The sequence below is a fragment of the Pseudomonas sp. URMO17WK12:I7 genome (assembly GCF_003269045.1).
In the GTDB taxonomy this organism is placed as follows: Bacteria; Pseudomonadota; Gammaproteobacteria; order Pseudomonadales; family Pseudomonadaceae; genus Aquipseudomonas; species Aquipseudomonas putida_J.
This window is the reverse complement of the sequence record NZ_QLTL01000023.1, coordinates 1-57,538: the sequence shown is the minus strand read 5'-3', so window position 1 is coordinate 57,538 and position 57,538 is coordinate 1. Positions and strand designations below refer to the sequence as shown.

The 57,538-nt window shown below is 63.6% G+C and carries 51 protein-coding genes and 1 pseudogene (1 of these 52 cut by a window edge); 25 read left to right on the top strand and 27 right to left on the bottom strand.

All coding sequences use genetic code 11. The features are described 5' to 3' along the window. Both H040_RS24860 and H040_RS24855 read right to left on the bottom strand, forming a co-directional pair. Positions 1–72 carry the start of an alpha/beta fold hydrolase gene (locus H040_RS24860; RefSeq protein WP_050437223.1) on the bottom strand. Its footprint begins 783 nt before the window's first position, so the window shows 72 of its 855 coding nt (coding positions 1–72); it begins with the start codon at positions 70–72; the stop codon falls past the left edge of the window. A 55-nt stretch (positions 73–127) separates the two neighbouring features. Further along, the gene (locus H040_RS24855) at positions 128–1,015 is read right to left on the bottom strand and encodes an alpha/beta fold hydrolase (RefSeq protein ID WP_256208078.1); all 888 of its coding nucleotides are present in this window, start codon (positions 1,013–1,015) and stop codon (positions 128–130) included. Between the two features lie 81 nt (positions 1,016–1,096). On the opposite strand from H040_RS24855, the gene H040_RS24850 reads away from it, so the two are divergent. Next, positions 1,097–1,645, top strand: a complete 549-nt coding sequence (locus H040_RS24850) for a TetR/AcrR family transcriptional regulator (RefSeq protein ID WP_027919261.1) — start codon at positions 1,097–1,099, stop codon at positions 1,643–1,645. Positions 1,646–1,729: 84 nt separating this feature from the next. On the opposite strand, the gene H040_RS24845 is transcribed toward H040_RS24850, so the two are convergent. Next, entirely contained in the window at positions 1,730–2,614 is an 885-nt protein-coding gene (locus tag H040_RS24845; protein WP_027919260.1) for a LysR substrate-binding domain-containing protein, read from the bottom strand. A gap of 150 nt (positions 2,615–2,764) precedes the next feature. Here H040_RS24845 and H040_RS24840 point away from each other — a divergent pair, with 150 nt between their 5' ends. The 7 genes from H040_RS24840 (at position 2,765) to H040_RS27410 (ending at position 9,553) form a co-directional block, all read left to right on the top strand. After that, positions 2,765–3,622, top strand: a complete 858-nt coding sequence (locus H040_RS24840; RefSeq protein WP_027919259.1) for a transketolase — start codon at positions 2,765–2,767, stop codon at positions 3,620–3,622. After that, positions 3,619–4,620 carry a transketolase family protein gene (locus H040_RS24835; protein WP_027919258.1) on the top strand — a complete coding sequence of 334 codons (1,002 nt, stop codon included), beginning with the start codon at positions 3,619–3,621 and terminating at the stop codon, positions 4,618–4,620. Before H040_RS24840 ends, H040_RS24835 begins: the two co-directional genes overlap by 4 nt. A 127-nt stretch (positions 4,621–4,747) precedes the next feature. Beyond that, positions 4,748–6,049 (top strand): MFS transporter, encoded by a 1,302-nt coding sequence (locus tag H040_RS24830; RefSeq protein ID WP_027919257.1) that lies wholly within the window; start codon positions 4,748–4,750, stop codon positions 6,047–6,049. Positions 6,050–6,080: 31 nt separating this feature from the next. Further along, entirely contained in the window at positions 6,081–6,479 is a 399-nt protein-coding gene (locus tag H040_RS24825; protein WP_027919256.1) for a glucose dehydrogenase, read from the top strand. 11 nt (positions 6,480–6,490) lie between these two features. After that, entirely contained in the window at positions 6,491–8,521 is a 2,031-nt protein-coding gene (locus H040_RS24820; RefSeq protein ID WP_027919255.1) for a pyrroloquinoline quinone-dependent dehydrogenase, read from the top strand. 60 nt (positions 8,522–8,581) lie between these two features. Next, positions 8,582–9,334, top strand: coding sequence for an SDR family NAD(P)-dependent oxidoreductase (locus H040_RS24815; RefSeq protein WP_027919254.1), 753 nt, complete (start codon positions 8,582–8,584; stop codon positions 9,332–9,334). 36 nt (positions 9,335–9,370) lie between these two features. After that, complete coding sequence (locus tag H040_RS27410; RefSeq protein WP_155954356.1) at positions 9,371–9,553, top strand: hypothetical protein; 183 nt, start codon at positions 9,371–9,373, stop codon at positions 9,551–9,553. A 186-nt stretch (positions 9,554–9,739) separates the two neighbouring features. Here the strand turns inward: H040_RS27410 and H040_RS24805 are convergent, their stop codons facing one another. The 6 genes from H040_RS24805 to H040_RS24780 all read right to left on the bottom strand — a co-directional run bounded on the left by H040_RS24805 (position 9,740) and on the right by H040_RS24780 (position 17,673). Then, positions 9,740–11,593, bottom strand: coding sequence for a DUF1302 domain-containing protein (locus tag H040_RS24805; RefSeq protein ID WP_027919252.1), 1,854 nt, complete (start codon positions 11,591–11,593; stop codon positions 9,740–9,742). Positions 11,594–11,767: 174 nt separating this feature from the next. Further along, positions 11,768–12,952, bottom strand: coding sequence for an acetyl-CoA C-acyltransferase (locus tag H040_RS24800; protein WP_027919251.1), 1,185 nt, complete (start codon positions 12,950–12,952; stop codon positions 11,768–11,770). 21 nt (positions 12,953–12,973) lie between these two features. After that, positions 12,974–13,408: an acyl-CoA thioesterase gene (locus H040_RS24795; RefSeq protein ID WP_027919250.1), complete on the bottom strand. Its 435-nt coding sequence runs from the start codon at positions 13,406–13,408 to the stop codon at positions 12,974–12,976. A 2-nt stretch (positions 13,409–13,410) separates the two neighbouring features. Continuing rightward, entirely contained in the window at positions 13,411–14,574 is a 1,164-nt protein-coding gene (locus H040_RS24790) for an iron-containing alcohol dehydrogenase (RefSeq protein ID WP_027919249.1), read from the bottom strand. A 43-nt stretch (positions 14,575–14,617) separates the two neighbouring features. Next, complete coding sequence (locus tag H040_RS24785; RefSeq protein ID WP_027919248.1) at positions 14,618–16,405, bottom strand: acyl-CoA dehydrogenase C-terminal domain-containing protein; 1,788 nt, start codon at positions 16,403–16,405, stop codon at positions 14,618–14,620. Then, positions 16,402–17,673, bottom strand: a complete 1,272-nt coding sequence (locus tag H040_RS24780; RefSeq protein ID WP_371260255.1) for a 3-hydroxyacyl-CoA dehydrogenase — start codon at positions 17,671–17,673, stop codon at positions 16,402–16,404. The genes H040_RS24785 and H040_RS24780 overlap by 4 nt, the downstream gene beginning before the upstream one ends. A 67-nt stretch (positions 17,674–17,740) precedes the next feature. Here H040_RS24780 and H040_RS24775 point away from each other — a divergent pair, with 67 nt between their 5' ends. Together H040_RS24775 and H040_RS24770 are read left to right on the top strand one after the other, a co-directional pair. Next, positions 17,741–18,640 (top strand): LysR family transcriptional regulator, encoded by a 900-nt coding sequence (locus H040_RS24775; protein WP_027919246.1) that lies wholly within the window; start codon positions 17,741–17,743, stop codon positions 18,638–18,640. A 100-nt stretch (positions 18,641–18,740) separates the two neighbouring features. Then, complete coding sequence (locus H040_RS24770) at positions 18,741–20,699, top strand: alkyl/aryl-sulfatase (protein WP_027919245.1); 1,959 nt, start codon at positions 18,741–18,743, stop codon at positions 20,697–20,699. 18 nt (positions 20,700–20,717) lie between these two features. Here H040_RS24770 and H040_RS24765 read toward each other — a convergent pair whose 3' ends face one another. Together H040_RS24765 and H040_RS24760 are read right to left on the bottom strand one after the other, a co-directional pair. After that, positions 20,718–21,017 (bottom strand): DUF202 domain-containing protein, encoded by a 300-nt coding sequence (locus H040_RS24765; protein WP_027919244.1) that lies wholly within the window; start codon positions 21,015–21,017, stop codon positions 20,718–20,720. Positions 21,018–21,171: 154 nt separating this feature from the next. Continuing rightward, positions 21,172–22,509, bottom strand: a complete 1,338-nt coding sequence (locus tag H040_RS24760) for a DUF1329 domain-containing protein (protein WP_027919243.1) — start codon at positions 22,507–22,509, stop codon at positions 21,172–21,174. Between the two features lie 150 nt (positions 22,510–22,659). Here H040_RS24760 and H040_RS24755 point away from each other — a divergent pair, with 150 nt between their 5' ends. Next, a complete protein-coding gene (locus H040_RS24755; RefSeq protein WP_027919242.1) occupies positions 22,660–23,622 on the top strand; it encodes a LysR family transcriptional regulator in 963 nt (320 codons plus the stop codon). Here the strand turns inward: H040_RS24755 and H040_RS24750 are convergent. From H040_RS24750 to H040_RS24740, 3 genes are all read right to left on the bottom strand, one after another. After that, positions 23,607–24,917, bottom strand: a complete 1,311-nt coding sequence (locus tag H040_RS24750) for an MFS transporter (RefSeq protein ID WP_033696270.1) — start codon at positions 24,915–24,917, stop codon at positions 23,607–23,609. The two genes, H040_RS24755 and H040_RS24750, sit on opposite strands and share 16 nt — an antisense overlap. A gap of 63 nt (positions 24,918–24,980) precedes the next feature. Then, positions 24,981–26,144 (bottom strand): acyl-CoA dehydrogenase family protein, encoded by a 1,164-nt coding sequence (locus tag H040_RS24745; RefSeq protein ID WP_027919240.1) that lies wholly within the window; start codon positions 26,142–26,144, stop codon positions 24,981–24,983. A gap of 15 nt (positions 26,145–26,159) precedes the next feature. Then, entirely contained in the window at positions 26,160–27,707 is a 1,548-nt protein-coding gene (locus H040_RS24740) for an AMP-binding protein (protein ID WP_027919239.1), read from the bottom strand. 428 nt (positions 27,708–28,135) lie between these two features. Between H040_RS24740 and H040_RS24735 the strand changes: the two genes are divergently transcribed. Beyond that, a complete protein-coding gene (locus tag H040_RS24735) occupies positions 28,136–29,341 on the top strand; it encodes a GAF domain-containing sensor histidine kinase (protein WP_027919238.1) in 1,206 nt (401 codons plus the stop codon). 64 nt (positions 29,342–29,405) lie between these two features. On the opposite strand, the gene H040_RS24730 is transcribed toward H040_RS24735, so the two are convergent. After that, the gene (locus H040_RS24730) at positions 29,406–30,881 is read right to left on the bottom strand and encodes a PAS domain S-box protein (protein WP_027919237.1); all 1,476 of its coding nucleotides are present in this window, start codon (positions 30,879–30,881) and stop codon (positions 29,406–29,408) included. 197 nt (positions 30,882–31,078) lie between these two features. On the opposite strand from H040_RS24730, the gene H040_RS24725 reads away from it, so the two are divergent. The 3 genes and pseudogenes from H040_RS24725 to H040_RS24715 all read left to right on the top strand — a co-directional run. After that, positions 31,079–32,065, top strand: coding sequence for a hypothetical protein (locus H040_RS24725; RefSeq protein WP_027919236.1), 987 nt, complete (start codon positions 31,079–31,081; stop codon positions 32,063–32,065). A gap of 72 nt (positions 32,066–32,137) precedes the next feature. Further along, positions 32,138–32,317: a CsbD family protein gene (locus tag H040_RS24720; protein ID WP_027919235.1), complete on the top strand. Its 180-nt coding sequence runs from the start codon at positions 32,138–32,140 to the stop codon at positions 32,315–32,317. Positions 32,318–32,486: 169 nt separating this feature from the next. Continuing rightward, positions 32,487–32,772 (top strand): annotated as a pseudogene (locus H040_RS24715) (integrase); the annotation flags it as partial. Positions 32,773–32,808: 36 nt separating this feature from the next. Here the strand turns inward: H040_RS24715 and H040_RS24710 are convergent. The 4 genes from H040_RS24710 to H040_RS24695 form a co-directional block, all read right to left on the bottom strand. Further along, positions 32,809–33,210, bottom strand: coding sequence for an IS110 family transposase (locus H040_RS24710; RefSeq protein WP_112312920.1), 402 nt, complete (start codon positions 33,208–33,210; stop codon positions 32,809–32,811). A gap of 313 nt (positions 33,211–33,523) precedes the next feature. After that, positions 33,524–34,339: a sugar phosphate isomerase/epimerase family protein gene (locus tag H040_RS24705; RefSeq protein WP_027919360.1), complete on the bottom strand. Its 816-nt coding sequence runs from the start codon at positions 34,337–34,339 to the stop codon at positions 33,524–33,526. A 23-nt stretch (positions 34,340–34,362) separates the two neighbouring features. Continuing rightward, on the bottom strand, positions 34,363–35,415 hold the full coding sequence (locus H040_RS24700; protein WP_027919359.1) for a Gfo/Idh/MocA family protein: 1,053 nt from the start codon (positions 35,413–35,415) through the stop codon (positions 34,363–34,365). 139 nt (positions 35,416–35,554) lie between these two features. Further along, positions 35,555–36,331 (bottom strand): IclR family transcriptional regulator, encoded by a 777-nt coding sequence (locus H040_RS24695; protein ID WP_027919358.1) that lies wholly within the window; start codon positions 36,329–36,331, stop codon positions 35,555–35,557. A 185-nt stretch (positions 36,332–36,516) separates the two neighbouring features. On the opposite strand from H040_RS24695, the gene H040_RS24690 reads away from it, so the two are divergent. From H040_RS24690 to H040_RS24680, 3 genes are all read left to right on the top strand, one after another. After that, a complete protein-coding gene (locus H040_RS24690) occupies positions 36,517–38,229 on the top strand; it encodes an FAD-dependent oxidoreductase (RefSeq protein WP_027919357.1) in 1,713 nt (570 codons plus the stop codon). Between the two features lie 88 nt (positions 38,230–38,317). Continuing rightward, positions 38,318–38,704 carry a YidH family protein gene (locus H040_RS24685; protein ID WP_027919356.1) on the top strand — a complete coding sequence of 129 codons (387 nt, stop codon included), beginning with the start codon at positions 38,318–38,320 and terminating at the stop codon, positions 38,702–38,704. Further along, positions 38,697–39,026 (top strand): DUF202 domain-containing protein, encoded by a 330-nt coding sequence (locus H040_RS24680; RefSeq protein WP_027919355.1) that lies wholly within the window; start codon positions 38,697–38,699, stop codon positions 39,024–39,026. Before H040_RS24685 ends, H040_RS24680 begins: the two co-directional genes overlap by 8 nt. Before the next feature lie 11 nt (positions 39,027–39,037). On the opposite strand, the gene H040_RS24675 is transcribed toward H040_RS24680, so the two are convergent. After that, complete coding sequence (locus H040_RS24675; protein ID WP_027919354.1) at positions 39,038–41,881, bottom strand: HD domain-containing phosphohydrolase; 2,844 nt, start codon at positions 41,879–41,881, stop codon at positions 39,038–39,040. A gap of 344 nt (positions 41,882–42,225) precedes the next feature. Between H040_RS24675 and nhaA the strand changes: the two genes are divergently transcribed. From nhaA to H040_RS24645, 6 genes are all read left to right on the top strand, one after another. After that, complete coding sequence (nhaA, locus tag H040_RS24670; RefSeq protein ID WP_027919353.1) at positions 42,226–43,584, top strand: Na+/H+ antiporter NhaA; 1,359 nt, start codon at positions 42,226–42,228, stop codon at positions 43,582–43,584. A 125-nt stretch (positions 43,585–43,709) separates the two neighbouring features. Next, positions 43,710–45,089 carry an 8-oxoguanine deaminase gene (locus tag H040_RS24665; protein ID WP_027919352.1) on the top strand — a complete coding sequence of 460 codons (1,380 nt, stop codon included), beginning with the start codon at positions 43,710–43,712 and terminating at the stop codon, positions 45,087–45,089. Positions 45,090–45,223: 134 nt separating this feature from the next. Continuing rightward, a complete protein-coding gene (locus H040_RS24660; RefSeq protein ID WP_027919351.1) occupies positions 45,224–46,735 on the top strand; it encodes a nucleobase:cation symporter-2 family protein in 1,512 nt (503 codons plus the stop codon). Between the two features lie 289 nt (positions 46,736–47,024). Next, positions 47,025–48,917 carry a penicillin-binding protein 2 gene (gene mrdA, locus H040_RS24655; RefSeq protein WP_027919350.1) on the top strand — a complete coding sequence of 631 codons (1,893 nt, stop codon included), beginning with the start codon at positions 47,025–47,027 and terminating at the stop codon, positions 48,915–48,917. Between the two features lie 262 nt (positions 48,918–49,179). Further along, entirely contained in the window at positions 49,180–50,094 is a 915-nt protein-coding gene (gene feaR, locus H040_RS24650; RefSeq protein ID WP_027919349.1) for a transcriptional regulator FeaR, read from the top strand. Positions 50,095–50,300: 206 nt separating this feature from the next. Then, positions 50,301–51,620, top strand: a complete 1,320-nt coding sequence (locus tag H040_RS24645) for a hypothetical protein (RefSeq protein ID WP_027919348.1) — start codon at positions 50,301–50,303, stop codon at positions 51,618–51,620. 343 nt (positions 51,621–51,963) lie between these two features. Here H040_RS24645 and H040_RS24640 read toward each other — a convergent pair whose 3' ends face one another. Together H040_RS24640 and H040_RS24635 are read right to left on the bottom strand one after the other, a co-directional pair. Next, positions 51,964–52,476: a nuclear transport factor 2 family protein gene (locus tag H040_RS24640; protein ID WP_027919347.1), complete on the bottom strand. Its 513-nt coding sequence runs from the start codon at positions 52,474–52,476 to the stop codon at positions 51,964–51,966. Between the two features lie 7 nt (positions 52,477–52,483). Beyond that, entirely contained in the window at positions 52,484–53,593 is a 1,110-nt protein-coding gene (locus H040_RS24635) for an amidase (RefSeq protein ID WP_027919346.1), read from the bottom strand. A 173-nt stretch (positions 53,594–53,766) separates the two neighbouring features. Here H040_RS24635 and H040_RS24630 point away from each other — a divergent pair, with 173 nt between their 5' ends. Continuing rightward, the gene (locus H040_RS24630) at positions 53,767–54,246 is read left to right on the top strand and encodes a MarR family winged helix-turn-helix transcriptional regulator (protein ID WP_027919345.1); all 480 of its coding nucleotides are present in this window, start codon (positions 53,767–53,769) and stop codon (positions 54,244–54,246) included. 123 nt (positions 54,247–54,369) lie between these two features. Here the strand turns inward: H040_RS24630 and H040_RS24625 are convergent, their stop codons facing one another. From H040_RS24625 to H040_RS24605, 5 genes are all read right to left on the bottom strand, one after another. Further along, on the bottom strand, positions 54,370–54,867 hold the full coding sequence (locus H040_RS24625; protein WP_027919344.1) for a flavin reductase: 498 nt from the start codon (positions 54,865–54,867) through the stop codon (positions 54,370–54,372). An 11-nt stretch (positions 54,868–54,878) separates the two neighbouring features. Continuing rightward, positions 54,879–55,838, bottom strand: coding sequence for a PDR/VanB family oxidoreductase (locus tag H040_RS24620; RefSeq protein WP_027919343.1), 960 nt, complete (start codon positions 55,836–55,838; stop codon positions 54,879–54,881). Positions 55,839–55,886: 48 nt separating this feature from the next. Further along, a complete protein-coding gene (locus tag H040_RS24615) occupies positions 55,887–56,618 on the bottom strand; it encodes an SDR family NAD(P)-dependent oxidoreductase (RefSeq protein ID WP_027919342.1) in 732 nt (243 codons plus the stop codon). 10 nt (positions 56,619–56,628) lie between these two features. Next, positions 56,629–57,105: an aromatic-ring-hydroxylating dioxygenase subunit beta gene (locus tag H040_RS24610; RefSeq protein ID WP_112312917.1), complete on the bottom strand. Its 477-nt coding sequence runs from the start codon at positions 57,103–57,105 to the stop codon at positions 56,629–56,631. After that, on the bottom strand, positions 57,105–57,538 hold a 434-nt coding region (locus tag H040_RS24605), incomplete at its 5' end, for an SRPBCC family protein (protein WP_272482626.1). The genes H040_RS24605 and H040_RS24610, both read right to left, overlap by 1 nt.

The following is a 57,538-nucleotide window of genomic DNA, read 5'->3' as shown; positions in this document are numbered from 1 at the left end:
AACACCATCGACCTTGAGAGTCTTGTTGGGTGCAGCGATGTACTTGATTTCAGTGTCAAAAGACTGAGTCATGTGGGTAATCTCAAATAGGGGACGGTCCGCTTGCAGCAGCCCGGCAGGCGTGGTCTTACTCTTCCAGGAATTGGAGCGCGTGCTTCAGGAAGCGCTCGGGGTATTGGAAATGAGCGGCGTGACCGGAGTCGGGGTAGATCAGCAACTGGGCATCGGGGATGTTCTGCACCAAGTTCCACGAATTGATCGAAGGGATCATGACGTCGTCGACGCCATTGACTACCAAGGTGGGCTGCTTGAGATCGTGGAGGTAGGAGAAGCGGTTCTCTCCCTGCGCCGACTGGACATAGGCTGCAAAAGCAGCGCCCTGGGCCAGGGCGACGTCAATGGAGCTTGGGGTGTCCTGATCGGAACGCTGATTGCGCCGTTCCCAGAAACCCAGGCCTGCTGTTTTGGCAGTTTCCGAACGACCGAAGAAAAGAAACAGGAAGTCTTCGATGGTCGGAACGGGGTTGGAAGCGGCCTCTCTCACACCCTCCGCCATGGTTGGATCACCGCCGCGCAGTCCGGTGCCGATCAGCAGAAGCTTGCGTACCAACTGAGGGTGACGAAGTGCCACCTCCTGAACCTGCAGACCACCGATTGAGAACCCCAGCAGGTCGACTTGGGTCAGCCCCAGAGCCTTGACGGCTGCTGCGATGTCATCCGCCATTTGCTCAATGGTCGTGGCCGGTGTACCCGACGACGACGCTACACCCCTTCCGTTCAGCAGGATTACTTCACGTCCAGCAGCCAGACCATCAGTGATGATCGGATCCCAGTGATCGAGCCCGCCACGGAAGTGGGCGATGAAGACCAGGGGCACACCAGAAGGGTTACCCCAGCGACGGTAAGTGAAGCTGTCACCGCCTACTTCAACTGTACGGGTCGGAACGGTGAGATGGGTATAGCTCATGAGTTTTTGCTCTCTCGGTGGAAGACATGAGCTAATGATGATGATCATAATCTTACCAGTCAACGCCTTTGATGATGAATATCATCAATGTATGATATGGGTTGGCTTGATAGCGGAGGCGGCAGAGAAATGAAGGTTACGAAGGCCCAGGCACAAGCTAATCGGGCCCACATCGTGGAGACGTCTTCCACGCTATTCCGTGAACGCGGCTACGATGGCGTGGGTATTGCCGACCTCATGGGTGCTGCCGGCTTTACCCACGGCGGGTTTTACAAGCACTTCAAGTCCAAGGCAGATTTGATGGGCGAATCCGCGACTTGCGGTATCAAGAAGACGGTCGAGCAGTTACACGGCATCCAATTGGCCGACTTCGTCAATTTCTACCTTTCGCGCAAGCATCGCGATGAGAAAGGGAAAGGTTGCACGCTAGCGGCACTCGGAGGAGACGCTGCTCGCCAGCCCGATGACATCAAAGCAGCTTACGAGGCTGGAATTGAGGGGCTGCTGGAGGTGTTACAGGGAAACGAGCCCACAGTAAGCCGTGCGGTAATACTCGATACATTTGCGCACGTCCTCGGCGCCTTGATTCTGTCTCGAGCCTGCCCGGACGATTCTCCGCTTGCTGATGAAGTGCTAAGCGTGTGTCGTGAGCAGATCTTGGACAAATTAGCGCCATAAGGGCGAAAAAAAGCCGGTGCAGGGCGGCCAGCCTACTTGAAGCTTGTCCCGAAATGACAGGCGTTCCAAGCCCCCATCTAGCATTCAAGGGACAGCTAACTCGTTGAACAGCCACTGCTTGAACTGAGTCACTGCGTGCGGTTGCCTATGCCGCCGAGGATGCACGAGGTAGTGGCCAACGTAGCGGACACTGTTACTGACATGCCGAAGCGGGCTGACCAGCCGACCGCTTGCCAGCTCCTGCTCAGCCAACAGGTCAGACTCAAGCACTACTCCCAGGCCGCCCGCCGCTGCTGCAATACCCATGGAGCTTCGATCGAACGCCAAGCCATAACTGTTCGGAGGATGCATTCCATTGGCCGCAAACCACCCTTTCCATTGCACGGATTGCCCATCGCTCTGGATAAGTAACTGGGCGTACAGATCCTGCGGCGAGCGAAGATGCTGGGCAACTTCAGGACTGCATAGGGGCGTTAGCTCTTCGATACGCAGCGGCGTCTTCTCGTGCGAAGAGACCCTGGGTTCGCCATAGACGATGTCCAGGTCGAAATCATCGTTGTCGAACAGCGCATAGTCAGTACTGGCGGATATCCGCAGGTCGATGCCGGGATGATCACGCAGAAAGCCGGCCAAGCGCGGCACCAACCACTGGCTGGCGAACGTTGGTGCCACGTGAAGGCGCAGCGGCACTGCGGGCTCATTGGTCGCAATCGCCAACCCCCTGCTCATCTCCTCGAAACCACGCTGCACATGATCCAGCAGCATGGCGCCCTCGGTTGTCAGCGCCGTATGGCGCGTACTGCGAGTGAAAAGAGAGACTTCAGCGGCGACTTCCAATTTGCGTATGGCATGGCTTACCGCGCTTGACGACAGATCCAGCTCCTTTGCTGCTTCTACAAAAGAGCAGGTTCGACCCGCCGCTTCGAACACCCTCAGGGCTGAGAGCGGTACCTTTTTCAAGATCTTCATTAGTGAATCCAATTCATTGACTGGCGAATTTAAACCTTTTGTCGAGCCTGTATTTTTACATGATCATCAACGGGTTACTCAATTCGGCTGGATACTGATGAATCCGTTGCGTCAGTAACTCCGGATCGCTGGTCACCAATGGAGAACAATATGACCGAGAGTCGCAATGACCATTTTGCCCGGATGTCGACGCATGCCTGGCGAATCCGACGGTTCGCCTTGCGTATGGGCGAAGTCCAGGGCCAAGGCTATGTCGGCCAGGCGCTGGGCTGGGCCGACGTTCTGGCTGTTGCCTACTGCCACGCCATGAACATCCGCGCAGATCAACCCGAGTGGGAAGGCCGTGACCGCTTCCTGCTTTCCCATGGGCACTACGCAATCGCCCTGTATGCCGCGCTGCTGGAAGCCGGCGTATTGCCAGAAGATGAACTGGAAACCTATGGCTCCGACGACAGTCGCTTGCCGATGTCCGGCATGGCCACGTACACACCCGGCATGGAAATTTCGGGCGGCTCTCTAGGCCAGGGGCTGGCTATTGCGGTGGGCCAGGCGCTGGGGTTGCGCATGAAAGGTAACGATGCGTTCGTCTACAACTCGATGTCCGATGGGGAGCTGGACGAGGGCGCGGTGTGGGAGGCTGCCATGTCGGCTTCGCATCACAAGCTGGGCAACCTCATCAATCTGGTGGACATCAACCGCCAGCAAGCGGATGGCCCTTCCCACGACATCCTCCAGTTCGAGCCTCTCGTCGACAAATGGGCCGCGTTCGGTTGGCACGTGCAACGCGTCGACGGCAATGATCTGCAGGCTGTGATTCAGGCCTTCGACGTCGCGCGGGCGGTACAAGGCGAAAAACCGAGAGTCATTCTTTTCGACACTCTGATGGGTAAAGGCGTGCCCTTCCTGGAGCAGCGTGACAAGAACCACTTCATCCGGGTCGAGCCCCAGGAGTGGCAGCAAGCCCTCGCAGTCCTCGATGAGATCCACGCGCCAAGGAGCCCACAATGACCGCCGCCTCCCCAGCAAAGCCGAAGCTCACCACGTCGTCCATGATCGCTTCCATCGCCAGCGAGGGGCAGCGCACCACGTCTGCACCGTTTGGCCACGCCCTGGTCAAGGCAGGCCAGAAGAACCCTCGCATCGTCGGCATGACTGCTGATCTGGCCAAGTACACCGACTTACATATCTTCGCCCAACGCTATCCGGAGCGATTCCTGCAGATGGGTATGGCCGAGCAACTGCTCATGGCTGCGGCTGGAGGTATGGCAAAAGAAGGTTTCGTACCGTTCGCCACCACCTATGCGGTATTCGCCACTCGCCGAGCGTATGACTTCATTCATCAGGTAATCGCTGAAGAAAACCTGAACGTGAAGATCTGTGCAGCGCTGCCGGGCCTGACTACCGGCTACGGCCCAAGCCATCAGGCCACCGAAGACTTGGCGATGATGCGAGCCATCCCCCAGATGATGGTCATCGACCCTTGCGATGCACTGGAGACGGAGCAATGTGTAGCCGCGATAGCGGAGCATAACGGCCCGGTCTACATGCGCCTCCCCCGTGGACGCGTGCCCCTCATCCTCGATGAGTACGACTACACATTCGAACTGGGCAAAGCCAAGCTGCTACGCGACGGCAAAGATGTGCTGATCATTTCCTCGGGCCTCATGACTATGCGCGCCCTCGAAGTAGCAGACGAACTGGCCAAGAACACAATCGACACTGCGGTCTTGCACGTACCGACGATCAAGCCGCTCGATGTCGAGACCATCCTGGAACAGTGTCGCCGCGAAGGCCGCCTGGTTGTCATCGCGGAAAACCACACCCAGATCGGTGGCCTCGGTGAGGCCATAGCCATGGCGCTGCTACTAGCCCGCGTGCAACCGGAAGTACGTCACGTGGCGCTGCCTGACCAGTTCCTGGATGCAGGTGCGCTGCCGACCCTCCATGACCGCTACGGTATTTCGAAAGAAGTCATGGTCGCAAACATCCAGCGTTGGCTGGGCTGATCGACTCTGATAGGCGATGGCCGCTCACACCGCGTTGCCCACTGCCCGGGCAAGGTGAGCGAGCCATTGTGCCGACGCCCCTAGTTTCTCGTCCCTGGATCGTCCCTATAACTACAAGGTGATGGCGATGCAAAAAGACACCAGTCTGTTGAAGAAAAAGCGTGTGTGGATCTACGCGTTTCTCTTCACCCTGACACTGATCAACTACGTTGACCGAGTTTCGCTTTCGGTTGCCTCCAAAGTGCTCAAGGAGGAATTCGATATCTCGCCGGTTGCGATGGGCTACCTCTTCTCGTCCTTCGTATGGCTCTACTTTCTGGCCCTCATCCCCATGGGCTACCTTGTAGGCCGCTTTGGCCCTAAAAAGGTCAACGGCTACGGCATCGGGGTATGGTCGGTAGCCACTGCCTGCACCGCAGTGTCGACCGGGTTCATCTCACTGCTCACCTGTCGGCTCATCATGGGCATGGGCGAAGCCACCACCTACCCCGCCGGCGCGCGGGTCATCCGTGAATGGATGCCACTCAAGGAGCGCGGCATGGCCACTGCCGTCTTCCACAGCGGCAGCCTGGTGGGCCCAGCGATTGGCGCCATTGGTTTTGGTTGGCTGATCAGCGCGTTTGGCTGGCGTATCGCCTTTGTCGTTGCCGGCGCACTCGGCTTCATCTGGCTGGCCGCTTGGCTGAAGTGGTACAGCCATCCTGCAAAAGCCCCATGGCTTGACGATGCCGAACGCGCGGAAATTGCTGAGAGTAGTGTCTCATCCGGCGCCGAGCCGGCTCAGGCTGTATCCCTTGGCCTCAAAGGACTCGCGCGTTCCAGCAGCATGTGGGCGATTGCCCTGTCGCACGGGTGTGCTGTTTACGCGACCTACTTTTTCCTGACCTGGCTGCCGACCTACCTGCAGGCTGAGAAAGGCCTGACGGTGATGTCCAGCGGCATCTACACCGCCATCCCGTACCTTGGTGCGGCCATTCTCGCCATCGTCATAGGCCGCCTGAGTGACAAGGCGATGCGCCCAGGTGCCGCAGAACGTGGCCAACGGCGCCTGGTCGTGGCCTGCGTGCTGCTCGCATCTTCGGTGATTTTCCTGGTGCCGGCGATCGACAGTACGTGGGCGATTCTGTTCGTGATCACCCTGTCGCTGGCCACCTGCGCTTCAGCGATTTCCCTGAACCTCTCGCTGGTTAACGACCTGGTGCGCTCGGAAGACGATGTCGGCACAGCAGCTGGCTTTATCACTGCAGTCGGCAATCTCTTTGGCCTGCTGGCTCCGATCGTGACCGGCTATGTGGTCGCCGGCTCCGGCAGCTTCGCCCTGGCCTTCGTGGTAGTGGGCGTCTTGTTGGTGATCGGCGCAATCCTCTCGATGTTCTTTACGCGTCGCCCCATCGGGTTCGTCACCCCCAGCAATCAGGCTGTAGCTTGATTTATTAGCAAATGAAGGAAGCAGTAGTGTCATGAATCAACGTAGTAGTGTGTCCCGCAGCAACGATCTGGCCCAGCCTGGATGTGGCGGAAAATGGCGGCTGGCAACTGTCGTATTGGCCTTGGCCCTGGGTGCTTTCGGCATGGCTCTGTTCGGCGGTGGGGTCTGGCTGATGGCTTTGGGCGGAAGCTGGTACTACGGCCTGACGGGCGCGGGGTGTGTGGTAACCGCTGCCTTGCTGTGGAGGCAGAGACGCGGTGCCTTGCATTTGTTCGGCGTGATCTGGGGGCTGACAGTGATCTGGGCCCTGTGGGAGGTCGGCCTCAACTGGTGGGGTCTGGTACCACGCCTTGTAGCCATGACCGTAATCCTGCTGCTGATCCTTATCCTGTCGCCGGCACTGCGCCGCGCGCCCCGCACTGCTGCGTAACGAGGTCTGTCATGTTCACATCCGTCAAATGCGGTGGTGCGCTAGCCATTGCGGTTTCTTGCGCGTTGCAGATGCAGTTCGCTCAGGCTCAGGACGTGCCGCAAGTCGGCAGCGACTGGCCGTTCTACGGTGGCGATCACAATGCCCAGCGCTTCAGCCCACTCAAGCAGATCACACCTGAGAACGTTGATCGCCTTGAGCGCGCCTTCGTCTACCACACTCGGGATCTACCGAACCCAGGCAGCCGCTATTCGCCGGAAACAACGCCAGTAAAGGTGGGCAACAATCTGTTGATGTGTTCTGCCAAGAACATCCTAATCTCGATCAACGCCGCAACTGGACAAGAGAACTGGCGCCATGACCCGGGCGTACCGGATCAGGCCATTCCTCACGCAGCAGCCTGTCGAGGCGTCGCGGTATATACCGCCCCGCAGCTCCCCGAAACCGCCCAATGCCGCAGCCGCGTTGTCGAGGCCACCCTCGACGCGAGGTTGGTCGCGGTCGACCTGCATACCGGTGAGCCTTGCAAAGACTTTGGACAAAATGGCGCGGTTGATCTGTGGGAAGGTCTGGGTAAGAAAGTCCCCGGCTGGTACGCAGTAACGGCACCGCCCGCCATCGTCAACGGTGTGATTGTCACCGGTGCGCAGATTCGGGACGGCCAGGATGAAGATGCACCCTCAGGTGTGATTCGCGGCTATGACGCAGTAACGGGAAAAATGGCTTGGGCCTGGGATCTGGCTAACCCGGCCAACGTTCATGGCCCAGCTGAAGGCAGCACCTACACCCGTGGCACGCCGAACATGTGGACGGCAGCAGTTGGCGATGAGGCGCTTGGCTATGTCTATCTGCCGATCAGCAACTCGTCGATCGATTATTACGGATCCAACCGCAGCGAAGCCGAGAACAAATATTCCACCTCATTGGTGGCAGTAGACGTAAAAACGGGTAAGGACGTCTGGCACTTCCAGACCATCCGCCACGATGTATGGGACTACGACCTGGGCAGTCAACCGACCATGCTGGATTACCCGGGCAAGGATGGGAAGCCGGTACCCGCAGTGCTGCTGCCGACCAAGCAAGGTGATATCTACATCCTGGATCGCGCCACAGGCGAACCGCTGATCCCTATCGGAGAGGTGAAGGCCCCGAAAGGCGGATCTGTGGAGCCAGACTTCCTGGCCGATACCCAGCCCACCTCCGAGTGGCACACCTTGCGCAAGGCCCCCAAGACCGAAGCAGACATGTGGGGCTTTTCCCCACTTGACCAGCTGATGTGCCGTATTCAGTTCCGCCAGGCGAACTACGAGGGCTATCTAACGCCGCCTTCCGTCGATCGCCCATGGATTCAATACCCTGGCTACAACGGCGGTTCGGATTGGGGCTCGGTGTCCATCGATCCGGTGCGACGACTGTTGATTGCCAACTACAACGACATCCCCAACCTCAACCAGCTGATCCCGCGAGAGCAGGCTGACAAGATGGGGCTTAAACCTATCTACGCGCCGAAGCCTGACGAGACGGCCTTGAACAAGGCCGGCAGCAAGTCAGGTAAAGGTGAAGGCGGCGCCTCGACTTATCCGCAGGTCAACGCACCGTATGCGATCAGCGTAAATGCCGGCTGGCGTAACTGGGGCACCGGCGTGCCGTGCTCGGCGCCACCCTACGGTGGAATCCGTGCAGTCAGCCTGGACACCGGTAAGACCGTATGGGACGAACCTCTGGGCACCGCGCGTCGCAACGGCCCGTTCGGCATCCCGTCGCACCTGCCACTCAATATCGGCTTGCCCAACAACGGTGGCACCGTGACCACGGCGGGCGGGCTGACATTCGTTGGGGCTGCAACTGACAACCTGTTCCGCGCCATCGACACGGCCACCGGTGAAGTGCTGTGGGAGGACGTGTTGACAGTGGGTGCGCAAGCCAATCCGATTTCCTATGAGGTCAACGGCGAGCAGTACGTACTGGTTTCTGCTTCTGGTCATGCCTTTATGGAAACCGGAACCAGCGACGAGATCATTGCCTACAAGCTACGCAAGTAAGGCCAGCGTCGGGGCTCGTCAGGGCCCCGTCTTGGAGCTATTCGACAGAGGAGAAAAACCATGGACTTAGGTCTGAAGGGTAAACGCGTTCTGGTCAGTGGCGCATCGCGGGGCATTGGCCGAGCAATCGTCCAGCTCTTCCTCGCCGAAGGCGCGCACGTTGCGTTCTGCGCTCGCGGTGAAAAGGGCGTGCGCAACGCCCAGATCGAATTTGGTGAGCACGCCTCGGGCACTGCCGTAGACGTCACCCAACCAGAACAGGTTCGCGCCTGGGTAGAAGATGCGGCGACGCGCTTGGGCGGGCTCGACATTGTCATTCCAAACGTCAGTGCCCTGGCCGGGGGAGATGATCTGCAGACCTGGCGCCGAGCTTTCGATACCGACCTGCTGGGCAGCGCCACGATGATCAAAGCGGCGCTGCCTGCTCTGCGCGAGTCGCAAGCAGCTTCGGTAGTCTTGATCTCGAGCGTATCGGGCCGCGAGGTTGATATGTTCGCAGAACCCTACGGCATCTTGAAGGCCGCCTTGCTTCACTATGGAAAAACGCTTTCGGTACGCCATGCAAGCGAGGGTATTCGAGTCAATTCCGTATCCCCTGGCAACGTTTACTTCGCAGATGGTGTATGGGGTGACATCGAGCGGGAGCAGCCCGAAACCTTTGCCAAATGCCTGGCTGAAAATCCCATGGGGCGTATGGCTACGCCGCAGGAGGTAGCCAGGGCCGTGGTTTTCCTGGCCAGCCCTGCTGCCAGCTTTACAACGGGCACGAACCTGCTGGTGGACGGTGGACTCACTCGTTCAGTGCAGTTCTGAGCACATCACGCCGGGCAGGTTAATGGAGGGGTCAACATGATGAACCGCTACATCTACGAACACTGCCCTTTCTGCTGGTCACCGGCGCTGAAGGCCAGTGGGTCAAGCGCCGCCGCGCAGCCTTCGGTCAAGCTCAGCGGCGTGGCTGCCCGGCCGATGCCACGGGTGGGCGTTACCTCACGGGCGTGGCGCATCGACCCGCGCAAGTACGGTGGCTGAAAGGCATTGGCCTGGTTGATCCGCAACTCCGGCGCCGCAGGAAACCCCTGCATCACACCCTGCCCGGTCGGTGCACCGACCGCCAGGGTTGGGGCCAGGGCACCGGCCAGCACCAGGGCGATACCCGTCAGGTTGGCGGATGAAGGGGCATGCTGCGCTTGGACATGACCTTGCTCCTCGGTTGCCCTAGAAGTTGACGCCCACGCTGAACGCCACATAATCGCGGTCGCCGCGGGTGCCGTAATCGCCGTCGAGGTAATCGGTATAGGCCAGGCTGGCCCAGTACTGGCTGGCCAGGCTGACGTCCACGCCCAGGCTGATCGAGCGAGAGCCTTCGTTGAAGGCCGAGCTGTCCGCCGGTGAGAAACCCTTGACGTCATGGGCCCAGGCCAGGCCTGGGCGAATGTCCAGGCCTTGGATCAGGTTGGGGTAGCTCCAGGTCGCGCGCAGGCGGTATCCCCAGGAAAAGGCTGTGACAAAGCCTTCGTCGTTGCAGTCGCCCGGGCTTTTCGAGATCGCCAGGCACAGGCTGTTGTCGGCCAGTTCGCCGTTGCCATAGGCACCGGAGCGGCCATAGCGCGGCCCGAAACGCCCCTCCAGCCCGCCTACATAGGTGGCGCCCACCTCGCCCATCAGCAGTAGCTGGTTGGCGCCCATGACTTGGCTGAACGCCTGCACGGCCGATACCTGGGCCTGGGTCACCTCCTTGCGCCGGTAACCGTCGAAGGGGGTGTTGTCTGTGGCAGGGCGCAGGCCGTTGGCGTTGAGCGGGCTACGGCCGGGGGCATTGAGCAATGACTGCAGCACGTCATTGCCGTTGAGTTGCACCGGCACGTTCGGCCGGTAGCTCAGTTCACCTTGCACGGCGGCGCCGTTGCGCAAGGTGGTAGCGAACGTCAGGCCGTACAGGCGGATGTCCTCGGGGTATTGCGCCCGGTATTGCGAGGTGCCCATGCGCAGCGCGCCGGCCAGGGTCTGCCCGTTGCTGGACCCAAGAAAAGCTCCGCAATTGGCCTGTGCCACACCAACATTGGCGCACAGTTCACGGGCAAAGCCCGTATTGGCGTAATAGCGGCTGCTGACCGTACCCAGGTAAGGCGAACGGCTGTGGTAATTGGCTGCGAACAGGCCGAACTCGGTATCCAGTGGCTCAACATACCAGTGCAGCGAAAAACCCCATTGGCCACTGTTGCGTGCATCCTGGTCGGCGCCCCGGGGCACGCGCACGCCCTCCTCCGTCAGCGTCACACCAAACGGGGTCAGGGCCGGCGACACGGCCGGGTTGGTCACCATCTGCCCGCCGACATCCAGCCCCTGGCAGCCTTCGGGCATGAAGTCGTTGCCGGAAAAGAACGTTGCGCAGTTCTCCAGCCGGGTCTGCTCCCAGTCCAGCTGGTAGAAGGCATCGAAAGACAGCGCCTGGTTGAGGTTCTGCGTGACATACAGCAGGTTGACGGGCGCCAGGGCGTCTTTCACTTCCGACCCTGGCCGGCGCAGCGCAGCCTGGTTGAAGGGGTTGATCACGTTCAGCCCGCCTTGGATGAACAGGCTTTCCCCCCAGTTGACCACCTGTTTGCCCACCCGCAGCGAACCGGGCTCACCGCCAATGTCGTAAAGGCCATAGGCAAACGCATCGAGCAGCTCCGCCCCCGCGGTTTTCGCCGAAACCTGGCGGTTGCGGTCGTCGATGTCGACGGCCCGCTGGCTGTGGTCGCGCTGCGCGGTGTCGTACCAGTAGGTGCCACGCAGGAATACACCCATGCTGTCGCGGCGCAGCTCCAGGTCATGAGTGCCTTTGAAAATCGCCGAAAATATGTCGCCCGAGCGGTAGTTGCGCCGCCCATCGTTGCCATTGGCCGACTGCAACTGCTGTTTGTCGGGGTTGGCAGTGCTCACGGCGGTACTCAATGACAGCGCCGAGTCGAAACGCCCTTGCAGCGAGCCAATGTCGAATTGAACGCCCGCAACCGGGGTGGCGAGCAGGCAGCACAGGGCCGCCAGCGGCGCCTGGCGCCGGCAGAATAGAAGGGTTGCGCTCACTCTTAACCTCTTATTGTTTTATTCGAGAGGGAAATGATGGGTTCAGCGCGGACGCGCCGGCCGCCCAGGCCGGCGGTGTCGGTGACGAGCAGTATCAGGTAGGTTTGATTACGCTCACAAATAGCGTCTTCGGATCAATGCCATGCCGGTTCGTTATGGCTTGATGGCGGTGCTTCAGAGCACTTCGAACAAGCCAGCCGCGCCCATGCCTCCACCCACGCACATGCTCACCACCACGTAGCGAACCTTGCGACGGCGGCCTTCGAGCAAGGCATGCCCGACCATCCGCGCACCGCTCATGCCGTAGGGGTGGCCGATGGCAATGGCGCCACCGTTGACGTTGAGCCGCGCCGGGTCGATGCCCAAGTGTTCGGCGCAGTAGAGCACCTGGCAGGCGAATGCCTCGTTGATCTCCCACAAGCCGATGTCTTCGATCCGCAACGCGTGGCGCGCCAACAAACGCGGTATCGCCAGCACCGGGCCAATGCCCATTTCTTCCGGGGCCAGGCCGACCACCGCCATGCCCCGGTACAGCCCCAGCGGCTGGCAGCCTGCGCTTGCCGCCCGGGCGCCGCTCATCAACACACAGGCGCTGGCACCATCGGACAACTGGCTGGCATTGCCAGCCGTCACGCAGCCGCCCTCGATCACCGGTTTCAGTGCCTCAAGGTCCGCCAGCCGGGTGTGCGGGCGGTTACCTTCGTCCTGGCTCAGGTGCACGCGCTCGTGGGACTGGATACCAGTGGCCTTGTCGACGACCTTGCGCTGCGCCGTGACTGCCACGATTTCATCAGCGAACAGCCCGGCCGCCTGCGCTGCCGCTGTTCGCTGCTGCGACAGCAAGGCGTAACGGTCCTGGGCGTGACGGTCGATACCATAGCGTTTGGCGACGTGCTCGGCCGTGTGCAGCATGGGCATATAGGCGTGCTCGCAGAGGCGCCGCACCGTGGCGTCCTGGGCAGCATTGGCGGCCTGCATGTGCGCCTGCTGCACCAGGCTGATCTGCTCCTGCCCGGCCCCGACCACCACGTGCATGCCCTCGCCGCGGATCTGCTGAGCGCCGATGGCAATGGCCATCAGCCCTGAGGCGCATTGGCGGTCGATGGTCTGCCCGGCCACCGACTGCGGCAAGCCGGCCGCCAGGGCCGACAAGCGCGCCGGGTTGATGGCGGCGGTTCCGCTTTGCATGGCGGTGCCCATTACCAGGTCCTCGACTTCGCCCGGCTCAACGCCGGCGCGCTCAACGGCGGCGCGGATGGCAATGGCGCTCATGCTGGGGGTGGTGAGGTCGTTGAACGCGCCGCGCCAAGCCTTGGCGATGGGCGTGCGTGCGGTGGATACGATGACGGCGTCTTGCATGAAACGGCTCTCCTTGGGCAATTACACCGGCAGCAGTCTTTCGTAGGCGCTGCGCAATTTAGCGGGAACAGTGACCGGGCGGTTGTTGCGGCGATCGACGAACACATGGGTGAAACGGCCAGCGGCGCAGGCCTCGGGCTCGTCCTCGACAAACACGGCCAGGGCGTAGTGCACCGAGCTGTTGCCCAACCGTTCGACAGCGATGCCCACCTCGATCCGTTGTGGGAAGGCGACGGCGGCGAAATAGTCGCAGGCGGACCCGGCCACGTAGGCCACCACCGGGTCGTGGTGGATATCGAGGCCGGCGTGCTCGATCAACCAGGCATTCACGGCACTGTCGAAAAACCCGTAATAAACGACGTTGTTCACATGCCCATACAGGTCGTTGTCGTGCCAGCGCGTGGTGATCGGTTGAAAATGACGGTAGGCGCCGCGCAGCGGGCGTTCCCTGGCCATGTTCAAAACGCCGCCTGATAGAGGGCCAATGCGTCGTCGAGGGTGACCTTGCGCGGGTTGTTGACCAGCAACCGTTGCTGTTGCAGGGCATCCTCGGCCAGCAATGGCAGGCTGTGCCGCGGCACCCCGACATCTCGCAGCCGGCTGGGCAGGCCGCAGCGTGGCGCCAGCTGCCCCAGCTCATCGATGAACTGGTTACACAGCTCATGCGGGTCGCCAGGCACCAGCCGATCGCCCAGCAGTGCCGGAGCCAGCGCGGCATAGTCGGCGAATGCTTCGCGGCGGTTGAAGCGCATCACGTGGGGCAGCACCAGCGCATTGGCCAGCCCGTGCGGCACGTGGTAACGCGCACCCAACGGGTAGGCCAACGCATGCACTGCCGCCACCGGAGCGTTGGCAAATGCCTGACCGGCCAGGCAGGCGCCCAGCAGCATGGCCTGGCGCGCCGCCAGGTTGCCACCGTTGTGCACGGCCTGATCAAGGTTGCTGGCCAGCAGCGCCAACGCTTCGCGGGCCAGCAGGCTGGACAGGGGGTTGCGCTTGTACTGGCTGGTGGTGGCCTCAATGGCATGGACCATGGCATCGATCCCCGTGGCGGCGGTGATCGTCGGGGGCAGGCCCAGGGTGCGCTCTGCGTCGAGCAACGCCAGGTCGGGCAGCAACAGGGGCGAAATCACCGCCATCTTGGCCGCCTCGCCGGTGGTAATCACGGCGACGGGAGTGACCTCTGACCCCGTCCCGGCGGTGGTCGGCACCTGGATCAGCGGCAGGCGTTGGCCTTTGGCCTGGTCGATGCCGTAGACCGCCTCCAGGGTCTGGTCACAGGCCGGGTGCGCCAGCAGCGCCACCAGCTTGGCGACATCCATGGAGCTGCCGCCACCAAAACCGACAATCAGCTCGGCGCCGATATGCCGCGCCCGGCCGACGGCAGACAGCACGCAGGCATGGCTGGGGTCGGCGCTGACCTCGCTGAAGATCGCCACGCTCAGGTGCGCCTGGGTGAACCCAGGCAGCAAGTCATCAAGCATGCCCAGGTTGACGATGCCTGGGTCGGTCACGATCAGCACGCGGCGCACGCGCCGTTGCTGGCACAGCTGCGCCAGGCGTCCGGCGGCGCCGGGTTCGCAGAGCAGATGGGGGGTGGTGGCAAAACTGAAAGGCTGCATGTTCATGTTCCTCTTGTTCTTGTGGGTGAACAGCGGGGCCAGGTCAAAAGGCAAAGTGCGCTTCATCCAGGCTCATCAGGCACTGTGCGCCGCCGCGCAAGGCCTCGCAGTGGGCACTGGCGCGCGGCAGCACCCGCCGCCAATAGAAGGCTGCAGCCTGCAACTTGGCCTGGTAGAAGGCGCTGTTCTGGCTGCCTGCGGCCAAGGCCGCGCTGGCGGTTTCGGCCGCCCGAAGCCACAGCGCGGCCAGCAGCACGTAGCCCGAATAGGCGAGAAAATCCACCGACACCGCGCCGGTTTCCTGCGGGTCACAGCGGCAGGCGTCGAGCACTTCGGCGCTCAGGTTGCGCCATTCCTGCAGGCGCTGAGCAACCGCCTGGGCCATCCCGGCCAGCGCGTCAGCGCGGCAGTTGCGTACGGCTTCAAGCAACTCATCAATCAGCAGGCGCAGCTGTTCGCCACCGTCGCCAAGCAGCTTGCGGCGAATCAGGTCCAACGCCTGAATGCCATTGGTGCCCTCGTACAGCTGGGTGATGCGGCTATCGCGCATCAGTTGCTCCATGCCCCATTCGCGGATGTAGCCATGCCCGCCGTACAGCTGCACGCCCAGGCTGGCAGTCTCCTGGCCGACGTCGGTAAGGAAGGCCTTGACGATGGGGATCAACAACGCCGCCCGGCGCCCGGCGGCCGCCTGCACCTCAGGCTGCAAGGCGCCGTGCTCCAGGTCCAGCGCTTGGGCGGCAAAGGCCGCCAGCATGCGGCAGCCTTCGCTGAGGGTTTTCTGGGTCAGCAGCATGCGCCGCACGTCAGGGTGGCAGATGATCGGGTCGGCACTGCGCTCGGGCGCCACCGCTCCTGCCAGGCTGCGCGACTGCAAGCGCTCGCGGGCATAGGCCAAGCCACCCTGGAAGGCCGCCTCGGCTATGCCCAGCCCCTGCAGGCCGACCTGGAAGCGCGCATCGTTCATCATGGTGAACATGCACGCCAGGCCCTGGTTGGCCTCTCCCACCAGCCAGCCACGGGCGCCATCGAAATTCATCACGCAGGTCGCCGCGCCCTTGATGCCCATCTTGTGCTCGAGCGCGCCGCATTCGACCGCATTGCGCGGGCCCAGCCCTCCGCCTTCGGTACATTCGAATTTGGGCACCAGGAACAGGCTGATGCCACGCACACCGGCCGGCGCATCCGGCAGGCGCGCCAGCACCAAGTGGACAATGTTGTCGGTGAGGTCCTGGTCGCCGCCGCTGATGAAGATCTTGCTGCCACTGATGCGGCAGCTGCCATCGCCCTGCGGCTCGGCACGGGTACGCAGCAGCGCCAGGTCGGTACCGGCCTGCGGCTCGGTCAGGCACATGGTGCCGGCCCATTCGCCGCTGACCAGCTTGCCCAGGTAATCGCGCTTGAGCGCCGCGCTGCCATGCCGGTGCAAGGCCAGCACGGCGCCCTCGGTCAGGCCGGAATAGATCCGAAACGACAGCGACGCCCCCATCAGCATTTCGTGAAAGCACGCCGAAACCATTTGCGGCAGGCCCTGGCCGTCATGTTCCAGCGGGCCGGTCATGCCACCCCAGCCCTGCTCCACATACTGCCGGTAAGCCTGGCGAAAGCCATCCGGTGTGCGCACGTTGCCTTGCTCCAGGCGGCAGCCCTGCTCATCGCCCTGGCGGTTGAGCGGCGCAACCACTTCGCCGGCAAAGCGTGCACCCTGCTCAAGAATGCCATCGATGGTTTCGCGGTCCAGCCCATTGCCCAGGCGGGCACAGTGCGCCGTCACATCGAACAGTTCATGCAGCACGAAGTGCATGTCACGCTGGGGGGCTCGGTAGTTCATGCGCGGCCCTCGCGGACGTCGGCCAACTGTTTACCCTCAGCCACCAGGCTCATCAGCAACCCGGCCGGGCGCCAGTGCTCGCCGAACAGGCCCTGCAAGCGTTCCAGGCGTGCCAGCAGCAAGCCCAGCCCCTGCTGGTCGGCCCAGCGCATCGGCCCGCCGACCTCGTGCGGGAAGCCGTAGCCATTCAGGTAGACCCGGTCGATGTCAGCGCTGCAGCTGGCCACCGACTCCTCAAGTATCTTTGCCCCTTCGTTGACCAGCGCCAGCACGCAGCGCTCACGGATTTCCTCGTCGTCGATCTGGCGCCGACGCACGCCCAGGTCATGGGCAACCTTGAGCACCAGTGCATCGACGTCGGGGTCGTGCACCGCCTCACGGCTGCCAGGGGCATAACGGTAGTAACCCTGGCCGGCCTTCTGCCCGAAGCGTCCCAGCGCACACAGGCTATTGTCGACCTGGGCCAACGGCGCATCCATGCCTTTGCCAGCCAGCTGACGCGCCCGCCACTCCAGGTCGATGCCGATCACGTCGTACATGCGAAACGGGCCCATGGCCATGCCGAACCCTTGCAACGCCTCATCTACCTGCCGCGGCGTGGCGCCTTCGAGCAGCAGCTTGCGCGCCTCAGCCACATAGCTGGCGAGCATGCGGTTGCCGATGAAGCCTGGACAGTTGCCAGCCACCACCACTTCCTTGCCCATGCGCTGCCCAAGGGCCTGGGCCGCGTCGAGTACCGCAGGCGAAGTGCGCCCCCCGCGCACCACTTCCAACAGCTTCATCACATGGGCCGGGCTGAAGAAGTGCAACCCGAGCACCTGTTCGGGCCGCCGGGTGACGGCGGCGATGGCGTCGATGTCCAGTGCCGAGGTGTTGCTGGCAAGGATGGCGTCGGCCTTGAGCGTGCTGTCCAGGGTACGGAAGATGGCCTGCTTGAGCGCCAGGTTCTCGTACACCGCTTCGATCACCAGGTCGGCGTCGGCGAGGTCATCATAAGCCGTTACCTGGCGCACCCGCGCCAGGCAAGCGTCGGCCTCGGCCTGATCGATACGGCCCTTGGCCACCTGCTGTGCCCAGGTTTGCGCGATCATCGCCAGGCCGGCTTCGGTGGCGCTGGGGTCGTTGTCCAGCCACAGCACCGCAAGGCCTGCATGGGCCAGGCTGATGACGATGCCGCGGCCCATGGTGCCGGCGCCGATCACCGCCGCCTGCTGAACGTTGTAGGGAGTACTCACGGGTGACGCTCCTGATTCGAGGTGTGAAGGCATTGCCCTCACCCTAGTCAGGCGCCTACTATTTTTGAAATTCTCATTTTCCATCCCATGTATTTTTTGCATGAATATAGCCAACTTCGACCTTAATCTGCTGCGCGTTCTGGACATGCTGCTGCGTGAACAGAACGTGTCACGCGCCGCCGAACGCCTGGCGCTGACCCAGCCGACGGTGAGCAATGCGCTGGCGCGCCTGCGCGACCTGCTAGGCGACCCGCTGCTGGTGCGCGTGGGTCGGCGCATGCGCCCCACCCCGCGCGCCTTGGCCTTGGAAGGCCCGATTCGCGCGGCATTGCTGCAGATCGAACAGACCCTTGGTGCCGGCGACAGCTTCGACCCGCAGCTCAGCCACCGCCAGCTGCGTATCGCGCTCACCGACTTCGCCGAACAGCTGTGCATGCCAAAGTTGCTGGCCACCTTGCAAACCCAGGCCCCGCACTTGCGCGTGGATGTGCTGCACCTGACGCCCAATCTGCCCGCCGAAGCCCTCGATCGCGGCGAACTCGACCTGGTGCTGGGGCGCTTCGATGAGGTGCCCGCGCGCTACGAGCGGCGCCACTGGCGCAGCGAAACCCTGCGCGTGGCGGTGCGCCAGGGCCACCCCGAAGTGGATGGCACCCTCGACCTTCAAGCGTTCCTCGCCCTGCGCCACTTGTGGGTGCACGGCGGCCAGACCCGTGGCATGGTCGACCAATGGCTGGGGGAACAGGGCCTGGCCCGGCGCATCGTGTACACCACGCCCAATTACCTGCAGGCCGCGCACCTGGCCGCAAGCTCCGACTTGTGCGTGGTGCTGCCCACCGCCCTGGCCCGCCATTTCGCCCGGCTGCTGCCGCTGCAGGTATTCGACCTGCCGTTCGCCCTGGAGCCCTTCCAGCTGGAGCTGTTGTACCTTGCCCATCGCCAGCACGACCCGGCACTCGCCTGGCTGGTGGCGCGCATCATGGACATTGGTGCCGGCTGAGCCATTGCATTTGGGCATGGGTGGCCATGCAAGAGTGGTATTGGTTCGCCTGCGAGCTGTGTCCTTAGAGTGTTCGTCTCAGAACAACAAGGACCACCCCATGCGCCTACGTACACTGCCCTGCCTGCTAGCATTGGCCCTGCCTCACACGGTGCTGGCCGACGGGTCGGCCAAGGACGCCAGCGACCTCACCCGCCAGAGCAATCAGCAATGGTTGCAGCGCCTGCCCTTCGACGACCGCAGCGACTTCGACAATGCCCGCCGCGGGTTGCTCGAAGCCCTCGACCAGCCCGTGGTCAATGCCGACGGCAAAACCGTCTGGAACCTGCAGCGCTATGCCTTCCTGAAAGGCGAGGCACCGGCCACGGTCAACCCGAGCCTGTGGCGCATCGCCCAGCTCAACACCCTTGCCGGGTTGTTCAAGGTCAGCGAAGGCATCTACCAGGTGCGCGGCCTCGACCTGGCCAACATGACACTGATCGAAGGCGAGCGCGGCCTGATCGTGATGGACCCGTTGCTGTCGGTGGAAACCGCCAGGGCCGGGTTGGCCATGTACTTTCGCCATCGCCCGCAGCGGCCGGTGGTGGCGGTGATCTATACCCACCCGCACGTCGACCATTTCGGAGGGGTGCGTGGGGTGATCGACGAGGCGGACGTCAAGGCCGGCAACGTGCAGGTCATCGCCCCGCAGGGCTTCTTCGAACATGCCATCAGCGAAAACGTGCTGGCCGGGCCAGCAATGAAGCGCCGGGCGCAGTACATGTACGGCGCGCCACTGCCACGCGGGCCACGCGGCCAGGTGGATGCCGGCCTGGGCAAGGGTGTGCCGGCCAATGCCACGATTAGCCTGATTGCCCCGACCCGGCTGATCGAACAGCCCTTCGAGACCCTGCGCATCGACGGTGTCGACATCGAGTTCCAGCTCACCCCTGGCACCGAGGCGCCTGCTGAAATGAACCTGTGGTTCCCACAGTTCAAGGCCCTGTGCATGGCCGAGAACGCCTCCCACGTGCAGCACAATGTGCTGACCCTGCGCGGTGCCCAGGTGCGCGATGCCAAGGTGTGGGCGCACTATCTCGACCAGTCGCTGTTGCGCTATGGCGAGCAGGCAGAAGTGGTTTTTGCCCAGCATCACTGGCCGACCTGGGGCGGCGCGGCGATCCGCGACTACCTGGCTGATCAGCGCGACATGTACGCCTTCATCGACAGCCAGACCCTGCGCCTGATCAACCGCGGCCTTGGCCCCACCGAGATCGCCGCCGCGCTGACCACCTTGCCGCCACGGCTGGCCAGTAAATGGTACAGCCGCGACTACTACGGCTCGCTCAGCCATAACGTTCGGGCGGTGTATCAGCGCTACATGGGCTTTTACGACGGCAACCCGGCAACGCTCAACCCGTTACCACCGAGCGAGGCCGGCGCGCATTACGTCAAGGCCCTGGGCGGCGCCGAGCGGGTGCTGACCCTGGCCCGTGAGGCCTACGGCAGCGGTGATTACCGCTGGGTTGCCGAGCTCACCCGGCACCTGGTATTCGCCCAGCCCGACAACAGCGCAGCGCGCGAGCTGCAGGCCGACGCCCTGGAGCAACTGGGCTACCAGAGCGAGAACGCCACCTGGCGCAACGCCTACCTGACCGGTGCGCAAGAGCTGCGCAACGGTGTGGCGCCGGCCGCCAGCAAAGGCGGCAGCGCGGACGACCTGGTACGCGCCCTGACCCCGACGCTGTTCTTCGATTACCTGGGCGTACGCGTGGATGCTGCCAAGGCCGCCGAGCAGGACCTGACCATCAACTGGCACTTCACCGACCTGAACGAAGACTATGCCCTGACCCTGCGCAACGGCGTGCTCACCCACCGCGACCACACCCGCCACGGGCAGGCGGATGTCGAAGTTAAAATGAGCAAGGCTACTCTGGACCGCATCGCCCTGAAGCAGACCGGCTTTCTCAAGGAAGCGACAGTGGGTGATATCGACATCAGTGGCGAGCGTGTGAAGTTCATGCGCTTCATGGCAGGGCTGGACGAGCCGGACGGCCGCTTCAATATCGTCACCCCCTGAATCACCCACAGCGCCGCCCTAAAGCGAGCGGCGCAACCACACGCTCAGCACCAGGCCCGCCACCTCCAGGGCACAGAGCAGCACGCCCCAGGCGGCTGCGTGGCCCTGCTCGCGATGCAGCAGGCCCAGCCCTCGGCGGTACACCCCGCGCTCACGGGCCCGGCCCGGCAGCGCCAGCAGCGCCGCCATGCCGGCCAACATCCACATTGCGCTACGCCAGGCGAGGCACGCTGCCAGCAGCAACGACACCTGCGTGCGCCGCCAGGCCAGCACCGTACGCTCGGCCTGCAGCGCAGTATCCCCAGCACTCTCCGCCATGCCAACGCGCCCCTGGCACGCTGGCGAGCCCGGGTCCAGGCAAGGAAGGTACGCTCATTGGCCAGGGTAAAACGCGGGTCGGGCGCCTTGCCCTGCCCCAGCAACCAGCGCTGCCAAGGGGTATGACGGTGATCGCATTTATCAGAGCCCTGTGTCAACGCAGCCCTTGGCTGCGCAATGCGCCCGGGGAGAAGTAGGAAGCACTGGTGCGCACGTCGAAGGCGTACGGCCTTGGCTGCTCGTTGGTCAGGCCAGACAGCTGGTAGCGGCCACTGCGCAGGTCGTAGATCGCCTCCATGGCGTTGACCAGCGCCTGCCCGGTCACGTGGTAGTAGCTGTGGGCCTGGGCGGTGCGCCACACTTGGCCTTCATGGTCAAAGAAGTCCGCCTCGAGGATGGCCCAACTGTCCTCGTCCAGGTAATAGCGGCGGCTGGCGTACAGATGCTTCGCCCCAGGCTTGAGGGTGCCCACCACCTCCCACATCCGATGCAGCTCGTAGCGGGTGGGTTGCGGGTTGACGTGCCCCGGCCCGATCAGCGCAGCATAACCGAGCAGGGGCGAAGCCAGGCGATAGCTGTTGTACGGCACGTGCAGGACCTTCTTGCCCACCAGGGTCCACTGGTAGAGGTCCGGGGCGCCGTTGAACATGTCGCGGCTGTCGGCGGTGCGCAGGCCGGCCGTGCCCGGGGTGATGCTGTCGTAGGCCAGCGCCGGCGCGCGCCGCACCCGCCGCTGGCTGCTGCTGTACAGCCACGAGAGGCGCGGCTGGGCCACCTGATCGAGGGTTTCGTGCAGCACCACGGCATCGCCCGCCAGGCGCGACGGCGCGGTCATGCGGTAACTCAGGTAATACAGCACGTTGCCCGCTTGGCCGCCTTCCAGTACGTCGGGGCGGACGAAGTTTTGTTGCAGGCTCATCGTCGCGAAGCGACCATCGCCACGCGGGGTGATGCTGTCCGAGGCCAGGCTGTAACTGCCGTTGCGCGGCCGGGTGAGGTGGTTCCACAGCACCTGCAGGCCATTCTCGGGCCTGGGGAATGCCACTACGCCGGCAAAGCCTTCCACACCGTTGCCGTCATTGACCAACCGGGCACTGGCCGCATTGTACCGGGCCCACTCGGCCACGGGTGGCGGCACCGCGACACTGCGGTGCGAGGGATACACCGGCAGCCGGAACGACTGCGGGTAACGCTGCATCAAGGCCACCTGTCCCGCCGTCAGCTGCTCCCGGTACTGGGTGTAGTTGCGGGCGGTGATCACATACAGCGGCTGCTCATCGACGTACGGGTCCAGCGGCGTACCGTTGACCGCCAACGACACTTGCCCCGCCTGCAGGCCGCCGTTCCAGGCCGGTATGCGGCCATCGCTGCTGGGGCCGCGTTCAGCACCCACCGGCGTCAGCTCTGCAGGCAGCGGCGTGGCCCCCACGTACAGGCTCAGCAGGCTGGCGTTGACAAACAGTAAGCTGCGCATCAGGGCGAATGGTTTCATCGGGCTTGGCCTCTTGTTGTTTTGGTGTCCAGGCCGGGCTTGCCTTGGCACGCCCTTTCGGGGTGATACTAGGAGCCGCGCTTCGAACCCCACAAATAACGTGTACGGATACGTGCCATATCAGTTCGGCATACCCTTGGAACCGCTCCGATGACCCTGAAACAGCTCCGCTATCTGATCGCCATCGTCGAAGCCGGCAGCTTCTCTTCGGCTTCACGTCGCGCCTACATTGCCCAGCCGGCGTTGAGCCGGCAGATCAGCCTGCTGGAAAGTGAGCTGGAGATGCAGCTGCTCGACCGCCAGCACGATGGCATTGCCCTGACCGATGCCGGGCGCCAGCTCTACGAAGTGGCCCGTCAGGTGGTGCAGAAACTCGACTCGGTGAAGGATGAGCTGAAATCCAGCCGCGGCGACCCCAAGGGCCACGTGGCCATTTCCATCCCGGCCACGGCCGCCGACCTGCTGCTGCCAGAAATCGTCAGGCGCGCCGAACAGCGCTTCCCCGGCGTGAGTCTGACCGTATGGGACGGCCTCAGCCGTGAAGGCGGCCAGGCTATCGAGCTGGGCAAGGTGGACTTCGGTGTGGTGCCCAATGCCGAGGAACTCGACCATGTGGAGGCCGAACCCATCTTCACCGAGGCGCTGTACTGGGTTGGCGCATCAGCCCCTGGCACCCCCGACACCATAACCCTCGCCGAAGCCGCCGCCACACGGCTGGTGCTGCCGCCCAGGGCGCTGCACCTGCGCCGACGCATCGAGCAAGCCGCCATGGAAGCCGCCGTACCCCTGGTCGCTACCTACGAGCAGCAATCGGCACCCGGTATCGCCAGCCTGGTGCGCGCCGGCCTGGCGGCGACCATCAGCAACTGGCCGCCGCTGAGCGTACTGCTCGAACCCACGGCGGCACGGCGCATCGTCGCCCCCCCCATCAGCCGCACCATCGCCTTGGCGCACTCCCAGCACAAACCCCTGTCGTTCGCTGCCGGTTGCCTACGCGACCTGGTGCGCAGCGTGCTGATCGACCTGGTCAACAGCGGCCGCTGGCGGGGCGAACTGATCGGCAAGGAGGCCGAGCCGCTGGAGTCGGTGCTCGGCGTTCAGCTGGCGGTCTGAGCGCGCGCCTGCCTGCCAGCGGCAGCAGACTCGCGCAGGCGCTGCTGGGTGCGCTGCGGGTTCATGGTGGCCAGGCCCACCAACCCGGCCACCACCAGTACCGCGCCGCATACCAGGAAGCCCTGGGCATACCCTGCCGGGTGCTCGCTACCCGCACCGTGGACCAGCAAGCCGGTCACCACCGGCGCTGCCAGCCCGGCCAACGAGGCGATGCCGTTGCCCATGGCAAGGATGCCGCCGCGCTGAGCCGCCGGGGTGAACTCGGCGAGCATTGCCGGGCCCACGGAGTACATGACCAACGCCAGGCCACCACTGAGGGTCAGCGCCGCGACCCTTGCAGCCGTGCTCAAGCCAGGTAGCATCAGCGACGCCGACAACAACCCGCCCAGTATCAGGCACACCGAAACGAACACGCCGCGTGCCACCCGTGACGGCACGCGGCGCCCCATCAGGCGCTGGGAGAACCAGGCCATCAGCAAGCTCAGCGGCGTGGTCACGACCACGAACATGATGAAGATGCGCCCGGTCTGCAGCGGGTCGATACCCAGGCCCACCTGCAGGTAACTGGGCACCCAGGTCAGGGTGAGGGCCAGCGACCAGTTGGCGGCGAAGTGGCATACATAGTTGCCCATCACGCTGGGGTCGCCCAGCAGCCTGCGATAGGGAATCGCCGGTTCATCGGCCTTGAGCTGGCTGGCACGCAGGCGCTCCAGGGTGCCCTCCTGGCCCAGCCGCCACCACAACAGGCACCAGACCAGGCCGATCAGCGCAAGGATGATGAAATTGGTGCGCCAGCCGTAATGCAGGCTGACCCAGGGAATCATTGCGCCCGCCACCAGCAGGCCCATGGCACTGCCCGCATGCAGCAGGGCCACCGGCAGATTGCGCCGGTCGTTGGGGAACCATTTGTACAGTGCATGGGTGGCGACCGGTGATGCCGGCCCCTCACCGATGCCCAGCAGCACCCGGCAGGCGACGATGGTCCACAGTGAGGTGGCAAACAGCATCGGCAGCTGGATCAGCGCCCAGAACAGGCCCATGCCCAACAGCAAGGTGCGGGTGGGTCGCCGGTTGGCCATAAAGCCACCAACCACGGCGGAGATCGCGAAGAACCAGTGTAAGGCGCCGCCGATCAGGCCGAACTCGGTGGCCGTCAGGCCCAGTTCGGCGCTCATCGGCACCGCCACCAGGCCGATCACCACCTTGTCGAGAAAGTTGACCAGCATCAGCAGGGCCAGCAACGCGGCCACCAGCCAGGCGGTACGGGGGTTGGGCAGGGAAGAATCCGCAGTCATGGCGAGTACTCTTGTTATTGTTGTGGGGTGTTGCAAAAGGCCGCCGCAAGGGCGGCCCGTCGTTCAGGCAGGCATCAGCACGCCTTTGGCGATGGTGTTGCGCTGGATCTCGCTGGTGCCGGTAAGGATACGCATCATCCGCGTGGCGCGGAAAATCCACTCCACCGGGTGGCCCTGCAGCAACCCCGCGCCGCCGTGCACCTGCACCGCTTTGTCGGCGATGCGGAAGGCAGCCTCGGAGACGAACAGCTTGCACATCGGCGCCTGGGTGCGGATATCGCCCCCTGCGTCGTTCACCTGGGCCGTGGCGTAGACCATGCTGCGCGCAGCGTGCAGCTCGGTGGCCATGTCGGCGATCATGTGGTTGACCGCCTGGAACATGGCGATCGGCTGGCCGAACTGCTTGCGGCTGCGTGCATGCTCGATCGACAGGTCCAGCGCCAGGCCGGCCATGCCCAGCAGGGTCGGGCAATGCAGCAGGCGGTTGAGGGTGATGCGCCCCATGGCCAGTTTGAACCCCTGCCCCTCTTCACCGATCAGGTTGGCCGCGGGCACGCGCACCTGGTCAAGCACGATGTCGCCGTGGGCACCGCCACCGGACATCACCGAGTAATCGCTGTCGATTCGCACACCCGGGCCGTTGAGGTCGACGAAGAACGCCGAAATGCCCTGGGCGCCCTTCCCCGGCCCGGTCACCGCCAGCAGCACTGCCAGGTCGGCGTAGGTGGCGCCAGAGATGTAACGCTTGCTGCCGCTGAGCACATAGTGGTCGCCGTCGCGGCGGGCCTGGGTGGTAATGGCGGTGGCATCGGAGCCGGCCTCGGCTTCGGTCAAGGCAAAGCACACAGCCTTTTCAGCGCGGCACACTGGCTTGAGAAAGGTCTCGACCTGGTAGGGGCTGGCCACCTTGAACAGGTGGCCGACCCGCGGTGGCCCCGACAGCTCGCCCAATACGTGTGAGGCAAGCATGGAGCCTGTCAGCACCGTGGCCTCCTTCACCGCGCACAGGTCGGCCACGTTCAGGCCGGCCCCGCCCATGCTTTCGGGCAGCATGACGGTGTACAGGCCCTGCTCGCTGGAAAGCTTCCACACCTGCCGCAGCACCGGCTGGGGGTGCGGGCGCGCCCAGTCCAGCCGTGCCTGCTGTTCCAGCGGGCGTACCTGATCGCGGACGAAACCCTCGATCGCTTCGATAATCTGCGCAGCCTTTTCACTGGGTTGATACATGGTGATGCTCCCTGGTCAGATACGACGTTCGCTGTGTTGCCAGTAGTTGTCCCGGACCAGGCGGCGCACCACCTTGCCATTGGGGTTTTTCGGCAGTTCGCTGACAAAGTCGACGCCGCGCGGCTTCTTGAAACCGGCCAGCGCCCGGCCGCAACGCTCGATCAGTTCGGCGGCCTCCAGTTGTGCCCCGGGCTTGAGCACGACCACCGCGCGCACCGCTTCACCCCACTGCGCGTCGGGCACGCCGACCACCGCCACCTCGAACACCTCGGGAAAGCCGTAGATCACCTGCTCCACTTCGCTGGGGTACACGTTGAAACCGCCGGAGATGATCATTTCCTTCTTGCGATCGACGATGAACACGTACCCCTGGGCGTCGACCGTCGCCAGGTCGCCGGTAAGGTAATAGCCGTCGCGCATCACTTCGGCGGTGAGCGCCGGGGCGCGCCAGTAGCCCTGCATCACGTCGGGGCCCTTGACCACGATCTCGCCGACTTCACCCGGGGCCACATCCTCGAACGCCTCGTTGACCACTCGCAGGTCGGTCTCGAAGTAGCACCGCCCGCAGGAGGCCAGGCGCCGATAATCGCCGTCTTCCACCAGGTGGTCCTGCTCGGTCAGTACAGTGACCAGCGAACAGGTTTCACCGGCGCCGTAACCTTGCGCGAGAATCGGACCGAACAGTTCGATGGCCTTTTTCACCAGGGCAGGTGCCATGGGCGCGGCGCCGTACATGACCAGCTTCAGGCTCGACAGGTCGAAGCGTTCAACGCCGGGGTAATTGACCAGGCGGTTGATCATCGCCGGCACCAGGAACAGCCGCGTCACCCGTTCGCGCTGGATGGTCTCCAGCAACAGGCGGTCGTCATAACGGTCGAGCAGCAGGTTGCAGGCGCCTACCGCCAGCAGCGGCATGATCTGCATACCGCTGGCATGGGTGATGGGCCCCACATGGGCCATGACGTCGCCTGGCGCGGAGCGCCGTGTGGGGCTGGCAATGCTCTTGCGCACCAGCGCCTTGCGGTTGCCGAACGACAGCATCGCAGCCTTGAGCACACCGGAGCTGCCGGAGGTGTAATGCAGCACGGCCAGCGCATCGTCGGCCGGATCCAGGCCTAGCGGTGCCTCACTGCCGCGCTCGAGCAACGCGGCATAGCCCAGATCACCGCCCTCGCCTTCCAGTACGATCAGCTGGCGCAGCAGCGGCAACTCCGTACGCCGCGCTGCCAGCGCCTGGGCAAAACGGGCATCGGTGATCAGTGCAACGCTGCAGGAGTCTCCCAGCACCCGCACCACTTCATCCACTGACAGCCGCGCATTGATCGGCACCTTGACCATCGCCGCCTTGTACAGCGCCACTTCCGCTTCGACCAGCTCCACGCGGTTGGCGGCGAGAATCGCCACATGCTCGCCGATACCCACGCCCAGCGTACCCAGCGCTGAGGCCAAGCGGTTGCTGCGGCATTCCAGCTGGGCGTATGTGACGCGCCTCTGGCTGTCCGCCACGGCGATGTGGTCCGGCCAATAGCGGGCACTTCGGGTAATGATCGTTCCAAGGTTCACGTTGTTGTTCTCGTCGACAGGAAGACATCGACGATGCTAATCAGCTGTGCGCGTGCAGATGAAATACAAGATTCAGATGTGGGCCATAACGTTATTGGCTGGCGTAAGGCCCAGACATGCTGGGGCTGGCGAGTGGTTGGGATCTGGCAGTCATTGTGTGTGGCAGCATCGTTTCATGAGCGAAGCGATTTCGACCCTGGCGGATACCACCGTCCCAACGCTCTGTGGTCAGTGGCGGCCTTCAGATGTCCGCTGTGGGTCCAAAGCAGCCTGTCACCACTGACCGCTACCGACCCAAAGCTGTGGTGGGTCGATGGCGAACGAAAGGGTCAACGCTGGCGTTCACCTGCCTAGCGCCCAGATTCATTGTTAAAACCGGGCGCTTACGCTTTAATTCCAATTTGCCAGTCATCCAATCGGCGACATTGATGCCTTATCCGTCTGACTTTTCACTCGACATCAGTGCGATCGCCAAGATCGAGGCTGTGCCGCTTATTCTCAATATGGTGAAGCATATTACCGGCATGCGCTTCGCGGCGATTGCGCGTGTGACCGAGAAGAAATGGGTGGCTTGCGCCGTCGACGCCTCCATTGATTTTGGGCTTCTACCTGGCGGCGAGTTAGTGCTGGAAACGACGATTTGCCATGAAATTCGTCAGCATCGCCAACCCGTTCTATTCAAATATGCCAGTGAGCATCCGGTGTACTCCACCCACCACACCCCTCAGACCTACGGCCTGGAAAGCTACGTCTCCATTCCGATCACCCGGACAAACGGAGATTTCTTCGGGACGCTCTGTGCTATCGATGAGGTTCCGGCCCATTTTGATGAAGATGCGGTGTGCAAAACCCTAACGCTTTTTGCGCAGTTAATAGCCGTTCAACTAGACGTTGTGGCGGAGCTAGAGACCAAAGCCATCGAACTGGCCGATGCAGCTGAGACGGGCATCTTTCGCGAGCAATTCATTGCCGTACTGGGACATGACCTCCGCTCGCCACTGAGCGCTATCAGAATGAGCGCCGATCTGTTGGAGGCTAAGCTTCCCGCCGGTCGCGAGCAGAAGCTGGCCACTGCTATACGACAAAGCTCGCAGCGGATGAATAACTTGATTGAAGATGTCCTGGATTTCTCCCGAGGAAAGTTGGGGGGAGGTATTCCGGTCAAGCGGACGTTGGTGGACAACCTGGGTGACGTCTTTATTGCCGTCATCAATGAAATCATGACGAGTCATCCCACCGTCAACATCCATCATCAGGTGATGATTTCACCTGGGGTTTTTTGTGATCCCGGGAGAATGGGGCAGTTGCTCTCAAATCTGTTGGGCAATGCAGTGGCTCACGGTGCGCGTGATCAGCCGATAGAGGTCATCGCAAGCATGCAAGAAAAGCATATAGTCCTGTCAGTGATGAACCATGGCCCAGAAATTCCCGACATTTTGTTACCGCTACTGTTCCAGCCGTTCAAGAGGTCGGCTGGTGGTGGTCGCGGAGAGGGCCTGGGGCTTGGTTTGTATATCGCCTCTCAAATTGTGACCGGTCACAACGGGACGCTATCAGTCACCTCTACGTCTGCGTCCGGCACGCGCTTCGTAGCGAAATTTCCTGCCACCTTGGAGTGGATGAGTGCGGACTAGAGGTTGAGCTCCTCCACGAGGTTAAGCCAAGCTCCTGCGGCTGTTGGGCGCCAGACCACGATGGTTACCCTGCAAACAACCTTCGTTCCCGAGCCCAGACTATCGCCTCACTACGACTATGGACGTCGAGTTTGGAATAAACGGTGGATACATGGTTGCGTACGGTGTTGAGCGCCAGGTTCAACCGCGCAGCGATTTCTTTGTCGGCAAGGCCTTCGCAAATGAGCGCCAACACGTCACGCTCTCGGCGCGTAAGGTCGGTAAACGATGCATCCGGCAAACGACCGGTATTCATTCGTTTCGCGTTGGCCAATTTCTCTATCAGGGTTTGGCTGAACCACGACGCATCCTGCATGACCGTCTCGATCGCCTCGACCAACTCCAGTTCTGAACGCTTGCGCTCGGTGATATCCATCAGTACGAGCAGGTAGCAGGGCGAGTCTTGCAGGCTAACGCTGTCGGCCTGCAGGACACAGTCGAGTCGTTCGTCGTTTTTTTTGCGCAGTTTCAGGTCTAGCGCTTCGATACGGCCTGTCTTTTCCAGCACGTCGAATACCTGCGACATGACGCGCCGATCATCCATGAACTCTATTTCAGCCACCGTTTTGCCGATCAGCTCCTGAGCGGTGTAACCCAGCGTGTCGAGAAAGGCTTCGTTGGCATCAATAAGCTGCTGCCTGTCGGCGCTGCACAGCAGGGTAGGCACCGGGCTCAGGCGAAACGCCTTGGCAAAGCGTTCCTCGCTCTGACGCAGGGCATTTTCCGCCTTGCGCCTGGGCTCAAGGTCGGTGAAAGAGAACAACATGCAATCTTCCTCATGCATGTCCAGAGGTTGCCCGGCCACGATGACCAGCTTCGTGCCGCCATCCGGCAAGCGCAATTCGGCCTGCATCTGCGGGATGGTCGCACCCTCTATGAGCCGCTCGATCGCCAGCTCCTTGCGCTCGGCGTTTTCCAGCACATCCACCTCATAGACAGTCCTGCCGATGACGTTCTCCCGGACATGGCCGGTCATCTCCAGAAAACCTTGATTGACTTTGATAAAGCGTAGATCGCTAAGCCGGCAGATGACTGCAGGGGCCGGGTTGGCGTTGAAGGTTTTTTCGAAGCGCTGTTCGGCGCTGGCCCATTCAGTGGCATCGGCGATGATCAGCACCAGCGATTCAGCATCGCCCTTGCTGTCCGCCAGCACCATGCTGCGCACCCGGTGTACCCGGCTGCGCGCCTCCTCATCGCCAACGGGCGTAACCTCAACCACCACGTCGCTGAACACTTCCCCGGCAGCCACACGAGCAATAGGGTACTGCTCGGCTTCAAGCGGGTGGTTGTTGCGGTAGCGCAGGGCGAAGCGCTCGCGATAAGCCTCAGCGTTGCTACCCAGCAGCTCAAGGCTGTCGACGTCGTGCATGCGCAGGGCCGCTTCGTTCGCCCAGATGATCGATTGGTCGACTTCCAGCAGGATCACACCATCGGACAATCCGGCGATGATCTGCTGAAGTTGGCGGCGGTTGGTCTCTCGGGCGAGCACGGCGTCGCTCATGGCGGTTCTCCATTGCGCAGGTAAGTCATACCTGGAGCTTAATTGCTGCAGGCAGGCCAAGGGTGGTGCGGATGCACTAATCGATCAGGTGCAGATGCGCCAATACAGCCTTGCATGGGACCTGCAAACTGGCCCTGACGTTGCACCAGCGGTATCAGTTGCTGGTGCTGCCAGTCTCAACTCACGAGGATGCATAGATGACTGAATCGTATGTGACCGCCCCAGCCAATGCTGTCAGCACGCTGCGGGTATCCTGGAGCGCCGTGTTCGCAGGCGGCGCCATCGCCTTGGCCAGCTACCTGATACTCAGTGTGCTGGGAACGGCCATCGGCGCCGGCGCCGTGGACCCGATGGCTGAAGGCAACCCCTTGCGCGGCTTTGGTACGGGCGCGGGGGTGTGGTTGTTCATCAGCACGCTGCTCTCGGTGGCTGCCGGTGCCTGGGTGGCTGGCCGTACCGCACCTACCCGGGGAGGCCTGCATGGTCTGTTGAGTTGGACAGTGACCACGCTGATGGCTACCTGGCTGCTGGCCTCGTTAGCCGGCAGCGTGGTTGGCACCGCTGGCAACGTTGCCGGCAAAGGCCTCTCGCTCGCCGCCGACGGCGTCGCTGCAGCCGCGCCAGGTGTAGGCCAAGGCATCAAGGAGCAACTGAACAAGCAGGGTATCTCGCTCGACTGGGACAGCCTGGAAGCGGAGTTGAGCAAAACGCTGGAGCAGTCCGGCAAGGCTGAGCTGAATCCCTCGACCTTGGAGCACAAGGCCGATCAGGTTCAGGCTCAAGGTGAGTCTGCAGGCCAGGTCGCGGCCGAAAACCCGACCCTGGCCATCGACCAGCTCAAGCAGTGGTTCGAGCGGGTACGCAAGGCGGGTGAGCCTGCCCTGAGCGCTGCAGACAAGGAAGCCTTGGTCAACATCGTTGCTGCGCGTACCGGCAAGAGCCAGCAGGAGGCCGAGCAAGTGGTCGATAACTACGCCCGTGCTTATCAACAAGCCGCCGAGCAGGTGAAGGCTCTGAAGGAACAGGCAGAACAGCAGGCACGCGAAGCGGCTCAGGTCGCCGCCAGCAATGTTTCGAAAGCGGCCTGGGGCACCTTGGTAACGCTGCTGATCGGAGCCGCCTTGAGCTTTGCAGTAGGCCGCTTCGCGTTGTCTTCACGCAAGATCCCTGTCATCGCTGCGTGACACGCAATTCAATCGATGCAGGCATGTCTCATCCAACCCACGTTTCACTGAAGATTGTTTAAGGAGAAAACCATGAGCAGCACTTCGGACAAAGTAAAAGGCATGGCTAACGAAGCTGTCGGCAAGGTCAAGCAAGCCGTAGGCAAGGCCACCGGGAACACGGAACTGGAGTTGAAAGGTAAACTGCAGGAGAAAAAGGGCGAAGCGCAGCAGGTAGTCGGTGAAGTAAAGGATGCAGTTACCAAGGATTAACCTGGTCACCTGCTGATGAACAAAAGGTCGCCCTCGGGCGACCTTTTGTTCAGCGCGCCTGGCTAGGCCGTTCAAATGAGAATGGACTGGATCTACACCGGATCAAGTGTCCGCTATGGGGCGGTAAATGCCTCTGGGTCGAGCTGACCATCCTTGTCCTCCCTTACAGGGGGAGCACGTGCCATCGCGAGCGACAGTGATGCAGCAGAAAACCCAGCGGCCCCGTGCAGTTTGAGATTACAGAGCAAACGCGGCTGGCCCTACAGGCCTGGATACATCAAGCCCAACTGCACAGCGAGGATTGTCTTTTTCCAAGCCGGCTACACGCCTCAGCGCCTCTTTCCAAGCGCCAATACGCCCGAATCGTCATCGTGTGGATAGAAGCTATTGGCCTTGATCCAGCGATGTACGGCACGCACACGATGAGACGTACGAAGGCATCACTGTCGAGCCGAGGCGTTTCTCGGCAAGTCAGCTATCTGTAGTCGGGCTCACTTGCCGCCAAGGTTCGCCCGGGCCCATTGCTCAGCTGTGGTTACAGGAATCGACTGCTGTTCGTTGAAGGTTCCCGTTTTAGGCCATGCCACACCTCTGCCCTGTGCAAATACAGCATCGGTCTTGGCGCGTTTACCCATCGACTTGGCAAAGTCCCGGGCACGACTGGGATTGATCCGGCAAACCGGAAAGTCGTCATCCTGCAGCGCTTTGAGGACATTGCACTCGTAACCACCGGTAGCTTCGAGCAAAACCATTGAAACTGCATACCCGCCAAGCTTTTCGACGAGCAGTTGAAATCCTTTCAAGTCATTGGAAACACTGAAGTTCACACCCTCAGGGCGGATGTGAACGGCAAGTGTGGCACTGGAAACATCGATGCCGACAGAGGAAGACATGGCCAAACCCTCTTAAACTCAAGGAGTGAGAGCGCTTTGGCTTGGCCCACGCTTGTGATTCGAGATTACGGCCCTCATCCAACTGTTCGGGCTCTCGCCAAAGTGGAACGGTGAATGGCAGCTTTTGCTCCCACACGTGCTCAAGGCACCTCGGGCTATCAGCTTGCCATTCACCGCTCTCACTTCAGATTCTATCCCCTCGCCAAGACACACGCGGGCTTGCCCGCTCCCACAGGTACAGCGCATGCCTTGAAGCTGGTGATGAGCCTGTGAGAGCCGGCTCGCCGTCGATCACGTACCTCGTGCCATGAGCTCAGACTCTGGCGAGTACGGCCTTGGCCTTCTCCAGTGCCATGCGCGCACGCTGCTCACCACTGATACCCTGCTCCATCAACTGCCGGGTGGGGATCTCCAGGCTTAGCGGCACGGTCGGCGGCAAACCACGTAACAGCCCCACCAGGTCGGCATCGCCCTCCCCTGGGAAGCGCCGTTCGTTGCGCGCCTGGCGCAGGATCTCGTCCATGTCGGCAGGCACCGGGCCGGCGACGTCGCACAGTTGGGCATAGCGCATGCACTGCGCTGGCAATTGGACCAGGTCGTCCAACGCAGAGCGTGAGCGGTTGAAGTGGAAGGCGTCGACCAGCACGCAACCATTGGCGCGGTCGGCGTTGGCCACCACGCGCATGGCCTGGCGCAGGTCGCGCACGTCGGTCCAGGGCATGAACTCCAGGTGCGGGTGGATGCCATAGCCGGCTGCCAGGTCGCACAGCTCGGCAAAACGTGCAGTAAGGCGCGCTTCATCCGGGTCGTTGCCAGCCACCAGCAATTCGGTACCACCCAGCTCGGCCCCCACTGCCAATATCGCCTCGAAATCGGCTACGCAGGTGTCGGGCTTGAGCCGGAGGATTTCCAGGTCGAGCACCTTGATGCCCGTGTCGCGCAGGCGCGCCTGGGTCTGCCGGCGCAGGTCGGCGTCAGCCACCAACGGGAAGTGCTGCTCCTGCTCGGTGGCTGGCACCAGGCGCAGGCCTACATGGCTGTAACCGGCACGGGCGGCGGCTTCCACCATTTCTGGCGGGGAAAGTTCGAGCACCGTCAAGGCAGCAAGGGAAAAGATACGGTCGGTCATGTCATTTACCTAAGGACGAAAGATCAGGCGATCAGCTCTGGCGCACAGGCCCGGCCGGTTTCGGCTGCCTGGCGGATTGCTTCGACGAGGGCCAGGGTGCGGCCAGCGTCGGCGGCATCGATCAACGGCGCTTCTGTGCCTTGGACTACGCGGATGAAGTGTTGCAACTGCAAGGTCAGCGCCTCGCCGGCGGGGATGGCTTCCTCGCTCTGCAACAACGGCGTGTGCCAGCCTGAGCCGGCCTCGGCGTAATGCCAGCGCTTGAGCTGCGGAATGCTCAGTGCCCCGTGGGTGCCGGCCAGCAAGTAGCAGGGCTGACCGTCCTGCCGGGGGTAGATCGGGCTTTCACCGGAGTCCAGTTCCCAGCTCCATGGCGCGGCCACTGCGTCTGAACCGGTCAGGCTGCCCAGCGCGCCGTTGGCGAACTGCAGCAGCACTGCCGCGCTGTCTTCGTTGGCGAAGCCGCGCACGTCGTTGCGGGTGAAGGCCTGCACCTGCACCACCTCGCCACACAGGTGGCGCAGCAGGTCGAGGTCGTGGATCAGGTTGGTGAGCAGAAAGCCGGCCCCCGGCTCGCGGCGCCAGGGTGTTTCGAAGTAGCTGTCGGGCTTTTGCAGCTGCCACAGGGCGGTGACATTGATCAGCCGGCCCAGCTTGCCTTCGCCAATTATCTGGTGGGCCTTGGCGATCAGCGGGTTGTGCCGCCGGTGATGGCCGACCAGCACCGGCACGCCCTGGCGGCGCGAAGCCTCGACCAGCGCACGAACCTCATCGAGGTGCACGCCCACCGGCTTTTCCACCAGCACCGGCACACCAGCCTCGACGCAATCCAGGGCGCAGGCCACGTGCAGGTTGTTGGGGTTGGCGATGATCACCGCATCGGGCCGCGCCTGTTCGAGCATCTGCCGGTGATCGGCGAAGCAGGCAACCCCGCACTCGGCAGCGAAAGCCTCGGCCTGCGGGCCCGGGTCTGCCACGGCGCACAGCTGGGCTTGCGCGAGCCTGCGCAGATGTTGGTAATGCTGGCGGCCCATGATACCGGCACCGATCAGGGCGATTCGTAGGGGTGAGTTCAACGCACTGTCCTCTTGTCCTTATTGTGGTGCAGATTGTGAAACCAAGCTCCATAATCGGCACTGCACAATGTAGAACCAAGTTCAGCTTTTCAGAACGCCCCTCTCAACAGACCGTGCGATTACCGACCAGAAATGCACATCAGGCAAACAATTCGCTCGCCCGACTGGCTGCCGACAGCTCTTCGGCCGCCGCCAGCAGCAGCGGCGCCAGCTCGGCCAGGCGGGCTTGCGCAAGGCGGGCACTGGGGCCGGCAACGCTGAGCACGCCGATCACCTCGTCGCTCTGCGGGCGACGGACCACGGCAGCCAGGGCAGATGTACCGATGGCCGAGGTCTGCTCGACCCAGGCATAGCCGCGCTCACGGGCACGGTGCAGGTAGGCAAGCAGCTCATCGGTCGAGCGCGGCGCATTGGGGCCGAACTCGGCCGGGTCGGCAATCCCCTGGCGCAATACCATCTGCAGCGCTTCTTCATCGCTCAGGCTGGCCAGCCAGGCGTGCCCGGAGGCGGTGTAGAACAACGGCGCGTCACGGCCCATGTCCGGGTCGTAACGTAACCCGGAACGGGCACCCTGGGACTTGGCAATCCAGGTCTGGCGGTTGCCTTCGATCACCCCAAGTCGCACCAGCTCGCCGCTGTCCTGGGCCAGGCGGTCAAGAATGGGCTGAATGATGTCGGCGCCGCTACTGGCCAGGTAGCGAAAGCCCATGGCCACCAGCTTGGCGGACAGCTGATAACGGCTGTTGTCGCGGTTCTGCCGGACATAGCCCAGGCGCACCAGCTCGGTGAGCATGCGGTGGGCAGCGCTCTTGGGAATGTCCAGGCGCTCGGCCAGGGTTTGCAGCGGCAAGCCGTGGGGTTCACCGGTAAGGCTTTCAACAAGCCTGAAGGCGCGTTCGATCTGACTACCAGCCATGACGTATATCCCTGAAAATTTGCCGAATTCTAGAAGATGATTCCATGCCGTCGATAGCCACCGCGAGCTTCAGGCATTCAAGTGTCCGGTAATCGACCAAAAGTTGCCACCTGGCCTTGCAGTACCTTCCACTTGAAATGAATATTGTGGAATTCAGTTCCAATAAACACTCAGGAGACACCGCAATGCCCGCCGAATCGTTCCCAAGCGACTGCGACGTACTGGTCATCGGCTCTGGCGCAGCCGGGCTGGCAGCGGCGGTCACGGCCGCCTGGCATGGGCAGAAGGTCATCCTGGTCGAAAAGGACCCGGTACTCGGCGGCGCCACCGCCTGGTCCGGTGGCTGGGCCTGGGTGCCACGCAATCCGCTGGCCCGGCGCGCTGGCATCATCGAGGACATTGAGCAACCGCGCACCTACCTGCGCAACGAACTGGGCACGCATTACGATGCCGAGCGCGTCGATGCGTTTCTCGAAGCCTGCCCGCACATGGTTGCCTTTTTCGAGCAGCACACGGCACTGCAGTTCGCCGACGGCAACGGCATCCCCGACATGCATGGCGACACGCCCGGCGCCGCCCTCGGCGGCCACCAGGTGATTGCCGCGCCATACGACGCCAGCCAGCTTGGCGCGCTGCTGCCACGCCTGCGCAAGACCCTGCGCGAAACCTCGTTCATGGGCATGCCGATCATGGCCGGCGCGGACCTGGCCGCCTTCCTCAACATGACCCGCTCGCCGCGCGCCTTGCTGCACGTGTGCAAACGCTTCGCACGCCACCTCTATCATCTGGCCCGCCACGGCCGGGCGATGCACCTGGTCAACGGCGTGGCACTGGTGGCCCGGCTGGCGAAGTCGGCTGACGACCTGGGCGTGCGGATGATCGAGTCGACAGCAGCAAAGGGCCTGCTGATGGAAGACGGCAAAGTGCTGGGGGCGAGCCTTGCAACCCCGCAAGGCGAACGGGCGATACGTGCCAAGGCCGTGGTGCTGGCAGCCGGCGGCTTCCCCAATGACCCCGCACGGCGCCGGCAGCTGTTCCCGCGTGATACCAGCGGCCACGACAACCTCGCCCTGCCCCCGCAGTCCTGCTCCGGCGACGGCCTGCGCCTGGGCGAATCGGCCGGTGGCGTGGTGGCCACTGACCTGAAGTCACCGGTGGCCTGGGCGCCGGTATCGAAAGTGCCACACCGTGACGGAAGTATCGGCCACTTCCCGCACATCATCGAACGTGGCAAGCCAGGCATCATCGGCGTGCTGGCCAACGGCAAGCGCTTCGTCAACGAGGCGCACGGCTATTACGACTATGTGTCTGCGATGGTCGCTGCCGTGCCGCCAGGCGAAGAAGTCTGTTCGTGGCTGATCTGCGACCACCGCTTCCTTCGCCGCTTCGGCCTCGGCTACGTACGCCCCGCGCCGCTGCCAGTGGGGCCACACCTGCGCAGCGGCTACCTCAAGCGCGGCACGACCCTTGAACAGCTGGCCCAGGCTTGCGGCATCGACCCCGCCGGGCTGAGCGCTACGGTCGCAACCTTCAACCTGCATGCGCGCCAAGGCCAGGACCCGGCCTTCGGCCGTGGCTCGACACCCTTCAACCGCAAACAGGGCGACCCGCTGCACAAGGGCCCGAACCCCTGCGTGGCGCCCATCGAGCAGGGGCCGTTCTATGCGGTGAAGGTGCAACCCGGCTGCTTCGGCACCTTCGCCGGCCTGCGCACCGACGGCCACGCCCGCGTGCTGAACGATGACGGCCAGCCAATCAGCGGCCTGTACGCGGCCGGCACCGACATGGCCAGCGTGTTCGGCGGCTGGTACCCGTCGGGCGGCATCAACCTCGGGCCGGCGCTGACCTTTGGCTATGTCGCCGGGCGGCATATCAGCGGCGTAACGGAGTACGAATAGCGCCAGCGGCTGGCGAACCATGGACATTGGCAGGGTTTGCCACTCAAACTGAGCGCCCACCGACCTTACCCGAGGAGGACGACTGCCCTTGAACAAGAACACCGAGCCCTCACGCGGCTGGCTGGCCAGCAAGCTCCTCGCCGACGGCCAGGAACCGGACCCGCGCTTCACCCTGGCCAACGAGCGCACCTTCCTCGCCTGGATCAGGACCGCGCTGGCGCTGCTGGCAAGCGGCATCGCCGTGGACATGTTCACGGCCGAAATCTTCAGCCCCGGCACCCGCCGCCTGCTGGCGGTTGCATTGATCAGCCTGGCCCTGCTGCTGAGCCTGCCGGCCTTCGCCCGTTGGCTCAATGTGGAGCGGGCGATGCGCCAGAAGCGGCCGCTGCCGTTCCCGCTGATCGCCCCGGCGTTGTCGATCGGGGTTTCGCTGGTGATGGCGTTCTTTGCCTACGCGGTGTTCTTCCATGCCTGACCCGCAGCTCGCCCACGCCGATGAGGGGTTGCAGCCGGAGCGTACGCTGCTGGCGTGGCGGCGCACCATCATGGCGATGGTCGTGTGCAGTTGCTTCTTCCTGCGGTGGGTGCCGCACCATCGCTGGTTGGCCGTGGCACCGGCGGTGCTCTGCCTGCTGGCCGCCGGAGCCGCCTGGCTGCGTTTGCGGCGGCGTTACCGGCGCCATGTGACGGGCCTGCGTGCCGAGACCATCGCCTCGGGCATCACCGTCAACCTGTTGCTGGCAGCGTGCGTTACCGCACTGTGTGCGATCGAGCTGATCGCGATCCTGGCGTGGTAGCCACGGGTGCACTAGAACTGCCCTAGCCAATACGCCACATCCACCTCATCGATCTGCTCGCTGCGCAGGAACCGCCCGGCATACTCCAGGTACACCCCGCTGCCGAGGAACAGACGCAACAGCTGCCCATCGATGTGGTTGTCGCGGGCCATGAACACCAGGATCTTCACCGACTCGGACAATGTTTTCGCCGGCTTGTACGGCCGGTCGGCGGCCGTCAGCGCCTCGAAGATATCGGCAATGGCCATCACCCGCTCGGCGACGCCGAGATCGCCCTGGCCCAACCGGCGCGGGTAGCCGCCGCCATCCATTCTTTCGTGATGGTTGCCGGCGATGTCCGGTACACGCCGCAACTGGCGCGGAAACGGCAGCGCAGTCAGCATGATGATGGTCTGCACGATATGTTCGTTGATCTTGAAGCGCTCTTCATCGTTCAGCGTGCCACGGCGGATCGCCAGGTTGTACAGCTCGCCCTGGTTGCTGGCGTTGGCCGGCAGGCGCATCTCGAAGCCCCAGACGTTGCGCGGGTCGCCCTTGACCACCGGCGGCTTGCGCGCCCCCCAGGGCTGCAGGTGCTCGGGGCGGTCCGCCAGTAGCGGCTCTTCGACCGGCAAGGGTGCAGGCGCCGCACCGGCAAAGCGCTGTTCTTCATCGCGGGATATGCCCAGGCGGTTGTCGAAATGCCGTTGCCAGCGGCGCTGGCCGATGCGCTGCAGGCGCTCGACATCCTCATCCTGCATGAACTCGCCACCGATATTGGCCCTGGCGACGAACGCGAACTCTTCCTGCAGTTCGGCGCGGCACTGCTCCAGCGTGCGCTGCAGCACCGGCTCGGCTTCGCCAGCGGCCAGGCCTTGCCAGTACGCAAGCTCGGCATCGCGCCAGAGCACCTCGAAGCGCATGCGCACCTCATGGATACGGTTGTACAGGGTCTCCAGCTTGGTCGCCTTGTCCACCACGTACTCAGGGCTGGTGACCTTGCCGCAATCATGCAGCCAGGCGGCAATACGGAACTCGTAGCGCTCGGCCTCGGTCATGCTGAAGTCGGCAAAGGGGCCGCTGTCGGCCTGCATGGCCTTGTCCAGCAGCATCTGCGCCAATTGCGGCACACGCTCGCAGTGGCCACCGGTATAGGGGCTCTTGGCATCGATGGCGTCGGCCAGCAGCTTGATCATCCCGTCCAGCAAGCGCTGCTGGGCTTCGACCAGCTGGCGCGTCTCGATGGCCACGGCAGCGGCGCCGGACAGCTCTTCGACGAAGCGGCGGAACGGCTCCCGTACTTCAGCATTCTCGCTCTTCAATTCAAGGACGAGAATGCCGAGCAGCTCATGACCCCGGTCATTGAGCACCACCGCAAGGCTGCGCCCGCCCAGCGCCAGGGCCTGTGTGACCGTTTCCGCCAGGTCACGGTGATCGGCCTCCCCTAGCGTCAGCTCCTCGGGGTAACCCGTACCCCGGCAGGAAGCGGCCAGGCGCAGGTGGGCGTGCTGGTCATCGAACAGGTATACCGCCCCGGCACCGACCCCGGCCGCTTCCACCAGGTGCGTCAGCACGCCATCGAGCATGCGTTCCAGCTGGGTCTCGCGACTGAGCGTCAGCGTGATCGCCTGCAAACTGCCGATGGTGCCGGACATGCGCCTGAGCACCTGGCTCAACTCTCGCACTTCGGTCACCCGCGAGCCCACCCCCACTTCGCGGCTGAAATCGAAGCCGGCCAAGGCACGCACCTGGTCGGCCAACTGGTGCAACGGGCGGCCGATACGCCGGCCGAGCAAGCCGCCGAGCAACAGCAGCACGGCCATCAGCGCGACCGTCCACAGCAGTTGCTCGAATAGCACCTTGCGTGCCCCCGCCAGCAGTTCCTGCGCTGGCACCGCGATCAGCACTTGCAGGTCCTGCCCGGCCAGGGTCGTCAGTTGCACGCGCATGCCAAACCACTTTGCGCCCTCTACCTGATAGAGCTGTGGCCGTGTGCCTTGGGGCAAGTTGGTGTAAACCTGCTGCAAGCTGGGTACGCCCAGTTCGGCGATCTGCGACAGGCGCACGCTCTCGCCCTCATGGACGATGACCCGCTGCAGGTCCGGGTAAGCCACCACATTGCCGCGGCTGTCGACCACGGCAATTTCGGTGCCGGGGGTCATGCGCAGGTCGCGGGTTTCGCTGGCCAGGTCGTCGACCGAGACATCCATGCCGAGCACCGCCGCGCCGTCCACGCTGCGCTGGGCCATGGTCATGCCGATTTCGCGGGTGGTGAAGAAGACATAGGGGTGAGTCAGCACGGTACCGGATTGTGCGCTGGCGTCGACGAACCAGGGGCGTAAGCGTGGGTCGTAATGGTAGTCAGGCATAGCCTGGGCCTTGAGCAGGGTCAGGGCGCGGTCATAGAAGCGCCACTCGCCGAGCATCGCGCCGCCCGCGCCCTGGCTGACACTCTGCACCAGGAAGCGGCTGCCCGCCGGCGCGGCAAAGCGGGCCAGCAACTGCGGGTCGCGCAAGCGGCGCACCAGCAGAAACTCGCCGTTGGGGTAACCAACGTAGGCGGCGCTGAGCATCTTGTTGGCATTCAGGCTTTCGACCAGCTGTGGCAAGCGCTCCAGGCGCTGCGGCAGGTTGCTGGCGGCCGGGTTGAAGGCCAGCAGGCGAATGCTGCTCTGGGCAGGGTCGACCAGGCGCCGGGCGCGTTCATCGATGGTCTTGCCGACTTGCTGGGCAGCATCGCCAGCGGCGGCCACCAGGGCCTGGCTGATGCCGCGATAGCCCTGCCAGGCCAGGCCGACACCGAGCAGCAGCATGCCCAGCACGATGGCCAGGGCCACCAGCCATTGCAGGGAGATTGTGCGTCCGGGTTTGCTCATGGGTGCCCGCTCCATTCGGCAGGCCGATCCCATGACCCCAGGCTCGCCCACAGGCGGCCCGCTGCGCCGGCAGCAAGCACCATCAGCACGCTGACCATCCAAAGCACTCCCTGTGTGGCGACTTTCAACAGTGTAATCAGCCAGAACGATCATGCCGGGCGAGTGTCGTGCGCTGCCAGCAAGGCAGCCCGAGAGTGGCATAGCGACATTGCGCGGTTCAATGCTCTGCGCTTGGCCTGGGCGCATATGCCCGGTAGAATTGCGCCCGGGTGCTAGCTGCAAGATGCAGTGACGCAGGTTAAAGAACAGTGTAGGTCGGGCCGCCTGCAGGAGTTCTTGTGCCTATGCAAAAAACCAAATTGACGCGTGCCCAGCAGCTGGCCCAACGCGCCTTCGCCAATTTCGAGCGCTTCCTGCACATCGAAGCGGTCAGCGGCATCGTCCTGCTGATCACGGCGGTTGCCGCCCTGATCTGGGCCAACTCCCCGGCCGCCGCCAGCTACGACGCCCTCTGGCACACGCCGATCAGCGTCGGCATCGGCTCGCTGAGCTTCTCGCAGTCCCTGCACTTCTGGATCAACGATGGCCTGATGACCATTTTCTTCCTGGTGGTGGGCATGGAGATCCGCCGCGAAATCCACGAAGGCGCCCTGGCCAGCCTGCGCCAGGCTACCTTGCCCATGGCCGCCGCGGTTGGCGGCGTAGCGGTACCTGCGCTGATCTACCTGGCCTTTGGCCATGCGCCAGCCGAGCAGCAAGGCTGGGCCGTGCCGACCGCCACCGACATCGCCTTCGCGGTCGGCGTGCTGGCCCTGCTGGGCAAGTCGATTCCGTCCAACATTCGCGTATTCCTGCTGGCCCTGGCGATCATCGATGACATCATCGCTGTGCTGATCATCGCCATCTTCTACTCCGGCGGCCTCGACTACAGCGGCTTCGGCGTAGCCGCCATCGGCTTGCTGCTGGTGATCGGCCTGCAAAAGATCGGCGTCGGCTCGGCCTGGGCCTATGTCATCCCTGGCACCATCACCTGGGTCGGCATGCTGATGACCGGTGCCCACCCGACCCTGGCCGGCGTGATACTCGGCCTGATGACCCCGGTAGCCGCCATGCCACTGGGCGAGCGCCCGCTGGATGCGGTCTCGCGCTTCACCAACGACCTGCTGGGCCGGGCCAAGGCCCCCGAGCAGGACACTGGCGACCTCAGCGCTCCACTCAAACGCCTGCGCCTGGCCCAGCGTGAGCTGGTACCACCGGTAACCCGTGTAGGAGGCGCCCTGCACCCTTGGGTGGCCTACGCGATCATGCCGCTGTTTGCCTTGGCCAACGCCGGTGTCGGCCTGTCGGGCATCGACCTGTCGGCCGAAGGGCCCCATTGGGTGATGACCGCCGTGGCCGTGGCCCTGGTGGCCGGCAAGCCGCTGGGCATCATCAGTGTCAGCTGGCTGATGGTGCGCCTGGGCTGGTGCAGCCTGCCGGCCCAGGTCAACTGGCGCGGCATCACCTTGATCGGCCTGCTGGCCGGTATCGGCTTCACCATGTCGATCTTCATTGCCAACCTGGCCTACAGCGACCCAGCCTCGCTGGGCGCAGCCAAACTCGGCGTGCTGTCAGGCTCGGTGATCGCTGCCGTGCTGGGCCTGGCCTGGGGCGTTACAGGCCTGCGCAAAGGCGCCAGCAAGGCGCCCGTGCAAGCAGGCTGAAGCCAACCGGGGCCTGCGGGCCCCGGCATTTTTCTGTATACAAAAATTTCAAACTTTGCTTACATGCATGCCTGTGCGCCTACGACATCGGCCAACGTCGCTGCGTATTGCGCCAGGCATGAGCGATGCAAGCTTCCCTGCAACATACCCCCAAGACCCTCCTGGTCAAGAACGCCGCACTGCTGGTCACCATGGACGGCGAACGCCGTGAAATCAAAGGTGGCGGGCTTTATATCGAAGACAACCTGATCAAGCAGGTCGGCCCCAGCGATACGCTGCCGCCGCACGCCGACGTGATCCTGGACATGGCCGGCAAGGTGGTCATCCCGGGACTGGTCAACACCCACCACCACATGTACCAGAGCCTCACCCGCGTGGTGCCGGCAGCCCAGGATGGCGAGCTGTTCAACTGGCTGACCAACCTGTACCCGATCTGGGCGCGGCTGACCCCGGAAATGATCTCGGTTTCGACCCAGACAGCCATGGCCGAGTTGATCCTGTCTGGCTGCACCACCTCCAGTGACCACCTGTACATCTACCCCAACGGCTGCAAGCTCGATGACAGCATCCATGCTGCCGGCGAGATCGGCATGCGCTTCCACGCCGCCCGCGGCAGCATGAGCGTGGGCCGCAGCCAGGGTGGCCTGCCGCCTGATTCGGTCGTAGAGAAGGAAAGCGACATCCTCAAGGAGTCGCAGCGCCTGATCGAGGACTACCACGATGCCAGCCACGGTTCGATGCTGCGCGTGGTGGTGGCGCCCTGCTCGCCGTTCTCGGTCAGCCGCGACCTGATGCGCGAGGCCGCCGTGCTGGCGCGCAACTACGGCGTATCGCTGCACACCCACCTGGCCGAGAACGTCAACGACATCGCCTACAGCCGCGAGAAATTCGGCATGACGCCGGCCGAATACGCCGAAGACCTCGGCTGGGTCGGCCACGATGTGTGGCACGCCCACTGCGTGCAGCTCGACCAGCACGGCATCGAGCTGTTTGCCCGCACCGGCACCGGTGTCGCCCACTGCCCTTGCTCGAACATGCGCCTGGCCTCGGGCATCGCGCCGATTCGCAAGATGCGCGACCACGGCGTGCCGGTGGGCCTTGGTGTGGATGGCTCGGCCTCCAACGACGGCGCCAGCATGATTGGCGAGGTACGCCAGGCACTGCTGCTGCAGCGCGTCGGTTTCGGCCCGGACGCGATGACCGCCCGCGAAGCCCTGGAAATCGCCACCTTGGGCGGCGCCAAGGTGCTCAACCGCAACGATATTGGCGCCCTGGCGCCGGGCATGATCGCCGACTTCGTCGCCTTCGACCTGGGCCACGTGGCCTATGCCGGTGCCCTGCACGACCCCTTGGCGGCCCTGGTGTTCTGCACCCCGACCCACGTCGATACCAGCGTGATCAATGGCCGGGTGGTGGTGCAGGATGGCCGTATCACCACCATCGACCTGCCGCGGGTACTGGAGCGCCACAACCAGTTGGCCTACCAGCTCGTCAGCGGCGAATGACCTGAACAGCCCCTGCCGCCGCGCTTGAAAAAGCGCGGCGAGCCTTGCTGCGGCTGCGTTTTACCTGTTTCACCCCAATGCGACTGAAACCGTGCAGTTAGACGCGTAACAAAAACAACAGCGAGCTACTCACCATGACATCTACCGCTACACCTCGTCCGGAAGACGAGAACCTCGGTATTGGCGCCAACTTCGCCTACGGCCTGCAGCATGTGCTGACCATGTATGGCGGCATGATTGCCGTGCCGCTGATCATCGGCCAGGCTGCCGGCCTGTCGCCGGCCGATGTGGGCATGCTGATTGCCGCCTCACTGTTCGCCGGGGGCCTGGCCACCTTGCTGCAGACCCTTGGCGTGCCGTTCTTCGGCTGCCGCCTGCCGCTGGTCCAGGGGGTTTCCTTTGCCAGCGTGGCGACCATGGTCGCGATCATCGGCAATGACGGCACCAATGGCTTGCAGGTGGTGTTCGGCGCCGTGATCGTGTCGTCGCTGATCGGCCTGCTGATCACCCCGCTGTTCTCACGCATCATCCAGTTCTTCCCGCCGCTGGTGACGGGCATCGTCATCACCACCATCGGCCTGACCCTGATGCCGGTGGCGGCACGCTGGGCCATGGGCGGCAACAGCCAGGCAGCCGACTTCGGCAGCACGGCCAACATCAGCCTGGCCGCGTTCACCCTGGCCTGCGTGCTGTTGCTGAGCAAGCTGGGCAGCGCCAGCCTGTCGCGCCTGTCGATCCTGCTGGCGATGGTCATCGGTACCCTGGTGGCCATGGCCTTCGGCATGGCAGACTTCACCCAGGCGCTTGACGGCCCTTCGGTGGCGCTGCCGGAGGTGCTGCACTTCACGCCCGAGTTCCAGCTTGCGGCGATCCTGTCGATGCTGATCGTCATCGTGGTGACCATGGTCGAGACCTCGGCGGACATCCTTGCCGTGGGCGAAATCATCGGCACCGACGTCGATGCCCGGCGCCTGGGCAACGGCCTGCGTGCCGACATGATTTCCAGCGCCCTGGCACCACTGTTCGGCTCCTTCACCCAAAGCGCGTTCGCGCAGAACGTCGGCCTGGTGGCGGTGACCGGGGTCAAGAGCCGCTATGTGGTGGCCAGCGCCGGCTTCATCCTGGTCACTCTCGGCCTGCTGCCGGTGATGGGCCGGCTGGTGGCTGCGGTACCGACCGCCGTACTCGGCGGCGCCGGCGTGGTGCTGTTCGGCACCGTCGCGGCCAGCGGCATCCGTACCCTGGCCCAGGTGGACTACCGCAACAACATGAACCTGATCATCGTCGCCACCTCGATCGGCTTCGGCATGATCCCGATCGCCGCACCAGGCTTCTACCACCATTTCCCGAGCTGGTTCGAGACCATCTTCCACTCCGGCATCAGCTCGTCGGCGATCATGGCGATCTTGCTCAACCTGTTGTTCAACCACCTGCGCGCCGGCAACTCCGACCAGCAATCGGTGTTCGTCGCCGCCAGTGAGCGCACCCTGCGCTACCACGACGTGGCCTGGCTCAATGAAGGCGACTTCTTCCGCGATGGCAAGCTGTTCGACTGCGACGGCAAGGAAGTGCCGATCGTCGAGGCCGAAGCGGCGCACGGGCATGCCTCTGCCCCCGCCCGGAAACAGGTGGATCACGCGCACTGACAGGCACACTGAAACCACATGAACAAATCTTCACGTTGGCCGTCAACGCCCTGATGGTGGGGTGGATGCGCGATCCGGGGCGGTGACCCGGTCGCGCTTGCCTTGAGGCGCGGGGCCGGGTTGCGTAGCATCGCCGGCCCCGGGGCCGCTGGGCGGCCCTTTCGTGGGCATGCCCGCTCCCACAGATACTGCGCAAGCTCAAGATCGGCGCGGTAGCTGTGAGAGCGGGCTTGCCCGCGAACGAGGGCGAAGCCCTCGCCTGCCGAATCCGCTACCGTACAGAGCCCCCATGCCGCAACCGATCCCCCTCAAGGACCACGAAAAGGAAAAACACCTGGTCAACCGCCGGCTGCTGGCCTGCGCCGCCCTGGTGTTCAGCCTGTGCGCGGTCCTCGTGGGCCGGCTCTACGTACTGCAGGTGCTGCAGCACGACCAGCAGAGCGCGGTGTCGGAAAACAACCGCGTGCACATCCTGCCCATCGCCCCCGAGCGCGGGCTGATCTACGACCGCAACGGCGTGGTGCTGGCCGACAACAAGCCCAGCTTCGACCTGACCATGACCCGCGAGCGCGCCGGCGACTCGGCCAAGGTACTCGATAGCCTGGCTGAAATCCTCAGCCTCGGCGAAGACGACCGCAAGCAGTTCGACAAGGACCTGCGCCGCGGCCGCAAGCCGTTCGAGCCGGTAACCCTGATGGTCGGCCTGACCGAAGAGCAGATCGCCCTGATCGCGGTCAACCAGTTCCGCCTGCCCGGCCTGGACGTGGAACCACAGTTCATTCGTGAATACCCGCTGGCCGAACACTTCGCCCATTCTGTCGGCTATGTCGGGCGCATCAACGAAAAGGAAGCCAAGACCCTCGACAGCACCGAGTACCGCGGCACCCAATCGATCGGCAAGACCGGTATCGAGCACTTCTACGAGGCCCAGTTGCACGGCCACGTGGGCTATGAAGAAGTGGAAACCAACGCCCAGGGCCGGGTGATGCGTGTGCTCAACCACAAGGACCCGATCCCCGGCAAAGACATCATCCTCAGCCTCGACTCGCACCTGCAGGTGGCCGCCGAAAAGGCCCTGGGTGACCGCCGCGGTGCGGTGGTGGTGCTCGACCCCGCCAACGGCGACGTGCTGGCAATGGTCAGCAACCCAAGTTTCGACCCCAACCTGTTCGTCAAGGGCATCAGCTTCAAGCAGTACGCTGCCCTGCGCGACTCGATCGACCGGCCACTGTTCAACCGCGTGCTGCGCGGCCTGTATGCGCCCGGTTCGACGGTCAAGCCGGAAGTGGCCATCGCCGGGCTCGACAGCGGCGTGATCACCCCCGGCAGCCGGGTGTTCGACCCGGGCTACTACGAGCTGCCCAACTACGACCACAAGTACCGCAACTGGAACCACAGTGGCGATGGCTGGGTGGACATGTACACCGCCATCATGCGTTCCAACGACACCTACTTCTACGACCTGGCGCACAAGCTCGGCATCGACCGCCTGCACGACTACATGGCCGAGTTCGGCCTGGGCCAGAAGGTTTCGCTGGACATGTTCGAGGAAGCGCCCGGCCTGATGCCTTCGCAGGCGTGGAAGCGCGCCACCCGTCGCCAGGCGTGGTTCCCGGGCGAGACGCTGATCCTCGGCATCGGCCAGGGCTACATGCAAGTCACCCCGCTGCAACTGGCACAGGCCACCAGCCTGCTGGCCAGCAAGGGTGTGTGGCACCGCCCGCACCTGGCCATGACCGTGGGTGGCGAGACCCCGGTCGACCCCAACCCGATGCCCGACATCGTGCTGCATGACAAGCACGCCTGGGACCAGGTCAACGTCGGCATGCAGATGGTCATGCACGATGCGCGCGGTATCGCCCGCGCCGCTGCGGCTGGCGCCCAGTACCGCATCGCCGGCAAGAGCGGCACGGCGCAGGTGGTGGCGATCAAGCAAGGTGAGCGCTACAACCGCAACAAGACCCTCGAACGGCACCGCGACAACGCCCTGTTCGTCGGCTTCGCCCCGGCTGACCACCCCAGCGTGGTGGTGGCGGTGATGATCGAGAACGGCGAGGCCGGCGGCCGTGTTGCCGGGCCGGTGGTGCGCGAAGTCATGGATGCCTATCTGCTCGATGAACAAGGCCACCTGAAGCCGCAATATGCCGGCACTCCGGCGGCCAAGGCCGTCCCGCACACCTGAGGGGCCGGTGGAAACACTGCTGTTTCAAATTGCTACATTCCGAAGCGCCAGCACGGCGCCTCTGATCAGCCCGATGCCATCCCGCCTGCCCGATCACACTATTTAACCTTTCTATATCAATACGTTACCTCGCAATCAGAACAGTCACGGCGGTCTTCAGGCCTGCTTTTTGCTTGAACATTCAAGTGAATTGTAATGCATACCCCGAAGACCAAGAGTTCGCCCGAGCGATCCGCGTCACGTCATACCCTGCGAGGCATTCATGACTCCTGCAAGCCGTGTTTCCGACGACCACTTCCAGGCCTGGCTGAGCCAGGTCAACGAAGCTTGCGGCCATTTCAACGGCCGCAAGCTTGACCCTGGCTTCGTCGGCCAGCTGGAAAAATGCCAGGTAGGCCAGATCTCCATGAGTATCGTCGACATGACCCAGGTCAACCTGTTCCGTGGCCCGCGGGAAATCCGCGCCAGCAGTGCGGACAATTACTTCGCCGTGCTGCAGATGGCCGGCACCTCGCGCATCGAGCACCAGGACGCGTGCATCGAACTGCAAGCCGGTGACCTCACCCTGATCGATGCCAGCACACCGCTGGACATGCACTTCCACCAGCGCTCGCGCCAGTTGTCGTTGATCCTGCCGCGCAACCAGGTGCAAAGCGGCACCCGAGGGGTCGGCGTGGCCTGCGCCAGGCGTATCGAGGCAAACACGCCCTTGGCCAGCATGGCCCGGCTGATGATGCTTGAAGCCGGCCGTACCCAGCACATGGCCAACCACGAAAGCCAAGCCGTGCTTGACGCGCTGATCGCCCTGCTGCGCCCGGCGATTGCCCAGGACACCATCCCGGGCAGCCACGAACGCATGTTCCGCAAGGCCCTGGCGCTGATCGACCAGAGCATCACCTGCGAAAGCCTCAGCCCCGAGTTCATCGCCCGCGAAGTGGGCATCTCGATGCGTAGCCTGTACCGCATCTTCGCCAAGCACGGGCTGGTCATCGCCCAGTACATCCGCAACCGCCGCCTGGACTTTTGTGCCGAGAGCCTGCGCAACCCGGCCATGGACCAGAAGGTCTCCTCGCTGGGCTATGCCTGGGGGTTTTCCGACTCGAGCTATTTCAGCACCGCGTTCAAGGCCCGCTTCGGCATGACCCCCGGCGAGTACCGCAAGCGCCACGCCAACTGACAAACCGGGCAAACCGGCCGCAATCAGCACCTCCCGCTCCACGAAGGCCCCGCAACGGGGCCTTCGGCGTTTCAGCCCTGCTGTCACCTTGGCACGGTGCCAAAGGCATCTGGCAGCCAGCACAAAAGCAGGCGCCAGGGCTTCCTGCATGATCGTTGGCATGTCTTCGGAACTTCTGCCAAACCCATAACAAAGGAAGCCAGACCATGCACCACCGCCCGTTTCGTCTCACCTTGGCCGCAGTCCTGGCCGGGGTCTCGCTGGAGGCATCCGCCGTGGAGCTCTACGGCGATGACGAGCGCCACCTCAATGCCAACGTGGAGGCCGTGTTCGGTGCATTCCACAGCGAAGAAAGCTATGCCATCGCCCGCGACCAGCCAGGCTCCACCTCGTGGCGCGAGGGCTACATCAAATACGGCCTGAGCGGCGACCAGCGCCTGGGTGGCAGCGGCTCGCTGTACGGCGCCTTTGCCCTGCTCAGCTCCGGCACATGGGGCGATGGCGACGCCGCCGGCTTCAGTGACGGCAGCGAGCGCACCACCAAGATCGAGGACGCCTACCTGGGCTGGAAGTCCGGCAACCTGGTGCCGGCACTGGGTGAGGACGGTATCGACCTGTCGTTTGGCAAGCAGATGGTCGCGGTCGGTGACGGCTTCCTGATCCAGGGCGACTCGCTGAACGTCGGCCACGGCCTGGCCGATGGCCAGTTCAACCGCGGCGGCGCCTACTACCTGGCCGCGCGCAAGAGCTTCGACAAGACCGCCGTGTTGCGCCTGGGCGGCAAGCAGGGCTGGCGCAGTGACTTGATGTGGCTGCAATCGGACAACCGCGCCCAGGCCAAGACCGAAATGCACGTCGCCACCCTGGAACACGTGGCCGATGCCGGCACGGTCGGCCTGACCTACATCGGCACCACCCACGTCGATGAGGCGTTTGCCTCGCCGCAGCAGCTGGAACGTGACGGCATGAAGACCTACAGCCTGCGCGGCCAGGGCAATGCCGGGGTGGAAAACCTGTTCCTCTCCGGCGAGTACGCCAAGCAGGACAAACCGCACACCGCTACCGAGGATGCCTGGTACCTGGAAGCGGGCTGGACCTTCGCCGACCTGCCATGGCAACCGAACATCAGCTACCGCTACAGCCGTTTCTCCGAAGGCTACGACACCTTGTTCTATGGGCTGGGCCGCGGCCTGGGCACCTGGTTCCAGGGCGAAGTGGCCGGTAACTATGCCGGGCCATTCAACAGCAATGCGCGGATTCAGAAAGTGGGGCTGACGGTGAGCCCGACCAAGTCGCTCAACGTCGGGATCCTGGGCTTCAATTTCGACACCCTCGACCGCAGCCTGGGCAATGCCGACGGGCATGAAGTGGATCTGTATGCGGAGTGGACGATCAACGAGCACCTGATGATCGTGCCGCTGGTGGGCTTGTATCAACCGGATCGCAGTGCCGAGCAAGGTGGGACGCAGCTGGGCAATGACAACCGCAACCTGTATAGCCAGGTAGTGTTCGTCAGTACCTTCTGAGTTGCATCCGGGGGGTGCGCTTCAGGGCAGCGGCGCGGCGCAAATCGAGCGCCGCCCGCGCGGCGCATCGCGGATGAATCCGCTCCTACCTCTGTTTCGGGCCAGTTATTCCTGTGAGTTCATCGCTGTCCGCCTTTGTGCATGGCTGGAGACAGATGGAACAGCGTCAGTGCCCAGCGAGATGCATCATCATGCCAACAAGGCGGGCCCTGTTGGCTTCACAGGATTAACTGGCCCGAAAACAGGTGTAGGAGCGGATTCATCCGCGATGCGCCGCGCGGGCGGCGCTCGATCTACGCCTTGCTACAAAATCCAAGGCATGCACCTGGTCGCCTCAACGCGCCTACCGCTCAGGCACCGGCAATGGCGCCTCACTGTTCCAGGCAGTCACCGGCCGGCTGAACAGGTTCTCGGTCTGGAAATGCGCCATCCGCCACTGCCCTTCTTCCTGCGCAAAACGCACCGTCAGGCGCGCCGCATTCAGGTGCGATGCACCATCGGCAAAAGTGCTGGTCTGCAACATCACCCAACGCCCCAACCCCTGCCCGCCCTCCACCTCGATGACCTCACTGGTCAGGAAATGCACGTTCAAGGCGAAGTGCGCCGGGGTCTTCATGTAGGTGGCGAACATCGCGCCAATCGCCTCACGGCCCCGGTAACCACCAAAGCTCGCGGCATACTTGGCGCCCTTGCCTTCCCACACGGCCTCGCGGGTGAACAGCCCGGCCAGTTCGTCCAGCGGAGTGCTGGCATCGAGCTGGTCGCACAGTTCCATGTAGCGGTTGATGCACACGCGAATGGCTTGCTGGTCTTCAAAGCGCTGCAGGCGGGCCTGCAGCTCATGGATATCGGTCATCGCCACCTCAGTACAGGTTCAGCAGCAAGCGCTCGGCCACGGCCAGCAGCTTCTCGTCGGCGCCCTTGGCCGCCACCAGTTGCAAGCCGACCGGCAGGCCGGTTTCGCTGCCCAGCGGAATGCTCAGGGCCGGGTGCCCGGACAAGTTGAACGGCCGCACCAGCGAGGTCATGCCCAGCACGGCACGGGTGTCGGCGGCATCCTCCAGGCGCAGCGGGAAGTCCGGCATGGTCGGCAGCGCCAGCACATCGTAGCTGGCCAGGGCCTGGTCGACTTCTGCGGTGAAGCGGCGGCGCACCTCTTCGGCTTCGGCCAGTGCGCTGTCGGTGGTCTGCCCCGCCGCTGCCAGGCGCCCGGCGATATCGGCGCCGACCTTGCCGGTTTCCAGCAAGTGGCCGCAACCGGCAAAGGTCTCGCGGTTGATCACTGCCATGCCAGCCTCATAGGCCGCGCCGAAGTGCTTGAGCTCGACGTTGCCCAAGGGCAGGCCGCTGGCTGTCAGGGCACCGTGCACCACCTTGTGGATCGCCGCCTCGGCAGTGACCCGCAGCACGCCGATACGCGCCCTGGCCGGGACCTGCGCCGGGGTGAAAGTCGGGTCGATCATCGTCATCGCCCGCACCAGCATCGGCAGGCTCGCGGCAAACGGGCCGACGCAGTCGAGGCTGCTCTGTGCCGGCATCACGCCTTTGCGACTGACCCGGCCAAAGGTCGGCTTGAGGCCGAACACGCCGCAGCAGCAGGCCGGCACACGCACCGAGCCACCGGTGTCGGTGCCCAGGCTGAAGTCGGCCAGGCCCGCAGCCACGGCTGCAGCCGAACCGCTGGAAGAACCACCCGGAATGCGCCCGGGAAAGCGTGGGTTGGCCGCCGTGCCGGTGTAGTGGTTGATGCCGGTGGTGCCGAATGCCAGCTCATGCAGGCTGACCTTGCCCGTCAGCCGCGCGCCGTTGGCCAGCAACTGGCTGACCACCTCGGCGTGCCGTTCGGCCAGCGGGGCATGCTCCAGCGCCTGGCTGCTGGCGCGGGTCGCGGTACCGGCGACGTCGAGGGTGTCCTTGACCACGACCCGGGGGCCGCTGCCGCCCAGGTCAAGGGTTTCAACTATGATTGTCATTTTCGTGGAGCCCTTTTCAAGAATGGATGGCGGACCGTGGCCCAGCCATGAACATGCGTGTCAATTACTTGAAATGTCAACTGAACATTCCCGTAATTACTGGCACAGCTGCGGTGGTCAAATGCGCGGAAAGGTCTATGATGTCGCGACTATTCCGCACAAGTAGTGAATCGATGAGCACGTCTAAAACCAAAGGCCACAGCCATCACGACCCGGCCAGCGATGAATTTCGCAAGGAAGATTTCCCCTTCTACTGGCTGGCCCGTGTGCACGGCCGCTACACCCAGAACATGGAACGCCTGCTGAAGAAGGTCGACCTCGACGTGCCGCGCTGGCGCGTGTTGTGGATCCTCAACGAGAACGGTGAGTCGAGCATTTCCGAGATTTCCACCCACGCCATCGCCAAGCTGTCGACCATTACCAAGATCGTCTACCGCATGAAGGAAGATGGCCTGGTCGATACCGCGCCCAGCCCCGAGGACGGGCGCGTGACCCAGGTGCGCATCACCGAGGTCGGCCTGCAGAACATCGAGCGCATGCAGGATGTGACCCGCGAATTGTTCCAGCGCAGCTTCAAGGGGTTGACCGAGGCGCAGGTGCAGCGGTTGAACAAGATGCTGGAAGTGGTGTTCCACAATCTTGAGACCCTGTAATGCCTGAAGACCGCTGGGGCCGCTTTGCGGCCCTTTCGCGACACAAGGCCGCTCCTACAAGGGACCGCGCTCTTCTGTATGAGCGGCCTTGTGTCGCGAAAGCGCTGCACAGCAGCCCCCGCTTCAGCAGGCTTTGGACGATTCGCACACCCGGTGATAGGCCCGGTTGAAATACACCAGCCCGTCATCGGCACCGCCGTGGCGGATGTCCTGGATTTCGCAGTAGAAAATGCTGTGCGACCCCACCTCATGCACCTGGGCAATCCGGCAGTCGAAGTTGACCAGCGCTTCCTGCATCACCGGCGCGCCACTTTCCAGCACCGTCCAGTCTGCAACGGCAAAACGCTCGTCCATGTTCAGGTTGCGGTTGGCGAAGGCGCCCGACAGTTCCTGGTGGGTGCCGGCCAGCACGTTCACGCACAATGCGCCGTTGGCCTTGAACTGCTCGTTGGAGTACGAAGAACGGTTCATGCACACCAGCAAGGTGGGCGGCGAGTCGGTCACGCTGCACACTGCCGAGGCGGTGAAGCCGAAGCGGCCGGCGGGGCCATCGGTGGTGATGACCGATACGGCGCCACCGAGCAGCGCCATTGCGTTGCGAAATTGGGATACGTCTACCATGGTCATGCTCCTCAGATATCCAGCACCAGCTTGTTGGACTTGGCCCGCGAGCAGCACACCAGGATCTGGTCGTTCGCGGCTTTTTCTTCATCGGTCAGGTACACGTCGCGGTGGTCAGGCTCGCCTTCGAGCACTTCGCACATGCAGGTGCCACATACCCCTTGTTCACACGAGATGTCGATCTTGATGCCTACCTGCGCCAGGGCATCGAGGATGCTCTGGCCCTCGGCAACCTGCACGGTCTTGTTGCTGCGCGCGGCGACCACTTCGAAGCCTGCGCCGCTGGCGTCGACCTCGACCTGGAAGTACTCCTTGTGGATGTGTTCCTCGCTGTAGCCTTGCTGCCGCGCGCCGTCGATCACCCAGTCCATGAAGCCCGACGGGCCGCAGGTGTACAGGTGCGTGCCAGCCGTGCCAGTACCGAGCACGTCTGCCAGGTTCAGGCGCTGGGCCGCTGCTTCATCGTCGAAGTGGGTGAACACCCGGGCAGCAAACGGCGCGTTGGCCAGTGCCTCGAGGAAGGCGCTGCGGCTGCGCGAGCGCCCGCAGTAATGCAGTTCGAACTCGGCACCCTGCTGGTGCAGGGCGTGGGCCATGGCGATCATCGGCGTGATGCCGATGCCGCCACCCAGCAGGATCGAACGGCGCGCATCGGCCGCCAGCGGGAACAGGTTGCGCGGGGCGCTGATCTGCACCTCGTGCCCTTCCAGCAAGCTGTCGTGCACGCTCACCGAACCGCCGCGGGAGGCCGGGTCTTTCAACACACCCAGGCGATACACCGTGGCATCGGCCGGGTCGCTGCACAGCGAATACTGGCGCACCAGGCCTGGGGCAACATGGATATCCACATGCGCACCCGCCTCGAAGGCCGGCAGCGCCGCGCCATCGGCCCGGCCCAGGTCGAGCACGACCACGTCGGCCCCTTGGATCTCGCGCTTGCGCACGACTACATTCAACAATTGTTCATTCATGGCCGGTGTCCCGCCTAACAGAGGGGCGCGTGGGCGCCCCGGAAAATATCAACGCATGAACAGGCCGCCGTTCACGTCCCAGGTCGCCCCGGTGGTGAAGTAGGCCTCGGGCCGCGCCAGTTGCACGATCAGGTCGCCAATGAAGTCGGCATCGCCCAGGCGCTGCACCGGGATGTTGGCCAGCAAGCCCTGCAGGCGCTCGGCCGGCACTGCGGCATGCACCGCAGGCGAGTCGATCGGGCCAGGGGCGATGGCATTGACGGTGACGCCACGGGCGGCGAATTCCTTGGCGAAGATCTTGGTGAGGGTGACGATCGCGCCCTTGCTCGCCGCATAGTGCGCGCCGGTGGCGGTGCCGCCGTTCTGCCCGGCCAGCGAGGCCATGTTGATGATCCGCCCGTAGCCGGCTTCGGCCAGGTGCGCGCCCAATACCTGGCAGCCGAGGAACACACTGCGCAGGTTGAGGCCGACCACGGCGTCGAACTCTTCGGGGCTGATCTGCATCAGCGGTGTGGTCTTGGTGACGGCGGCGTTGTTGACCACCACGTGCAAGGCGCCGAAATGCTCCAGCACCTGGGCCAGGGCCTGCTCAAAGTCGGCCTTGCTGCCGACGTCGAGCTTGACCGCCAATGTGCGCCCACCCAGCTGCCTGGCGGTGGCCTGCGCCAGCGCCAGATCACGGTCGGAGACCACCACATCGAAGCCTGCGGCCAGCAGCCTGGCGCAGAAGCGCTGGCCGAGCCCCTGGCCGGCACCGGTTACCAATGCGACTTGGTTCATGGCGTGCTCCTCAAAGGATGTATCCGATACCGGCGAGGGTATCGTCGCTGTTGATCAGGCTGATCACCTTGCGGTGGATCTTGAAGCCGCCTTCGGCGCGCACCAGGGTGTAGGTCAGGTCGGCGCTGTAGTGCTTGAGGCTTTCCTTGCGGAACTCGCGGATGTTCTGCGCGGCCCGCACGGTGACGTTGACGCCGTCGTCGGCCAGTACGCGGAAACGCGAGATCGTGCGCACGGTGCGTGGCTGCGGGCTGGTGGAAATCGACTCGCCACCGATCAGCCGCTGCACGCGCAGGCCGCGCATGTGGTGGTCGTCGTAGGCGTAGTTGAGGGTGTTCTCGTAGTCGGTCTCTTTTGGATTGATCGGGATGATGTAGGTCCCTTTCTCGGTCCACAGGTTCAGCCAGGTGTCGTATTCACCGTGGTCGAGCATGTCGCCTTCCTGCCAGATGAACGCGGTGACTTCATTGAGCAATGGCAGGTTCATCATTTGACCTCCGCAGTCATCATCTTCTTCCACTGCTGGTACGCCGCGCGCATGCCGGTTTCGGCACTGACGTCAGAGACCAGGCCGTCTTCGCTGGGCTTCTCGCCCGGCAGGCCGCGGTTGAGCATGATCCACAGGTTCTCGCCGGCATTGGCGCCTTTCTGCACCCGTTCCCAGGCTTCGGAATCGTCCGGGGTGCCGAAGCCCATCGGGCCCTGGAAGTGCTCGTGCAGGCGCAGGCGGTAGCGGTTGGCTGCCGCCGGGCCGCCGTCCATGGTGATCACCGAGTGGTGGATTTCCGTCTCGGTGACCGAGATCGGCTGCAGCACGCGGAAGAACGCCATCGAGCAGGCGACGTTGGGGAACAGGTTGAGGTTGAAGCCCGAGCCACCGACGGCGCGCACGATACGGCGCACCTGCTGTTCCTCGATGC

Coding starts and splice junctions, on each gene's coding strand:
- H040_RS24850 (WP_027919261.1), top strand. CDS start 1,097: ATGAAGGTTACGAAGGCCCAGGCACAAGCTAATCGGGCCCACATCGTG.
- H040_RS24785 (WP_027919248.1), bottom strand. CDS start 16,405: ATGAACTACCGAGCCCCCCAGCGTGACATGCACTTCGTGCTGCATGAA.
- mrdA (WP_027919350.1), top strand. CDS start 47,025: ATGCCGCAACCGATCCCCCTCAAGGACCACGAAAAGGAAAAACACCTG.
- H040_RS24820 (WP_027919255.1), top strand. CDS start 6,491: ATGTTCACATCCGTCAAATGCGGTGGTGCGCTAGCCATTGCGGTTTCT.
- H040_RS24615 (WP_027919342.1), bottom strand. CDS start 56,618: ATGAACCAAGTCGCATTGGTAACCGGTGCCGGCCAGGGGCTCGGCCAG.
- H040_RS24720 (WP_027919235.1), top strand. CDS start 32,138: ATGAGCAGCACTTCGGACAAAGTAAAAGGCATGGCTAACGAAGCTGTC.
- H040_RS24705 (WP_027919360.1), bottom strand. CDS start 34,339: ATGACCGACCGTATCTTTTCCCTTGCTGCCTTGACGGTGCTCGAACTT.
- H040_RS24830 (WP_027919257.1), top strand. CDS start 4,748: ATGCAAAAAGACACCAGTCTGTTGAAGAAAAAGCGTGTGTGGATCTAC.
- H040_RS24750 (WP_033696270.1), bottom strand. CDS start 24,917: ATGACTGCGGATTCTTCCCTGCCCAACCCCCGTACCGCCTGGCTGGTG.
- H040_RS24645 (WP_027919348.1), top strand. CDS start 50,301: ATGCACCACCGCCCGTTTCGTCTCACCTTGGCCGCAGTCCTGGCCGGG.
- H040_RS24635 (WP_027919346.1), bottom strand. CDS start 53,593: ATGACAATCATAGTTGAAACCCTTGACCTGGGCGGCAGCGGCCCCCGG.
- H040_RS24640 (WP_027919347.1), bottom strand. CDS start 52,476: ATGACCGATATCCATGAGCTGCAGGCCCGCCTGCAGCGCTTTGAAGAC.
- H040_RS24610 (WP_112312917.1), bottom strand. CDS start 57,105: ATGAACCTGCCATTGCTCAATGAAGTCACCGCGTTCATCTGGCAGGAA.
- H040_RS24800 (WP_027919251.1), bottom strand. CDS start 12,952: ATGCAAGACGCCGTCATCGTATCCACCGCACGCACGCCCATCGCCAAG.
- H040_RS24840 (WP_027919259.1), top strand. CDS start 2,765: ATGACCGAGAGTCGCAATGACCATTTTGCCCGGATGTCGACGCATGCC.
- H040_RS24695 (WP_027919358.1), bottom strand. CDS start 36,331: ATGGCTGGTAGTCAGATCGAACGCGCCTTCAGGCTTGTTGAAAGCCTT.
- H040_RS24795 (WP_027919250.1), bottom strand. CDS start 13,408: ATGGCCAGGGAACGCCCGCTGCGCGGCGCCTACCGTCATTTTCAACCG.
- H040_RS24745 (WP_027919240.1), bottom strand. CDS start 26,144: ATGTATCAACCCAGTGAAAAGGCTGCGCAGATTATCGAAGCGATCGAG.
- H040_RS24765 (WP_027919244.1), bottom strand. CDS start 21,017: ATGGCGGAGAGTGCTGGGGATACTGCGCTGCAGGCCGAGCGTACGGTG.
- H040_RS24735 (WP_027919238.1), top strand. CDS start 28,136: ATGCCTTATCCGTCTGACTTTTCACTCGACATCAGTGCGATCGCCAAG.
- H040_RS24845 (WP_027919260.1), bottom strand. CDS start 2,614: ATGAAGATCTTGAAAAAGGTACCGCTCTCAGCCCTGAGGGTGTTCGAA.
- H040_RS24730 (WP_027919237.1), bottom strand. CDS start 30,881: ATGAGCGACGCCGTGCTCGCCCGAGAGACCAACCGCCGCCAACTTCAG.
- H040_RS27410 (WP_155954356.1), top strand. CDS start 9,371: ATGATGAACCGCTACATCTACGAACACTGCCCTTTCTGCTGGTCACCG.
- H040_RS24660 (WP_027919351.1), top strand. CDS start 45,224: ATGACATCTACCGCTACACCTCGTCCGGAAGACGAGAACCTCGGTATT.
- H040_RS24825 (WP_027919256.1), top strand. CDS start 6,081: ATGAATCAACGTAGTAGTGTGTCCCGCAGCAACGATCTGGCCCAGCCT.
- H040_RS24630 (WP_027919345.1), top strand. CDS start 53,767: ATGAGCACGTCTAAAACCAAAGGCCACAGCCATCACGACCCGGCCAGC.
- nhaA (WP_027919353.1), top strand. CDS start 42,226: ATGCAAAAAACCAAATTGACGCGTGCCCAGCAGCTGGCCCAACGCGCC.
- H040_RS24620 (WP_027919343.1), bottom strand. CDS start 55,838: ATGAATGAACAATTGTTGAATGTAGTCGTGCGCAAGCGCGAGATCCAA.
- H040_RS24790 (WP_027919249.1), bottom strand. CDS start 14,574: ATGCAGCCTTTCAGTTTTGCCACCACCCCCCATCTGCTCTGCGAACCC.
- H040_RS24770 (WP_027919245.1), top strand. CDS start 18,741: ATGCGCCTACGTACACTGCCCTGCCTGCTAGCATTGGCCCTGCCTCAC.
- H040_RS24690 (WP_027919357.1), top strand. CDS start 36,517: ATGCCCGCCGAATCGTTCCCAAGCGACTGCGACGTACTGGTCATCGGC.
- H040_RS24835 (WP_027919258.1), top strand. CDS start 3,619: ATGACCGCCGCCTCCCCAGCAAAGCCGAAGCTCACCACGTCGTCCATG.
- H040_RS24625 (WP_027919344.1), bottom strand. CDS start 54,867: ATGGTAGACGTATCCCAATTTCGCAACGCAATGGCGCTGCTCGGTGGC.
- H040_RS24855 (WP_256208078.1), bottom strand. CDS start 1,015: ATGATCATCATCATTAGCTCATGTCTTCCACCGAGAGAGCAAAAACTC.
- H040_RS24815 (WP_027919254.1), top strand. CDS start 8,582: ATGGACTTAGGTCTGAAGGGTAAACGCGTTCTGGTCAGTGGCGCATCG.
- H040_RS24760 (WP_027919243.1), bottom strand. CDS start 22,509: ATGAAACCATTCGCCCTGATGCGCAGCTTACTGTTTGTCAACGCCAGC.
- H040_RS24725 (WP_027919236.1), top strand. CDS start 31,079: ATGACTGAATCGTATGTGACCGCCCCAGCCAATGCTGTCAGCACGCTG.
- H040_RS24775 (WP_027919246.1), top strand. CDS start 17,741: ATGAATATAGCCAACTTCGACCTTAATCTGCTGCGCGTTCTGGACATG.
- H040_RS24675 (WP_027919354.1), bottom strand. CDS start 41,881: ATGAGCAAACCCGGACGCACAATCTCCCTGCAATGGCTGGTGGCCCTG.
- feaR (WP_027919349.1), top strand. CDS start 49,180: ATGACTCCTGCAAGCCGTGTTTCCGACGACCACTTCCAGGCCTGGCTG.
- H040_RS24755 (WP_027919242.1), top strand. CDS start 22,660: ATGACCCTGAAACAGCTCCGCTATCTGATCGCCATCGTCGAAGCCGGC.
- H040_RS24780 (WP_371260255.1), bottom strand. CDS start 17,673: ATGCCTTCACACCTCGAATCAGGAGCGTCACCCGTGAGTACTCCCTAC.
- H040_RS24710 (WP_112312920.1), bottom strand. CDS start 33,210: ATGTCTTCCTCTGTCGGCATCGATGTTTCCAGTGCCACACTTGCCGTT.
- H040_RS24680 (WP_027919355.1), top strand. CDS start 38,697: ATGCCTGACCCGCAGCTCGCCCACGCCGATGAGGGGTTGCAGCCGGAG.
- H040_RS24665 (WP_027919352.1), top strand. CDS start 43,710: ATGCAAGCTTCCCTGCAACATACCCCCAAGACCCTCCTGGTCAAGAAC.